A 57,671-nucleotide genomic window follows, 5' to 3' on the forward strand; every position below is an offset into this window, starting at 1 on the left:
GCATTGGACGCGTTTTTATCTATACCTAAGTTAGCACAAAACGAGTCGTCATATTACTATACCGCGCTTACCTACAAAGCCATAAATGATCAGCCTATGGCTATATTTTACTTAAAACAGGCGCTAACGGATGGCATTACTCCTAATGCAGGTGCTTACTATAGCGAAATTGCCGATAGTGATGAAAAACTTAAGAAGTTTAAAAATGCACTGCAGAATTACCAAAAGAGCCTACAATTTGCGGAAGATCCTTTAGTTTATTATTCGATAGCTAATGTTTACGACACGAACTTAAAAGACAAGAAAAACGCCATCAAATATTATCGCAAATATCTGGCAGGCAAACCCGATGTAGCTAAGCAAAAAGCCTACATTAATTACAGCAAAAGCAGAATAGAAACCCTCGGGCAGAAGATATACTGATATTATTTCTCATACAGCTCCAGCGGCAAGCCATCCGGGTCGGTAAAGAAAGTGAAGCGTTTACCGGTAGTTTCGTCTATACGGATAGGTTCCGTTATTACCGCATGGCCGTTTAGATGAGCAACAGCCTTATCCAGATCATCAACCTCAAAAGCCAGGTGACGCAAGCCCACGGCTTCCGGCCTCGAAGGTCGCGGAGGCGGTCCCGGAAAAGAAAAAAGCTCGATCTGGTAAAGTCCGTTGACTTCCAGATCAAGCTTGTATGATTGGCGTTCTTCGCGGTAAACTTCCTGAAGAACTGTAAAACTTAAAATTTCGGTATAAAACCGTTTAGAGCGCTCGTAGTCTGAACAGATTATCGCAACGTGATGTATCCTGTTCAGCTTTAGCATTTTATTCGTCGCCTAAAATAACGTGCAATACATTGTCATGCACCATTTTAATATCGGTGATGTTGCCAAACAGTTCGCCATCAACAGTAGCGTCGCCGCTGCCGTTTACGGTACCTAACAGGCTAAACTCTGTTTCGCTGGTGGCCATCATCTCAACAAAGCGCTCCTGATCATCAGGGGCAACAGTAACCACTACCCTGCCCTGTGCTTCGCCAAACAGGAAGGCATCTTTACGTATGCTGCTATCACTCTCAATATCAAAACCTAAGCGGTTAGGCATAGCTGCCTCTGTTAAAGCAATGTATAAGCCGCCATCCGCAACATCATGTGCAGATTGGATAACCTTATGCTTGATCAATTGCTTAACCACCTGGTGCATAGCATATTCTTTCTCAAGGTCAAAATATGGAGCCGGAGCTGCCAATATTTTGTGGTACGATGCCAGGTACTGTGACGACGCGATATCATTTTGCGATTCACCAACCAAATAGATCAGGTCGCCGGGTTGTTTAAAGTCTAAGGTCATCAGGTTATCCATCTCATCCATTACGCCTAACATACCAATGGTTGGCGTAGGGAAAACAGGGCCTTCATCTGATGATTGATTGTAGAAACTCACGTTACCACCGGTAACAGGAGTTTCAAATTTGGTACAAGCCTCGCCCATACCTTTAATAGCGCCAACAAACTGCCAGTAAACTTCAGGGATGTAAGGATTACCAAAGTTTAAGCAGTTGGTAATAGCTACCGGCTCACCACCGGCACAGGTGATGTTACGTGCCGCCTCGGCAACCGCAATGGCCGTACCTTTCTGCGGATCAGCATATACATAGCGCGAGTTACAGTCGCAGGTTAAAACAATAGCTTTATCAGTACCTTTTACCGCTACCACGGCTGCATCGCTCGGGCGATTGGTGGTCATGGTTGATGTACCGATCATGGAATCGTACTGGTCGGTAACCCAACGTTTTGATGCCAGGTTAGCATGGCCTATCAAATGTTCTGCTACCTCTACCAGGTTTTCCGGTTCGGCAACATCTTCAATTTTAAATTTCTGGTTTTCGGCGTAGTAAGCCGGCTCGCGGTATTCGCGTTTGTAAACAGGAGCGCCGCCACCTAATACCAGGTCATCAGCCGGTACATCGGCAACTTTCTCGCCGTTCATGTAGTACTCCAAACGTTTGGTATCGGTTACTTCACCTATAATGGCGCAGTTAAGGTCCCATTTATCAAAAACAGCCTCAACAAGCGCTTCTTTACCTTTTTCAACCACAATAAGCATACGTTCCTGAGATTCAGATAGCAGGATCTCGTATGGTTTCATGTTTTCCTGGCGCATCGGTACGCGATCAAGGTGGATGATCATACCATGTTCACCTTTGGCGCTCATTTCTGAGTTGGAGCAGATAATACCTGCCGCACCCATATCCTGCATACCAATTACAGCACCGGTTTTAATCACTTCAAGCGTAGCTTCCAGTAACAATTTCTCCTGGAAAGGGTCACCTACCTGCACAGCAGGCAAATCGTTAACAGAGTCTTCAGTAATATCTTTTGACGCGAAGGCCGCGCCATGTATACCATCTTTACCGGTTGCCGATCCCACAATGTAAACCGGGTTGCCTACACCGTATGATGTGGCCGAAACCGTTTCGCCTGCCTTAACAATACCCGCAGAGAACGCGTTAACCAGCGGATTGATGTTGTAGCACTCATCAAAGAAAAGCTCGCCGCCAACGGTAGGGATGCCAAAGGCATTACCATAATGGCTGATACCTTTTACCACACCTTTAACCAGCCATTTGGTTTTATCAAGGCTAAGGTCGCCAAAGCGTAACGAGTTCATTTGTGCAATGGGGCGTGCACCCATGGTGAAAATATCGCGGTTGATACCGCCTACACCTGTTGCAGCGCCCTGGTAAGGCTCAAGCGCCGATGGATGGTTGTGTGATTCAATTTTAAACGCGCAACCAATACCATCGCCCAGGTCAACCAAACCTGCGTTTTCTTCACCTGCTTTGGCCAGCATGCGCGGGCCATCTTTAGGAAGCGTTTTAAGCCAGGTGATAGAGTTTTTGTAAGAGCAGTGTTCGCTCCACATTACCGCGAAGATAGAAAGCTCGGTAAAGTTGGGTACGCGGCCTAATATTTCTTGTATACGGTCAAATTCTTCAGGTAAAAGTCCCAGATCGCGGGCGGTTTCAACGGTTGTTAATTCCTGGTTCTCCAATGTAGTATCTTTTATGTTGAAAGGATGCGCGAAATTATGAAAAAACTCCGTAAGACCGAAGTCCGAAAGGCTAAAGATGTTGCTTTCTTCAGACTTTCGGACTTAGGGCATCCAAACCGCCTACTGCTGTTCGGTCAATTGGAAATTCATGGGTATACTATACCTTACCCTAACCGGTTGCCCGTTTTGTTTTCCGGGTTTCCACGGCTTAGCGAGTTTTAAAACACGTATGGCTTCTTCATCCATACCGTAACCCGCCTTACCGGTAACCACAATATCGGTTAAACGGCCATCACGCTCCACCACAAAGCTCACTATCACCCGGCCGCTTTTACCTTCTTCCTGGGCTTGTGTAGGGTAGCGCAGGTTTTTATTCAGAAACTTCGCCCAACCTGCGGCGCCGCCTTCCGGCTCGGGCATTATCTCTACGCTTTTATATTCTTTATTAACGTCCACTCCGGGGTCGGTGCCCGCGCCGCCCTGGGCTTGTCCCTGGGTGGGGTCGGCCATTTGCTCCTGCCCCCCTTTGCCTTCGCTGGTCACATTACTTACCTCTTTACCTGCCATATCGTCTATCTTCGGCGGGTTTTCATCTACTTCGCCTGGAACTATGTGTGGTATGGTATATTTTATGGATGGCGCTGCGGGTGATCTTGGCGCCGCAGTCGCGGCAGGCTCTACAGGTTTAGCCTGCTTAACCTCTTGCCTGTGCGGTTGTACAGGAGGAATTACAACAGTGATCATGCTATCTTTGGTGGTAGGCGGTTGTACGTTTTTAGCATGCCCGCCCGCGAAGGTAAATATGCACGAGGCAGATATAACAACAGTGAAAGCTATGCCCATAGCCTTTGCCATTGTACGGTTATAATTTTGCCTTAACTCATAAGCACCGTACTGCTTATTTTTTCCGGAGAATACAAGCTCGAGCCACTCGGGATTGTATAGGTTTAATTTTTCGTTTAGCATAGCGTTTGAAATTTTATTTTACTAATTAACGCTTTTGCCAAATAAAATGTTAGTTAATAATTTATTTTTACAAAATTTTAATTTACTATTTATTATAAATAGAAATTTTATATTGAATTACACAATAATTGCAAAATATAATTTCAAATCTGCAATAATATTACCATTTATCTGTGTTCACTTTTATGGCTTTAGCAGGCACTTTCTTAATTTCGGTACCGTATATCGCTTGTTTTAGCTGTTTATCCAGATAAATGCAGTTAGCGGCGATCTGGTCAAAGTAGGCATCGCGCTCTTTTTGAGTATAGGCATCGGCCAGTTTTTCGATTGGTGTGCTAAGTCCCGAAGCCGGCACCATATTCCCGTAACGATCACGCTTGTAGGGTATAAATTTAAAATTACCAAACTTAAACCTGTACTTACCATCTGCCGCCTGGAAGTTAAACAGATAACTAACCGCCCCGCTTTCCTTTCGCATTAATGATGTACCGCTGTAAACTAAAAAGCTGCCGCTGATATTAAAGGCATGCTCAGCCTGCCCTTTTTCCGGGCGGGAATTACGGTTTAAATTCCGGGCGAAATCCCACGCGCGCCGGTAAACTTCGGTTTCAGGCACCGCAACCTGGTTAACTACCTTATAATATACATAGGTATTGTTTTCATCCATCTGTAACGAATCTTTTTGCGCCATTACATACCGGCTACATAAAAGCAAAGCGAGGCAAACAAGCAATTTTTTCATATCTGTAAATAAAGATAAGCCATCCGCATAAATATACGGATGGCTTAACAGTTTATATGATAAGGTTTTTTTAGAAAGCGTAAACAGCCGCCACCACAAACTGCGATGCCTGCTTGGTTAAGCCACCTCCCTTGGTGGTAAAGCCATCGGTGTTATTCTTGTTGCTATCTAACCTAAACTCTGGTATCAGGGTAAGTGGCCCTGCTTTTACATTAGCGGTAAGAGTAGCCGCGAATACTGAGCTGCCCGGCGGAGGGCCCAGCGGAACAAAAGATCCGGTTTTGGTTTTAAAATACTCGCCTCTTAAACCAAGGGTTACCGTTTTAGATACGCCTACCTGCGGGTACAACGCTACACCGGTGAAACCACCGGTACCGGCAACTGCTGCAGGTTTATAGTCGGCAGCGTTAAGGCCCAGTTTAAAAGCCTCCGTAATTTGGTATGATGTGGTAAGGTCAAATTCGGTACCAGACAATTTACCGGTTAATACGTTAAGGTAGGCTGTCCAACCGGTTACAGGCGATACCATCAGCTGGGCGCCAAAAGTATTTACCTTATCTACCGATTTATACAGGTTCCATGAATCGTTAAAGATACCGGCCATTAAGCTCACCTTGCTGCTAAAAGCATAAGTGGCCTTAAAGCCCGCGTTCTGGAACGGCCCGTTGGTAAAGAGGTATGATGTTGAATAATTAAAGTTACCTACCGGGCTAATTACTTCATAACCAACAAATGTAGCCATGTAACCACCGGTAAGGTTAAACTTATCAGTTACATCGTATGATACATACAAGTTTTGGATATGAAAACTGTTATTGGCATTAGTGGTATTACCATCTCCATTAGGGATGGATTGATACTGCCCTCTTGGGCCAAAAGATAATTCGCCTACAAAAGCGGCCTTGCCCACCTTTTTCTTCAAAGCCAGGTCGATCATACCGATAGAAACCGAATTCTGATCGCTCGCGAAGCTGGTAGGGATGTTATTGTGCTGCGAAAAATCGTACTTATAATAAGTATCAACAGAACCCGATATCACCAAAGGAGGATCGGACTTGGTGGTATCCTGCGCAAATGCGCTTAAAGTGAAAGTAAATACAGACAATAAGAGTAAAAGTCTTTTTTTCATGATAAGAGATTAATTTTAAGTAGTTAGTTAGTTGTTTGATTTATTTAGTTGTCAGTAAAAACCCTAATAATTAAAAAAACAAGGCAACCGTATCAATTCAATTGATCACTCAATTAAAATTTTATCAATCAATCACAAAATCATTAAAATAAATTCACAAATACAGCTATTTTATTATGTTTTTACTAAAATGAGTAATAAATATGAATTAAACAATATGATTTGACATTTTTTTAATTTCAATTAGAAAAAATTTAATAATTGTAACTCGAAAATGCATTTAAAACATTTTTTTATTATCTAAAACCAATATTTTAATAAATTTTATCCTAATTTTCGATCAATACATCACCGAAATTTATTTATTAAAAAAATAACTTCTTTTGCAGATCTTTCTACAATAAAAAACACGGTAGAACTTTACTAATAAGAATTTGGGTGCTTTAGAAATGATTTTTATAATTTTGAAGCCAACCAATTTGTAAAAACCATGTCTAATACCCGTTTCCAGGCTTTAGAGGCTGTATTAAACCGTGAAATTCCGGATATAAAACTCCCATCGTCAAAAATCTCCGATTATTTTGGCGTGAATGTGTTCGACAAAAAGAAAATGAAGGAGTTTTTGTCAAGCGACGCTTACAGTGTAATCATTGATTCTATTGACAATGGTGTTCCTATTCCGCGTGATATGGCCGAACAAGTGGCTTCATCCATGAAAGCATGGGCTATTGGCAAGGGTGCTACACACTATACCCATTGGTTTCAACCGCTTACCGGCACCACTGCCGAAAAGCACGACGCCTTTTTTGAACCCACTGCAGATGGCGGTGCTATAGAGCGTTTTAGCGGCGACGCACTTTCGCAACAGGAGCCGGACGCATCCAGTTTCCCGAGCGGTGGTATACGTAATACTTTTGAGGCGCGTGGCTACACGGCCTGGGACCCATCATCCCCGGCATTTATTATTGGCCGTACCCTTTGTATACCTACCGTTTTTGTATCCTACACCGGCGAGGCGCTTGATTATAAGGTACCGTTATTAAAGGCACTCAACGCGCTTGACAAAGCCGCGGTTGATGTTTGCCATTATTTTGATAAAAGCATTGAAAAGGTAAATGCCTCATTGGGTATTGAGCAGGAATATTTCCTGGTTGATACCGCTTTGTTTAACGCGCGGCCCGACCTGTCACTTACCGGCCGTACCTTATTCGGCCATATGTCTGCCAAGAACCAGCAACTGGAAGACCATTACTTTGGCTCTATCCCCAGCCGTGTTTACGCTTTTATGCAGGACATGGAAACAGAAGCGCTTCAACTGGGCATACCTTTAAAAACACGCCATAATGAGGTTGCTCCATCGCAGTTTGAATGCGCCCCTATTTACGAAGAGATCAACCTCGCCATAGACCACAACCAATTATTGATGGATATTATGGACCGCGTAGCCCAACGCCATCATTTTAAAGTGCTGCTGCACGAAAAACCTTATGCAGGCATCAACGGCTCGGGCAAGCACAATAACTGGTCGCTCATTACCAATACCGGTAAAAACCTGCTATCGCCGGGCAAAACCCCAAAGAATAACCTCATGTTCCTGGCCTTTTTTGTGAATACCATTAAGGCTGTACATGACCATGCCGACCTGCTTCGGGCGTCAATAGCTTCGGTTAATAACGACCATCGCCTTGGTGCGAACGAAGCGCCCCCGGCTATCATCTCTATATTCCTGGGTAGCCAGCTAACAGAAGTGTTGGATGAGATTGATACCTCGCGCCTGAGCAAAAAGATAAAAGAAGAAAATTCGCTATGGCAGGGTATCCCTAAAATACCACAGATATTAAAGGACAACACCGACCGTAACCGCACTTCGCCTTTTGCATTTACCGGTAATAAATTTGAGTTAAGGGCGGTAGGCTCATCGGCCAATTCGGCCAGCCCCATGACCATCCTTAACCTCATTATGGCAGATCAGCTTAAGAAATTTAAGTATGATGTAGATAAGCTGATCAAAAAGGGCGAAAAGAAAGACGTGGCCTTAATGACCATCATCAAGCGCTACATTAAAGAATCGCGCGCAATAAGGTTTGAGGGTAATGGTTATAGTGAGGAATGGGAAAAAGAAGCAGAAGCCCGCGGATTGGCCAATGTAAAAACCACCCCTAAAGCACTCGACGCGCTGATTACTGATAAAGCCGAACTTCTTTTTGAAGAAACCGGCGTATTCACCAAACGCGAGGCACATGCCCGCCATGAGATACTATTAGACAGCTTCTACAAAAAATTACAAATTGAGGCACGTGTAATTGGCGAACTGGTGATGAATATTATTATCCCGGCAGCATTAAGCTATCAATCTAAACTGGTAGAAAATGTAAAAGGCCTTAAAGATATAGGGCTCGACAAAAACAGCTATGAAGCGCAACTGGATATCATCAATAAAATTTCGGGTCATGTTAATTTCCTGAAACAGAATGTTGATGAGATGATAGAAGAACGTAAAAAAGCCAACAAGATCGATGATCTGCGCGAAAGGGCCATTGCTTACGATGAAAAGGTGAAAACCTATTTTGCCCCCATACGCTACCACGCCGATAAATTGGAAACCCTGGTGGATGACAGGTTATGGCCGTTACCAAAATTCAGGGAGCTGCTATTTATTAAATAACAACTCTCTCGTTCATAAAAAAAGGTATGACACACTGAAAGTGCCATACCTTTTTTGTTTACCAGCTTGGTGTAATTACCGTGCGAAAATATCGGCCTGTTGGTGGTTTTCTATAATTACCTCGCGGTATTTACTCAGCAATGCCGACTTTGAAACAAAGCCCACGAACTTACCGTCTTTGGTAACCGGCAGTTGCCATACATCTAAGCCATCAAAAGTTTCCATTACACTGCTCATGGGTTCATCATGGTCTATCATGGCAGGAGGCGTTACCATAATATCGGCCACTGTACGGCCTTCCTGCAGGTCATTAAAAAGGTTTTTCCGTATCTCATCCAGCCATATTACTCCTTCAAGCGTACCTTCATTATTTAATACCGCGAATATATTGGCCTTACTGTTAGCCAATATTTTAAAAAAATCGGCAATAGGCATTAACTTGTTAACCGCTTTGTAATCGCGGTTAATTAGGGAGTCGAGGTTAATGGCATTCAATATACCGGTATCCTGGGCAGGGTCAAGGTTATTTTCATGCACAAGGTGTTCCCAGTACATGTTATGCTTATTAAACATGCGCGAAATAACGTATGACATTGCCGAAACGATCATGAGCGGTATAAAAAGCACGTAGCCACCGGTTATTTCAGCTATCAAAAATATAGCTGTTAGTGGCGCGTGCAGCACTCCGCTTAAAGCGCCAGCCATGCCTACAGCAATAAAATTACTGGTGTTTAAATGTATAAGGCCTGTTTGGTTTACCCCGTAAGCTACAAATAAGCCTAAAAAGGCTCCCGTAAACATGGTAGGTGCAAACGAGCCACCATTACCTCCCGACCCTATAGTTACGCCTGCCGCTATAATTTTGGTAAGTACAAGCGCCGCTATAAACAATAACATAATCCAGGGGTTTTCCAGCCATTGGCTAAAGAACAGGTCCTCTTTTAAAACCTCGATATTACCGTTAAGCATTTGCTGCAGGTAGTGGTACCCTTCCCCAAATAACGTAGGGAAAACCAGGAGCATTAAGCCCAGTAAGAGGCCGCCTGCAATAGCACGTATATAGCGGTTTTGTTTAGTAAAAATCCCCTTCTCCAGTTTACCGCCCACTTTGGATATGTAAACAGCCGTCCACCCGCTTAGCGCGCCAAGGATGATATAAAACGGCAGGGCATTCATTTTCCACCCTTCAGTTACCAGGTGAAAAAGCTGCTGCGAATAAAGCACCTTGGCTACCACCACACCCGTAGCCGAAGCAATGAGCAGAGGAATAAACGTTGGAATAGTGATCTCCCCGATGAGTATCTCTAAAGAAAAGAGTACGCCCGCTATTGGGCTGTTAAACACAGCCGCAATACCAGCCGAAGTACCGGCAGCCAGCAATACCGTTTTTTCATATGGGCTCAGGTTAAAGAACTTGCCCACGTTTGAACCTATGGCCGCTCCTGTACAAACAATAGGCGCCTCCAAACCGGCAGACCCGCCAAAACCAACCGTTAAAGAACTGGTAATAAGATGCGAATAGATATTATTGTAGCGCAGGTTAGAGCGGTTGCGCTTAATATTGAGCAGGATGCTACCAATGCCTTTTTGCATACGATCGCGGTTAACGAGATGCTGCCAGGCAACCGTTAAAAATATACCCAGAGCCGGTAAAAACACATAGATGATATGAAATGGCAAATGCGAGGCAATATTACGGCTCAGCTCCTCCATAAAACGAACCAGGAACTTTAACACTGTTGCTGCCAGGCCACCAATAAAACCCACAAAAACGCTGCTATACAGTAAAAAGTTACGCTGTACATTACGCTTGAGGCGCCAGCGGTTAATTTTGTAATTAAGAGTTCGTAGCATAAGAGTAGTGTAGCGCAGTAATGTAACAATTTTACCGCTTATAAATAGTATTAAGCAGTATATTTGCCCATGACTTCTCCGCAAAGATACGATCAACGCGGCGTTTCTGCATCAAAAGATGATGTACATAATGCCATTAAAAACATTGATAAAGGGATATTTCCAAAAGCATTCTGCAAAATAATACCTGATATATTAACCAACGACCCGGCATACTGTAATATTATGCATGCCGATGGCGCAGGTACCAAATCGTCACTGGCTTATACTTACTGGAAAGAAACCGGCGATATATCTGTATGGCGTGGCATTGCTCAGGATGCCATTATCATGAATATTGATGACCTGCTTTGCGTGGGCGCGGTTGACAATATCCTGCTATCATCAACCATTGGTCGTAATAAAAACCTGATACCCGGAGAGGTTATAGCCGCCATTATTAACGGCACCGAAGAAGTACTGGCCGAATTACGTGATGCAGGTATAGGTATCTACTCAACCGGCGGGGAAACTGCCGATGTGGGCGACCTGGTGCGCACCATCATTGTAGATTCTACCGTAACCTGCCGCATGAAACGCGAAGATGTGATCTCTAATGACCGTATTAAACCGGGCGATGTGATTGTTGGCCTGGCATCATATGGTAAGGCTACATACGAACAAGAATATAACGGTGGAATGGGCTCAAATGGCTTAACATCTGCACGCCATGATGTTTTCAATAAATCAATAGCCGAAAAATACAGTGAGAGCTATGACCCTGCCGTACCTTACGATCTGGTATTCAGCGGCAGTAAAAACCTTACAGATCAAATAGATATAGACAATGGAGAAACGGTTACAGCAGGCAAGCTGGTATTATCCGCCACCCGCACCTATGCCCCTATCATTAAGGCAGTGCTTGAAAAATTCCGTGGCCGTATCAATGGCATGGTACATTGCAGCGGAGGCGCACAAACCAAGGTGCTGCACTTTGTGGAGAACCTGCACATCATTAAAGATAACCTGTTCCCTATACCCCCATTATTTAAGCTGATACAGGAAGAATCAAACACCTCGTGGCAGGAAATGTACAAGGTATTTAATATGGGTCACCGTATGGAACTTTACGTACCCGAAGAAATTGCCGCTGAAATTATTGCTATATCAAAAAGCTTTAATGTTGAAGCGCAGATCATTGGCCGCGTGGAAGCCGCAGATAAGAAGAAAGTGACCGTTACCTCTGAATTCGGAGAATTTGTATATGAATAATTGCCTTTAGATGCTTCATTTTCTGTCAGAACAATCTTCATTTACTCTTTGGATGATATTTCTGGCAGAAAATGTCTTCATTACTATCATTGCCATAGCCGCCGGATCTTATGTAATTAAGCGTCATCTCAAACAAAAGCCTGTCGCCTCAGAACGGGAAATAGTATTTTGTATAGTTACTAACTTACTGAATACCGCTATCACTTATGCCGGCTTCAGGCTTTGGCAGCACGGCTATATTGTATTTTCATTTGCCATAAACTGGCGTACTCTAACTGATTTTTTGCTGCTGTTTATGGCGATGGACCTGGCCATGTACCTGTTTCATTACGGTATACACCGCACCATTGCCTACCGGTATATCCATCAGCTGCACCACCACTACACCAACCCTACCCCCATTGATCTTTTCGTATTGCATCCTTTAGAAACACTGGGGTTTGGCGCACTATGGTTGGCTATGCTCTATCTTTACAGTTTTAATTTCGCGGCGGTACTCATATACCTAACAATTAATGTAGTGTATGGCATAACAGGGCACCTTGGAATTGAGCCTCTTCCAGCTGGCTGGAGAAATAAGCCTTTACTGAAACATCTGGGAACATCAACTTTCCATCACCGGCATCATAGCGATATCCATTGTAACTTCGGCTTTTATACCAATATTTGGGATAAGCTTTTTAAAACTTACAAACCATAAGAAAGCCCCCAAAACAAGAAAGGCCTCCGGAAATCCGGAGGCCTTTCTAATGTATTATTGTTAAAGCGTATTACTTTACTTTCAATATTACGTTACCTAAAGAACAAGCTACGTAAACGGTTGTACCGGTTGCATCAACTGCAACACCGGCAGGGGCGTTAAACGGAGTGATCAGGCTTAAGTAGCCGCTACCAGCTAATGAAGTTACTGCACCGGCAGGGGTAATTTTACGTACCAGGTTGTTATCTGTATCAGCAACATATACGTTACCGTTTACATCAACAGCTACACCAGCCGGGTGATAGAATGATGCGGCGGTACCGTTACCATCGGCATTGCCTATTGAACCGCTACCGGCAAGAGTAGTTACCACACCAGAGGCAGTTACTTTACGGATAGTGTGGTTATTTGCATCAGCAACATATAAGTTACCGGCTGCATCAACAGCAATACTGCGCGGGCCATTAAACTTAGCCGCCGTACCTGCACCGTCAGCATTACCTGCGCTGCTACCCGCTAAGGTAGTTACCACACCGGCAGCAGTGATTTTACGGATAAGGTTGTTGTTAAAGTCGGCTACGTAAACGTTACCGGCTGCGTCAACCGCTACACCTGAAGGGCCGTTAAACCTTGCAGCAGTACCTGTAGCGTCGGTTTTACCTGAGCTGGTTGCACCGGCTAAAGTACTCACCGCGCCTGTAGATATAATTTTACGGATCTGGTTGTTACCATAATCAGCTACATAAACGTTACCTGTTGCATCAACTGCAACACCCGCAGGGTTGTTGTAAGATGCTAAAGTACCAACAGCCGAAGTATTTGAGCTACCTTGTGTTACCGAACCTGAAAAGGTAGTAGTAGCACCCGAAGTAGTTACAATTTTACGGATTTGGTTGTTGGCCTGGTCGGCAACCAAAAGGTTACCAGATGCATCAACCGCTAAAGCGGTTGGGTAGCTAAATACTGCTGCACCAGCAGTACCGTTTGCAAAACCTGCAACACCCGAACCAGCAACGGCTGATACCGTACCTGTTGTTGAAACAGGAGTTGGTGCCGGAGCAGGACTGTCATTCTTTTTACAGGCCGTGAACATCACAACAGGCAATGCTGCTAATAATGTTGCTTTAGCTATATAATTAAACTTATTTTTTTTCATGTGAAATGTCTTACTAATGATCAGTTAGATTAATTGAAGATATATCTTAGACCAAATTGTGCCTGCCATCTTGATGCCTGAGATACACCGTTACCGAATGAATTGGTAAGAGGTACCTGGTTGGTGTTATCAAAGTATGGGAATGAATAAGTAGGTCTGCCGGTTGCTGGGTCAATACCTTTGTAAGTTAACAGCGTAGTACGGTTAACAAATTTGAAGTTACCCCATGCAGCGTTCAGGAAGTTACCTAAGTTGATGATGTTGAACTCAAACTGTAAGGTATTTTTAATCTTACCGGTAGTTTGGTAAAGGTCCTGGGTGAAGTTAAAGTTAACCAGGTGGAAGTAAGGTAATACCAAACCGTTACGCTCGGCATATTTACCTCTGCGTTTGCTCAGGTATGGATCCTGGTTAATGTAAGCATCTAACTGCGCGTAAGTCTGTGAAACTGTACGTGGGTCTGATGCATTATCTTTTACCAACACAATGTCGTTAGCATCTTTAGGCACATAGATCAGGTCATTGCTGGTCTGTCCGTCGCCGTTAACGTCACCACTGTATACATAAGAAGCAACACCATTGTTAGCAGCCTCGTAGGTTAAACCGATAGAGGTAGTTAAGTGGTTAAGGTATTGTTTACGGTATGATGCAGAAGCGATGATACGGTTAGGCTGATAGAAGTTTGAGTATGAAGTTACGTTAGCATTCGGATCGCCAGATACTGAACGGTCTCTCCAGGTTGATTGCGCAATAGAACCACCATCGTTAACTGTACGGCTATCAGAGTAAGTATAAGCAACGTTAAAGTAGAATTCTTTAAAGGTACGCTGTAACTGACCGGTGATGCTGTAAGTATAACCTTTGTTGGTGTTTTTAAGCAAAATAGCGTCGGTAATGTTAGGGTTGGTAGCTGTGTTACCGTTAGCACCGTTTGGCAGTGTAATAGATGGGTAAACAGTAGTACTGCTGTAACGTACGCGATTATCGCTACCTACAAAAGTATAACCTGTTGATGGCAGCGCAACGTTTTGATAGTATACGCCATTGATATCTTTAGAGTAGATACCTTCTAAGGTACCAATAACACCGAACGGTAATTTCTGGTCAACCGCTACGTTAGCTCTGAAGTTTGAAGGGAACTTGAAGTTCTTATCAATAATAGCCAGGTTGTACTGTGCGTTAGCGGCAGCAGCCTGTGGCCTGTTAGCATTAACGTCAGGATTGAAAGCTAAACGAGGATCAGTAGCAGTTACACCAGCTTGTCCGGGAACAAGTGTGTATGAACCAAACTGCACACCGTTGTTACTTGCCTGGTTAGAGATATAAACGTATGGAACCGGACCGGTAAATATACCTACACCACCACGTAACTGAGTATTACCCTGTCCGTTAACATCCCAGTTGAAACCAACACGTGGCGATAACTGTATGCGGGTTTTAGGATATTGAGCAGTATTTACCTGGTAACCATCTCTGAAACCGGTTAAGGCAGCAGCATTAGCATTAAAGTCGCTCTTGGTGTTGTACACCGGCATATCGGCACGTAAACCGTAAGTTAACTTAAAGTTGTCGTTCACCTGCCATTTATCCTGAGCATACAGGCCAATGGTGTAAGCTTTAATATAAGCGAATGGGAAAGAACCATCAGGTAATGCAGAATACTGATAAGCATAACGCACAGCGTTTGTAGCGCCTGTGTTAGCAGAAGCATAAAAATCGGCTAAGCTGTTAAAGCGGTATAAACCGTTATAGTTAGGCGCGAAACCGTTTTTAAATTTGTTTAATTCGTTCTGTGTACCGATGTTGATCTCGTGTTTACCTGCAAATATGGTAAACTGATCACTGAACTGGTAAGTATCCGTATTTAATACGTTGTTAGCAGTAAACGGCTCATAACCAAATGAAGTTAAAGTACCGGTACCTTGTGGATTCAGGATATCAACCAATGGGAAAGCGCCACCGCCTGGTGATTGACGGAAATCGCGTAGCGCCTGGTAGCCAACAGTTAATTTGTTAGCATACTTGTCGCTGATGCGGGTATTCAACTCGGCTATACCAATGTTAAAGTTGTTGTTGATGGTATAGTAAGATGAGAAGAACGGTAAGCCAACTAAGCCCGGGCTACGGGTACCCTGCGCGCCTGAACTGCTTGGAGGCACATCACGGAAAGATTTTAAGTAAAAATATTTCAATGATAAGGTGTTGTTCTTGTCAATGTTCCAGTCAAGTTTCGCAGCGATCTTGTCTGATTGGGTGCGTAACTGATAGTTCTCAAATGCACCCGGATCATAGTTATACGTTTTTTTCAGGAAATTGCTCAGGGTAGTCAGGTCATTATAAGATGCCTGTGAAATGCTACCACCTGCAGTTTGTCCATCGCGTAACGCGGTGTAAGAAGTTGCAGGGTCTTTTATCCTTTCCTGCTCACCAGAGATGAAGAAGAATAATTTGTTTTTGATGATCGGGCCACCTAAGCTGATACCACGCTGATTGTAGTCAATAGATGGTTTAGCAACTGTAGTGGTCAAAGTTTTTAAACCTACTAAGCCGGCAGTACGTTTGTACAGGTAAACGCTACCTTTAAATTCGTTGGTACCTGATTTAGTAACGGTGTTAATACCGGTACCTGCGAAACGGCCTTGGGTAACGTCAAAAGGAGATACAGAAACCTGGATCTGCTCAATAGCGTCAAGTGAGATAGGCTGTGAGTTAGCCTGGCCACCCAAAGTGTTTGACAAACCGAAAGAGTTGTTGAACAATGCACCGTCAACAGTTAAGTTGTTACCGTTACCGTTGCGGCCGCCAAAGCTGGTACCGTTAGCGGTAGGTGTTAACTTGGTATAATCGTAGATAGACCTGCTGATCGTTGGTAAACGATCGATCTGTGCGCGCGTAACAATCTCCTGAGAACCTGTCCTGGAGTTGTTGATCACTTTGTTTTGTTTACTGGTAACGGTGATCTCGCTAAGTTGTGTGCTGGTTGGCAGCATCTTAGTATCGATCTTAAAGTCCTGACCTAAAGAAAGCGTAATGTTTTCCTGGGTGCTTGGATTAAAACCGATAAATTTAAAAGTTACAGTGTAGGGCCCACCAATACGTAAGTTTGGTAAATTGTACCTACCATCGGCACGTGTAACAGTACCATAATTAGTACCTGTAGGTGCGTGAAAAGCCTGTACGGTAACGCCAGGCAGGGGTGCCCCCTTCTCGTCAACTACAGTTCCTGAGATGCTACTGGTTGTTACCTGTGCGAAGGTAAAAGCGGTAGTAAAACTCAGTAATAATAAGAGTAAAAACTTCCTCATACTTTGTTGTTTTGTTTAACCTTAATTTGAATTTAATCTTAAGTGAATTATGTGGCAAAGATAATCAACAAAGAGCTACAGTATATTAAGTTTATGTTAAGAATAGAAGGATACTTTTCAACACTTTACAGGTAATTTAATGAAATATGAATTTTAAATGAAAAAAACATACTGTTTTATAATGAAATTTGAAATTTATAGCACTAATGCACTCATCACTACTTGTTTGTAGCCGCATTTGCCAAAAGTTTCGCGGTGTTTCATTTACACTGCTTTTTATTTAGCTTTGGCAATCCAAAAATCATAAAAGATATATACTCATATGGATTACGATTTAATAGTTATTGGTTCGGGCCCGGGCGGTTATGTGGCCGCTATCCGCGCATCGCAACTGGGTTTAAAAACCGCCATTATAGAAAAAGAATCGCTTGGAGGCATTTGCCTTAACTGGGGGTGTATCCCTACTAAAGCGCTGTTAAAAAGCGCCCAGGTGTTTGAATATTTAAACCACTCTGCCGAGTACGGTATAAAAACCAACGGTGGCGAGGTTGACTTTGAAGCCGTTATCAAACGCAGCCGTGGTGTTGCCGATGGCATGAGCAAAGGTGTACAGTTCCTGATGAAGAAGAACAAAATAGATGTGATCATCGGTTTTGGTACCCTTAAAGCGAAAGATACCGTATCAGTAAAAAGTAACGACGGTACAGTTAAAGACTTTAAAGCAAAGCATATTATCCTGGCTACAGGCGGTCGCTCACGCGAATTGCCTAACCTTAAACAGGATGGTAAAAAAGTTATCGGCTACCGCCAGGCCATGATCCTTCCGCAGCAACCTAAATCAATGGTTGTGGTAGGCTCGGGCGCTATCGGTATCGAGTTCGCATACTTCTATAACGCCATAGGCACTAAGGTTACCGTGGTAGAATACCTGGACAATATTGTTCCGCTGGAAGATGAAGAGGTTTCAAAAGCACTGCTGCGTTCACTTAAAAAACAGGGCATCAATATCATGACGGGCTCTACCGTTGAATCTGTTGATACCAATGGCGAAGGCTGCCGCGTAAATGTAAAAACAGCCAACGGTAACGAAGTACTGGAGGCCGACATCGTTTTATCGGCAATAGGTATATCTACCAATATTGAAGGCATTGGCCTTGAACAAGTAGGTGTAAAAACCGATAAGGGAAAGGTGCTTGTTGATGATTTCTACAAAACCAACATTGACGGCGTTTACGCCATCGGCGATATTGTTAAAGGCCAGGCCCTGGCACACGTAGCCTCTGCAGAAGGTATTATTTGCGTAGAGAAAATTGCCGGCCAAAACCCCGAGCCGTTAAACTATAACAACATACCGGGATGTACCTACTGCTCGCCTGAAGTAGCTTCTGTAGGCTACACCGAAAAAGCGGCTAAAGAAGCGGGTTACGAACTAAAGATCGGTAAGTTCCCTTTCTCTGCATCGGGTAAGGCAAGTGCTGCCGGCGCTAAAGATGGTTTTGTGAAAGTGATATTTGATGCCAAATACGGAGAGTTCCTGGGCGCGCACATGATCGGTTACAACGTAACCGAGATGATCGCCGAGGTAGTTACCGCGCGTAAATTGGAAACAACCGGTCATGAGATCATTAAATCGGTACACCCGCACCCTACCATGAGCGAGGCCGTTATGGAAGCCGCCGCTGATGCATACGGTGAAGTGATACACTTGTAGCACACATTGCAATATATATAACAAGAAAGCCGCTTTAAATAAAGCGGCTTTCTTGTTTAACTTACTTATTGTATTCCTTATCTAAAAACAGGTATCTGCCTCGTAACTGACTGCTTTCTACACGGGGCTTGGTTTGTACGTTAATATCTATATAATTAGCCGGTTTACCGGGCGTAACCGGTAACCATTTGGGCAAAGCACCACCGTTAGGGTTGCCTGTCTTAATAAAATTAGCGAAGTAGGTTTCCATCGTTTCAGATACTTTATAATCTTCAGGCGTCCAGGCATAGGTGGTATTGGTAGCTAAATTCCCCATAGCATATTCAATTTCTGAGGCATGCGCCGCACCAGCGTATGGCGCTGGCTGTTTTGGTGCTTCGGGCTTTTTACCATCATCTTTTATCACCCCTCCGGCAAGGCCTGCTTTTGCATTACCCATAGCCGCGGTCATTGGCGGGCGTGGTTTGGAGAACTGGTAACGATAAACCGGCTTGTTGCTTTTAGTGGCCTGCACGTCGCTCCATTTCCAGGTACTGTATGATATAAAACGATCGCTCGCCAGTTCTGTCGCCGATTTGATCACTTCTTCCTGGTTATTACCAGGGTATAGTTTCAGTACTTCATCAGCTTTATCGCCATAAAGTCCTTTTACCTTTTTAGCGTAATTTTCCGGAGTGGGTGCCTCTCCCCACATCAAAGCCTGATAAGGTATTTCGGCTGAGTTCCAGCCCACCAATAATGGCACTTTTGCCTGTTCACCGGCCATAAAAGTTTGTAAAGGGGTTTTGGTTAGGAAATACCCGTCAAGCGTAGCAGATGATACAGGTGGCGTACCCTGTTTAGATGCCATTTCCAATAACTCGTTAGCAGGTATAGCCCGCAATTCGGCTAATGTTTTGGCCCCGGCTTGTTGCATAAACTTCATGCCGTTAGCTTCCGCATCAGCCAGTGGAACCGCGGGAAGTGTAGGTGCTATCATGGCCCCGCTCTCTCCTATGGCCCCATTAATAAGATTCTTTGAAAGAGGGGACACCATTTGCGCCGAAACAGAAATAGAACCGGCAGATTCCCCCGCAATGGTTACCTTTTTAGGGTCGCCGCCAAAAGCAGCTATATTTTCTCGTACCCAGCGTAGGGCTGCATTCTGGTCCAGAAGACCGTAATTGCCTGAAGCATGGTGTGCCGATTCTTTTGTAAGCTCCGGATGAGCCATAAAGCCAAAAACACCTAAGCGATAATTTACCGTTAGCGCAATAATGCCCCGCTTAGCCATGCTTTCGCCATCATAGCGCGCCTCCGAGCCATCGCCGGCTACAAAGCCACCACCATAAAAGTAAACCAGTACAGGGAGCTTAGCTTTAGGTTTGCCCTCAGGCACCCAAACATTCAGATACAGGCAGTCTTCGCTCATACCGGCAGACCGGAAACCCATATCGCCAAATACTTTTTTCTGCATACCGTTGTAAGCAAAGGCATCGCATTTGCGCACACCGGTCCAGTTGTTAACGGGTTGCGGTTCTTTCCAGCGCAGTTCGCCGATGGGTGGCTGCGCAAAAGGTATCCCCTTAAAACTGGTTACGCCAGACTTTTCCTGCACGCCCTCTACCGTACCATTAACGGTTTTTACCTGCATTTGTGCAAATAAGCTGATACAAGCGCATTGCAGCGCCAGGTAGCTTGTTAGTTTTTTCATGGTTTATGGTTATAATTGGTTGTTGAACTTATGAAATTAAACAAAATAAATTCCCGTTCAAAGTTTATTATGTCTTTTCGACACATTAGATATCTTAAAAAATGAAACCAACCATCACCATAGAGTATTGCCCCAAGTGCAACTGGATGCTGCGTGCAGCTTATATGGCGCAGGAACTGCTATCTACTTTTACTGACGACGTGTATGGGGTAATGCTGCAGCCAAGCGAAACACCAGGCAGATACGCCGTTAGAATAAATGACGATATTATTTTCGACCGTAAGCTACAGGGCCGGTTTCCTGAAATCAAGGAGCTGAAGCAGTTAGTAAGAGATGTGATAGCACCCGAAAAGAACCTTGGCCATAGCGACCATAAAGCCGGATAATTACTATGCCTGCATATTATGCTTAACAACTTTGTTTGTTTAAATTTGTGCCTTATATTTATAAATGCTATCCAAAAAAACTAAATACGCCATAAAAGCCCTTGTAGTAATGGGCAAGAACATGGATAAACCACCCATGCAGATATCTAAGATAGCTGAAATGGAACGCATACCTAAAAAGTTCCTGGAGCAGATACTGCTTGACCTGCGTAACGCGGGCTATTTATATAGTAAAAAAGGCGCGGGTGGCGGATATAGCCTTAACAAAGACCCAAAAGAGATTTTCCTGGTAAGTATTATGCGTATTACCGATGGCCCTATAGCCATGGTACCCTGCGCAAGCTTAAACTTTTACCATAAATGCGACGAGTGCCACCAGGAACATACCTGCGGTATACGTGATGTTTTTATTGATGTAAGAGATGCTACGCTGAAAATACTTTCGGAAACCAGCATTGCCGATATCATTGAACGCGAGAACTCGCTGATCGTTAAAAACTAATTAATCGTTAAGTTTTTCGGAGATATTTCTGATCGCTTCATCCAGCTTAGCGGCTGATTCCTGCAGATAGGGTTCAACTTGCTCATATTCATCGGGCTTATTGTTGCTGTTCTTGAGGATATCAATTATCCCCAAAATATTGGTAAGGTGTTTGCGCACCTCGTGCGAATTGATAAACGCGAGTTCTTCTTTCTTGGCGGCAAACAACAGCATTTCATAATGGCGTTTTTGCTTCACGTTCCGGTAGATGAGCGCTATAGCAACAATTACCAACGCGGCTATTACTACGATAAATATCAGCCAAATGCGTTCCCGTTCATAAATTTCCGCGCGTTTGATGTATGAACTCTCCGTTTCGTCGAGCTTTATTTGCGATGAGATGATACCCACCTGCGTGAGCTTGGCATTATACTGACGTGCCTCGGCAAGGGCTTTCTTAAAATTAAGTGCCGCAAAGTTTTCTCCATTCCTCTTCTCGGCTATCTGGCCCAGCAACTCATATAAGTGCTGCTTTATTTCGGGATGGTTAGCGTCTTTATTGGCGAGAAGCAATCGGTTAACAATATGCTCGGAAGAATCAAGCTGGTTGTTGGCAAAATAGGCGTCGGCCAGGTGCTGGTCTTCCAGATCGCTTGGCGCATACTCTTTGCTTGCTTTTAGCGTGTTGATCTGGCCTATAGCCAGGCTATATTTATGTTCTAATAATGATATGTAGTACTCTGTGCGTTTGCGGTAAGTATAGAGTTTATAGTTTTTATTTTCCGGGCTATTTAGCCTGGCATGATAGGCAATAAGCGAATCAAGCTTGTTCATTCTAAAATAGTTTTCCGAAATATTGTAAAAAATTACGCTCGAAAGTAAATGTTTGCTCGCTGTATCACCATCAAGCAAAGCCCAGGCCTTATTCAAATAATTGAGCGATTCCGCATACAAGCCTGATTTATAAAAAAGATCGGATATGTTAATATTGAGCGATGCTTCCCTCCTGTCATCTTTAAAAGCGCTTCTTAGTTTCCGCACCTTAACCGTGGCCAGCCGGTAATTATATATCGCATCAATATAATCGCCCATATCGGTTTGTATAAACCCAAGGTGGCTCAAAAACTGAAACGAAAGATAATCCTGGTTACTTTTGGCTGCAATTTGTACGGCGCGGCTCATGTAAGCCTCTGCCTGCCGGTAATTACGCTGCTTACTAAAGCAAACAGCTTTCAGGAAATAGGAAAACTCTTCCTTTTCAGGGATATTATTTTGATCAAACAGCTGGTTTAAGGTATCCTGCAGCGCCGCTAATTTATCACCGGGGAAAATTTGTACATAACCTTTTATGTAAGCGATCAGCTTTTTTGGCGTAAGAAAACATCATTTTCTTTGAGTATACTATTAAAAGCTTCCTTGTTTACGGGTGGTATACGGGCCAAAAGCGTGGCGTTTTGCCTGGAATAGGCAGTTAAATTGACGAGTAGGCAAAAGCAAAAAATTAATAAGGGAAATAGCTTTTTTAACATTCACTATTTTTTTATAAAGTTACAGTTGGCCTTTTAAAAAACAAATTTTAGTGTGGTTAAACATAACTTAAAAAAACGTTATTCGTAAAAAGAATAAATATTAATATTTTTGCATTAATAACACAACCCAAAAGAAAATGAAAAAAATTATTTATCTGATCATTGCAGTTATTGCGGTTGGTTTGTATTCGTGCCAGAAAGAAAATACCGCCCCTAAAAATTTAAACGGTATCATGAAGGCTAAAAAGGATACGACCCCTCCGGATTTCCGCAGATTAAAAAGGGATACAACCCCTCCGGATCTTTACAGATCGAGTGTGCAAAGAGACACTACTCCACCAGATCTGACCCGTTAAAAAAATAAGCCCTGTTATGCAGGGCTTATTTTTTTAACTATCAAATTTGTTCAGCAGTTTTAACAGTGTTTCAAAATCCTTTGGATAGGGCGCGTGTATACACACATCCTCACCCGATGGCAGTTTAAAGCTTACCTCATAAGCGTGCAGCGCAAAACGTTTCATTATAGGCTGCTCCTCCTGATCTTTACCTAAAGTATATTTTCGTTTAAGTTTAGATAAAAACACAGGCTGGCCTTTATACATTTCATCGCCTGCTATAGATGCCCGCTGCGTAGCCAGGTGTATACGTATCTGGTGCATGCGGCCGGTTACCGGGCGGCATTCTACAAGGGTATAATGCTTAAAATATTGTAATGATTTAAACCAGGTTTCGGCGGGCTTTCCCTCCTGCCGGCTAATGGTAACACTGCTTTTTCCTACGTTTAATATCGGGAGATCTACCTTCAGGTCATCAAATACATGGGTACCATCTATTACCGCGTGATATACCTTTTTTACCTTACGGCGCTCAAACTGCATAGAAACGGTGCGGTATGCTTCGGGATTTTTAGCGATGATCAGCGCGCCTGAGGTTTCCTTATCCAGGCGATGGCATATCTGCGCGTCATCTGTATATTGTTTGGCCAGCCGCAGCATATTGATCTCGCCACCCTCACGTTCATCAAGCGACGCGATAAAAGGCGGCTTGTTCACCACAATTACATCATTATCCTCAAACAAAATCAGGTCTGTAAATTTTGGAAACTTCATTGCCGCAAATGTACGCTTTTATGCGACAATCTGTTTAGGGCAGTTACCTTAACCATGCCTGTTGTAACACAAAACAAATTTTATACACCTATGTTAATCAGGCATCTATCACCCTAAAAGAATAATATTATGAGCACATCAAAAACACAGCCTGAAGAAAAAGGCTTTTTCGAGAAGATCAAAGAAACCATTGAAGAGTTTTGGGACGGCACTAAAGACAAAGCCGAAGAAGTAAAAGAAGCGGCAGAAGACAAAGTTGAAGATATAAAAGCGAAAGTTGTAAAAGAAAGAAACACCACCCGCAAATCAACCCCGGCAAAAACATTAGCCACCGCTACCAAAAACACCATAGCTAAAAAAGCCGCCGTAACCAAGGCCGCCGCTAAAAAAGAAGCCGGCGAACTCAAAGAGAAAGCTGCCGAAAAAGCGAAAGCGGTAACCGCTAAAGCCAAAACAGTAACTGCTAACGCCAAAAAAGCCGCTACTGAAACTAAGGAAAAAGCGGCAGCTAAAGCGAAAACCGTTACCGAAAAAGCTAAAAAAGAAGTAGCAACCGCTAAAAAAACGGTAGCCGCGAAAGCCACTACCGCTAAAAAAGCCGTAGCTGAAAAAGCTACAGCAGCTAAAAAATCTGTTGCCGCGAAAGCTTAATAAACCTTAAATAAAAAATGCCCCGGTTTAGCCGGGGCATTTTTATTATGCTTCAAATTTGTAGCCTACACCTTTTACGGTAGATACGCAATCGTCGCCAAGTTTTTCGCGCAGTTTACGTACATGTACGTCAATAGTACGGTTGGTTACTACTACGGAGTCTTCCCAGATATTTTTCAGGATCACCTCTCGTGTATATACTTTTCCGGGTTTAGATGCCAGCAGATAAAGCAGTTCAAATTCCTTTTTAGCCAATACTACCTTTTCGCCTTTTTTATAAACCAGGTACGCTTCGCGGTCTATCACCAGGTCGCCTATCTCCAGTTTATTATCGGTTACTTCCTCAGGTGGCGCGTTGCGGCGCAATATGGCGTTTATACGGCTTACCAGCGCACGCGGCTTTATAGGCTTGGCAATGTAATCATCGGCGCCTACGTTAAAACCAGCTATCTCCGAATACTCCTCGCTGCGGGCGGTTAAAAACACCATAAAGGTATTCTTAAACTCGGGCATTGTACGCATAATGCGGCAGGCCTCAATACCGTCCATCTTAGGCATCATAATATCCAGTACAATAAGGTCCGGCTGGGTGCGTTTAGCTTCAGCTACTGCCTCTTGTCCGTTACGGGCCGAGTATACCTGGTAACCTTCCTTTTTAAGGTTATATTCAATTAATTCTAATATATCCGGTTCATCGTCAACAATTAAGATCTTCTGTTTGCTTGAACTACTCATGTATATTTAATTTTTGCTATAAAAGTATAACCTTAATTGTACAAAATAATTAAGCAAATGTTAACAAATTGTTAATGGCAACGATTTGTTAATCTTGTGTTGAGATTATTTGAAGGTTTGCTTTAAAAAATCTTCAAGATCGGTACCTGTAATATTCTTGGCTACTATAACTCCCTCTGGATTAATGATAAAGTTTGATGGTATAGCCTCTATGTGATACAAGCGCTCCGTTGGGCCTTCAAAACGTTGAAGGTCTGAGACATGCGCCCAGATCAGTTTATCGGCACTGATGGCTTTTTGCCAGTCAGTCTTTTCGGTATCAAGCGATATCCCCAGTATGTTAAAACCTTTATCGTGGTATTTGCCATATTGCTTTACTACGTTAGGGTTTTCCTGGCGGCAAGGCGCACACCATGAGGCCCAAAAATCAAGCATCACGTATTTACCCTTGTAGTCGCTTAGCTTAATATCCTTGCCATCAATACTTTTCACAGTAAAATCAGGCGCCTTATGGCCAATGGAAATTGGCTTTATCGATTCCATTTGTTTAACAAATGCTTGCACGGCAGGATTATCGGTAAATTTACCTTTTATTTCATCGGCATAGGTAACCATTTCCTTTTCGTACTTATATCTATCCAGCGAGGCTACGGCATAAAAACCCGCCAATGAGTTTTTATTGTTGTCTACAAATTTCAGTACCTCATTGCTGTAATCGGCTATGTTCTTTTGGAACATAGGCCTGTAAATATTAATCAGCGAGTCTGACTCTTTACCCAGGGCAGCAGCTTTGTTGCTGTATTCATCGGCCAGTTTACTGTTCTTGGCGCCGTAAACGTTGCTCAGGTTGTTAAAGTCGCGAATCTTTTCTGAAGCTTCTGAGCCTGATACTTCATAAGCGTGGCTGGAATCCGAAAGATCTGTTTTAAACTTGATGTTATCGCCGTTTTGTACCACCAGGTCAAACACGGTACCTGCCACGCGCAGCTTGTACAGGTTTTGGTATGGCGTATTGTATTTGATCTCGAATTTGCCATCATTGATCCCTACGGAGTCAACCACACCCATGCCGGCGGTATCAGTTTTTAACAGGTAAACCCATTTCACCGTACCGGGATGCTCAATGGTACCGCTGATATTAAATGTTTTGCTGTCTTTACATGCTGTAAAAAAGAGAGCGGCAGCGGCCAGGCAGGCTATGATATTTCTTTTCATAATGGTTATTCGGATTCTAATGCTTTTATTAATAACTGATTGGTTTTCTGCGGATCGATCTTGCCTTTTGAGCTTTTCATGATCTCGCCCATAAACAAGCCTAAAACGCCTTTTTTTCCTTTTTGGTACTCTTTAACCTTATCAGGGAACTTAGCAACAGCGGCTTTAATAAATTGTTCAACCTCATTGCTGTCATTACTGATCATGAGGTTAAGGCGGGTGGCTATTTGTTCTGCCGTAGCCTCTTCCCCTTTTAACAATTCCGGAAATATCTTTTGCGCCGCAACGGTGTTGTTCACCTTGCCACTATCTACCAGGTCAATTAAACCTGCCAGTGCTTTGGGCTTTAACTCCAGCTGCCCGGCCGTAAGGTTATTTTCGTTGAGATGCGAGCGTACCGCACCCATCATCCAGTTAGCTGCCGACTTGTAGTTGCCGGTATGGCTTATCAGTTCCTCAAAGTAATCAGCCAGGTCCTTTTCTGCGATGATAACGCCCGCGTCATAGTCAGACAGGTTAAGTTCACCGGTATATTTTTCAAATAACTGGTTGGGCAAAGCCGGCATAGCCTGGCGTATACTTTCCAGTTGCTCCTCGGTGATCTGTATAGGTAACAGGTCGGGCTCAGGAAAATAGCGGTAATCATTCGCCATTTCTTTAGAACGTAAAACCGAGGTTTCACCGGTGGCCGCGTCAAAATTCAAGGTATTCTGGTCGATGTGCCCGCCTTCTTCAATAATAGCTATCTGCCGGGTAAATTCGTGCTCAATGGCGCGTTGTACATTGCGTATAGAGTTTAGGTTTTTTACCTCGCAACGGTTGCCATAGGTGGTTTGCCCTTTTAAACGCACAGATATATTGGCATCGCAGCGCATGCTGCCTTCTTCCATGTTGCCATCGCATATCTCCAGGTAACGCAGTAACCTGCGCACCTCGGTGAGGAACTGCCCGGCTTCTTCCGCGCTACGGATATCCGGCTGGGAAACAATTTCCAGTAATGGCACTCCTGCCCTGTTCAGGTCTATCAGCGAATACTCATCATGCTGGTCATGTGAGCTTTTACCGGCATCATCCTCCATGTGGATGTGGTGGATAGCGATATTTTTGGTTACACCTGATGATAATTTTACCGGCACAAAACCGCCCAGGCAAATAGGCTGCTGGTCCTGCGTGGTTTGGAAACCTTTGGGCAGGTCGGCGTAGAAGTAGTTTTTACGAGCGAAGGTATTATGCAGGTTAATGCTGCAATTACAGGCCAGTCCCATTTTGATGGCATACTCTACCATGCGTTTATTAATACGTGGCAGGGTGCCCGGGTGGCCCAGCGAAATAGCGCTGATATGATGGTTGGGCTGGCCGCCAAAAGCGGCTGAATCCGGCGAAAAGGCCTTGCTTAAAGTGGATAATTGCGCGTGTACCTCTAAACCCACCACCAACTCGTACTTGTCTGTCACGCTGCTGTTAAGGATTGTCATAAAACTATATTTCAGCTGTGTTCAGCATTATCAAACCTCCCAAATATAAGGTAATTTATATATCCGCATGGCTTTTTTTAGGAAATGTACATGTGTGCGTAAACAATTTGTTTAAACCTTTTATTTAGTGTATTGTCCATTTATACAGCTAAACATTTTTTTTAGACGATACCATTTATACTATGAAAAAATCGATGTTCAGTTTGCTTGCCTGCATTTTTATGCTGGGGGCAATAACTACAGAAACAAAAGCGCAGGTAAGCGTTAATGTAAATATTGGCACCTGGAACCCGCCTGCCGAGTATGCCGATGCCAGCTATTATTACCTGCCCGATGTAAATAGCTATTATTATGTACCTACACACCAGTACATTTACCTGAGCGGCGGTAACTGGGTTTGGAGAAATACTTTACCTCCGCAATACAGGTATTATAATATTAATGATGGCTATAAGGTTGCCGTGTACCGCCCGCGCCCATACCGCTACTATGCCGACGACCGCGTGCGTTACGCCCGTTATAAAGGTGTTAAAAATGTAATTGTTAGGGATAACTATTACACTACGGTGGTTAAACCCGGCCGTGGACCTAAAGACAAATGGCGTGGCGGCCCCGACTTTAAACCGGGCCACGGACCTAAAGGCGGTTTTGGCCCAGGCCGAGGCAATGGCCCCGGCGGCCCTCCGGGACACGATCGCGGTCATGGGCACGGCCACGGACATGGCCATGACGATTAATTGTGTTAATGTATAAAAGAGAAAGGGGAAGCAATTGCTTCCCCTTTCTCTTTTTATATAAAGCTTTTGGCTTTTTGCAGAGCATTATCAATACCGCTGGCGTCACTGCCACCCGCTGTGGCATAAAACGGCTGGCCACCGCCGCCGCCTTTTACCTCTTTAGCTAATTCCTTTACGATATTACCTGCATGCAGATCTTTTTCCTTTACCAGGTTATTGGCAATCATCACGGTGATGTTGGGTTTACCGTTTATTTCGGCCGCCAGTACCAGGTAAAGGTTAGGCACAATATCTTTTAGGTTGTAAGCCAGGTTTTTTACAGCATCTGCATTAGGCAGGTCAACCCGCTCGGCAATAAAGTTAACGCCATTGATTTCCTGCGCTTTTTTTGCCAGTTCATCCTTTAAGCCTGAGGATTTCTCCAGGATAGATTTCTCTATCTCTTTTTTAAGTTTGGCGTTCTCTTCCAGCAGGCTTTCGATGCTTTTGGCAACATCCTTAGGGTTCTTTAACAGGTCTTTTACCTGCTGCAGTAAGTGGCTCTGTTCGTTAATGTAGGTTTCGGCGGCAATACCGGTAATGGCTTCAATCCTGCGTACACCTGCTGCAACGGCATTTTCGGCAGTAATTTTAAAATAGCCTACCTGGCCCGTTGCCCTAACGTGCGTACCACCGCAAAGCTCTTTACTAAAGTTATCATCAAAGGTGATCACCCGCACATACTCACCGTACTTTTCGCCAAACAGCGCGGTTACCCCACTTTGTATGGCCTCAGCGTATAGCACGCTGCGTTCTTCCTTAAGCGCGATGTTCTCGCGTATTTTCTCGTTTACAATCGCTTCAATTTTGGCCAGTTCTTCGTCGGTGACTTTAGCGAAATGCGAAAAATCGAAACGGAGGTAATCGGCGTTAACCAATGAGCCCTTTTGGTTTACGTGGCTGCCCAATACCTGTTTCATGGCCGCATGCAGCAAGTGCGTAGCGCTGTGATTAGCTTCGGTACTGTGCCTGCGCTGCGCGTCAACAATGGCAGTTAGCGCATCGGAAGGGTTGGCCGGTAATTTGTCTGTAAAGTGAACAATGAGGCCGTTCTCCTTTTTGGTATCGGTTACCTCGATGATCTCCCCATCCGGAAAAACCAGCTCGCCCCTGTCGCCTACCTGGCCGCCGCTTTCGGCATAAAAAGGTGTTTTATCCAAAACGATCTGGTACTGGTCTTTACCCTTAGCCGATACTTTACGGTATTTGATGATATGCGCAACGGTTTCAGTTTCATCATAACCGGTAAACTCTACGCTTTCGTCATCTTTTATCGTTAACCAATCGCCGGTATCAATGGCGGTAGCGGCACGTGAACGGTTCTTTTGTTCAGATAAAGCAGCCTCATAAGCATCCATATCAACGGTAAATCCATTTTCACGCGCCATAAGTTCGGTTAGGTCTATTGGGAAACCGTAAGTATCAGATAGCTCAAAAGCCAATTCCCCATTTATTTTCTTTTGAAAAAGAGCCTTTAACGCTTTATAAGCTTCCGAATATTCAAGTTTGCCATTGATAGTAATAAACAAATCAGATTGTTTTAAGTCGATGTTTACTGGCAAACCAATATCATTAACGATAGTAAATGCATAATGAAGTACCTTTAAATTAGTAGTAATTAGATCAGGTGCTTTATGATACGCCTCTTTATGTGTCTTTCCTGAGAAATCCATTCCGATCGTTTCGAAATTATTTTTATCAGAATCAGAAACAGCTTTTGAATGCTCAGAATCTAACAGATTATTTACTTTATCAATAAAGTTAATATATCTTTCAATCAAAACTATACCATTTCCTAAAGTCCTCAGAAAAGAAACCTCCTCCTCTAAAATCACCTTCTGCACAAAATCCTTTTGGTTCCAAAGTTCATCAAAAACGCCTTTGAACTGCTCTGCCAATAGCGGTACCAACTGGTTAAAGAAAGGCTCTTTAAAGCCCAGGGTTTGGTAGCTGTAACGTACCGCGCGTCGTAATATCCGGCGGATCACATAACCTGCTTTGTTACTTGCCGGCAATTGCCCATCGGCAATGGCGAAACTAATGGCGCGGATATGGTCGGCCAGTACGCGCATGGCTACAGCATCGGCCCAATCGGCATCGCCGGGTTTGGCGGCGCTGTTATACGTTTTTCCGCTTTTTTCAGCAATGAAACTGATCATCGGCTGGAAAACATCGGTATCATAATTAGAGGTTTTGCCCTGTAAAACACGCACCAAACGCTCAAAGCCCATACCGGTATCCACATGTTTTGCCGGAAGCGGGTGCAGCGAACCATCTTTAACACGGTTAAACTGCATAAACACGTTGTTCCATATCTCAATCACCTGGTCGTGGTCGGCATTTACCAACGTGGCGCCGCTAACCTCGGCACGCTCGCTGTCAGGGCGACTATCGTAGTGGATCTCCGAGCAGGGGCCGCAAGGGCCGGTTTCGCCCATTTCCCAAAAATTATCTTTTTTGTTGCCGGGCAGTATATGTGCTTCATCTACATACTGCTTCCACAGGTCGTAGGTTTCGGTATCTTTTTCCAGGCCTTCTTTTTCGTCGCCTTCAAAGTAGGTAACATACAGGCGGTCTTTAGGCAGCTTGTACACTTCGGTAAGCAATTCCCAGCTCCAGGCAATGGCTTCTTTTTTAAAGTAATCGCCAAAGCTCCAGTTGCCCAGCATCTCAAACATAGTATGGTGATAGGTATCCACGCCCACCTCTTCCAGGTCGTTATGCTTACCGCTTACGCGCAGGCAACGCTGTGTATCGGCCACGCGGGGGGCCTTGGCAGGCGCTTCGCCTAAAAATATATCTTTAAACTGGTTCATCCCCGCGTTGGTGAACATCAGTGTGGGGTCGTTCTTCACAACAATAGGTGCGCTGGGCACAATGAGGTGGCCTTTAGAAGCAAAAAAATCAAGGAAAGCCTTACGTATTTCAGATGCGGTCATAGTGATGCAAATGTAGGAAAATGTGTCTTAATCAGAATTTTGATGCTTTGATATTTTAACAGCTTATAAAACGCAATCAGGGATGAACTTTTAATCCATCCCTGACAGCGGTTTACCCAAAAAGCGGATCAGGTTATAATTTTTCCAATAAGATCTTCTGGTTGTTAAAGGCAAAACCGGCATCAGCAACTTCAGTGATCAGCGGCCAGTCGGCAGCTTTCTCAAAATTATTAGTATAGCTGCGAGTTGCGACAATAGTTAATACGTTACCTTTTAAAACCGCGTTTGAGCTAAACGAACCTGTTTTATTTACTTTCTGCTTATTAAACTCCTCCATCCCCTTTACCGCGTAGCCTTGCGGTATGTTAATAGCTACCGTGTACTTAAATGTACGCGCCGCGGGCATGTAAACATCAACAGTGCGCTGCCTTTCATCGTCTTTTATCTGCACGAAACTACCGCATAATTTACCCGCGTCAATAATAAAGTTATTACCCGCCTTTTTTACCAGATTATTGAGCACCACAGTTGAAGTATACTCAAACACAGGCTTTGTGCTGTTGATAGCGGCATTAATTACCTTAAAGTCGCTTAATTGCGATGGTTCCTGGTCATACTGCCCCTTGGCTTCTTCCAGGAAATCATTACGCGTATCATTGGCAGATTTAGCCATCCCCGAAATAAGCGCGTCTTTATATTTTTTGATCTCGAACGTTTTAGATATTCTTTTTTCCAACGGATCGCCCTTTACATCATCCATTAAGGCTTTATCAATATCCATTGCACTTAACAATGCTCGTTGACTGCTGTGGCGGATGTAGCCGGTTTGCTTTACCAGGCGCTGCACTTTAAGCTTCTGCATATCAGTACTGAGTGAAACCTGGAGTTGTTCATCAACCAGGTTCTCATTCGCTTTGGCTACAGGTATGGTGGCGCTGCTTTCTTCAAACACATAGTTTGAAGAATTTTTCTTGATGGTGGTTATGGCCAAAGCCTGCTCGCCCTGGTATTTGGCCGGTATTTCATTAAAATGGGTAACGGCATCATAAAAGCTCATATAAAGCGGCTTGTTGCCATTCTCTATTTTAATAATGGAACCAAAATCATTAAAATTAAGTACGTTTTGCAGGCTATTGCTCTCCCGCGATGCCACCAATAGTATCTGATGCGGTATTTTCATTTCGGTTAGCAGGCGGCTCACATCAATAATGGCCATATTACTTTGGGCCGTGCGATAGTTAATGGCACTCATATCATCAACATCGCCTTTATTGTAACTGCCAAAAATGCGGTATTTAAAAATGTTGTAAAACACCTGCATAGAGCTATCCAATGGCGCGGCCTTCAGGCCTTTTTTACCATCAAAATATTCCTTAAGCATTTTTTGAGGTTCGTTATCTAAAATGTAGTTATTAAAGTGAGTCCTCAAAAGCTCTTTATTGGCATCTAATCCTGCGGACCTTGATCCTTTATCGACATACTCGGCGTAAAACTTCGATTTACTTGAGTTGGTTATTTCTACATAAGGGAACTGCCTGAACGGCGACGACCACATTTCGCCTTTGCATTTAGGCAGGTCCTTAACCGTGAGGCTATAGATTTCGTCACCATCTTTGTTAGTAGTACGCTGGAAATCGGGGGCACCATTGGCTGAAATGGTAAATACTGACGATTTTTTGTTAAACTGAAAATACAGCGAGTAACTCAATACCGGGTACTCATTGGCCAATACAAAAACCTGGTCATTATCCTTAAACGAATCGAGGCCGCCGTTCTCAGAGGAATCTTCCGTACTGATATAATAATCCAATATATCGCCCACCTGCAAACCGGGGATAGCCAGTTTCCCCTGCTGATCTTTACTGGTGTTTTTTGTTAAAACGGCTTCGTTGGTATTCACTACTATTTCCTGCCCGTTTGCCTTTATGATCTTGGCACCTACGTAAGTTTCGTGTATATTCCTGATCTTGGCAATGCCGAAATTAAGCGAGTTATCAAATTTTTTCTGGTACTCAAGGGTTGAGTATTTCTCCAGGGCAACCTTATCATTTATTTTAACGCGCTCATGATAGGTGGCTATTTTGTTTACGCGGTTAGCGACACCAGCGGTAATAATTAAAAATTTAAACTTAAGGCTCGATGTGCGTTGCATAGTGTACGCTTTGGCCAGTATCACCGCGCTTTCGTTATTGTATTTAGCCGGAATATTTTTAGCACTAAACTCGGCGGAGGGGTTATCCCATACCAGCTTTTGTATGTCTGATGCTTTTTGATCGTAGGTTTGCGCGTGGGCAGAAACGTAAAAAGTTAAAATAAGTGTTAATAAGAGTAAAGGTTTTTTCATTCAGAACTGGGTTTGATAATTAAAGATTCGTTATAGGTTTTTGCAAGAAGTTCAATGTCTTTATTCCACTGCGTGAATTTACTTTTTGCAAGGCGGGTGTTTTTAATAAGTAAATTTTTGCTGTAGGTTACTTTTGCCGGCGATGCCGTGTATTTAACATGAAACTCATAGTCGGCGTTTACAATATCCAGCGGGGCGGGCAGGGCGCTTACTTTGTAACCGGCAGGCAAAGCAAGTTCAACCTCCCGGTTAATACTTGTTTTGTGAGCAAACCAGTACTCATGCTGCCGGTCATCAGTTTTTATCGCCGCGTCAATTAGTTCGCGGGTGTTATCCATGTCTAAATAATAAGCCTTGCCGAATGATGATATACCGTTACGGGTTTTAACGGTGTATTTTGCTTCCAGGTCCTTATCGTAATTATCTATACCGGATAATTTCATGCCGGTGATGGTATAATCGTTGTTGTTTCCGGATAAGTACTTCATCATCGCATCTTCGGCCTTCTCCTTCTTAACACTGTTGATACCCGCTAATATTTCTTCCTTGTCTTCGCCTTTCCATAAATAATTTACTTCGCCGGTAATAAGCCCGTCGGTTATACGCAGAGACGCGGTTTGCCTGTCGATGTTCTGGCTAATGTCGGCAACAGGCACGGTTTTGAGCAAATAGTTATCACCGTTCTCTATCAGCACCTGCCTGCCCTGTATGCGGCGCGCGTACTGGTTAAAACCCAAATAGGTTTCTGTAGCATCCAGGAAATAGGTTTTATCACCATAATTTAAGGCGCATATCATGTGGTTGTCCACATTTAAAGATGGAGTATCATAATTGTAAGCGATATGGTCTGTACCCAGCCAGCAAAGTTTAGCATCATATCCCAGGGAAGTAAGCAACGCTTTTGTGAGGTTTGCCATACCTTTACAGTCGCCATATTTTTTAGCCAGCACCACATCAGCCTGCTCGGGCCTGAAACCTGCCAGGCCGTCTTCAAAAGCTATATACCTAATGTTATCCTGCACATAGTAAAATATGGCTTTTATTTTATCCATATCGGTTTTGGCATCCGCAGTGAGTAACTTAGCCTTTGCAGCTATCACAGCCTCGTCGGTAACAGTATTTTTAATCAGGCTTTTATACCAGCTGTACTGGTCGGCAAGGGTATTAAAATAGGTAAAGTTTTGTCCGTTTACGCTTGCCGATTTACACATCACCAACAAGTGCGGGTACAGGTAACTTGGCCCGGGGCTATTCGGTTCATTTTTAACCGCAGGTAAGTTGCTAATGGTATAGGTAATAAGATCCGCATCATCACCGGCTATGTAAGATGTTGCTTTAGTAATATTATACCCGTTAAAGTTGTATTCTTTCAACTCCACCTTCATCCACCTGGGTATTTTAATTTCAACCTGTTTCTGGCTGGTTGCATATTTATCTGAGAAATAGATACTGGTAAAATATCTCGGGTCGTTAACTGTTTCTTCGAAAGTTACGGTAGCGTTATCGCCTTTTTTGGGGATGATAAGCGGGAAGTAACAAACTTTACTGTCTGAATAGAAAATATCATCGCCGCCATAATAAGTATAGGTTGGTTTAAACCCATATGGAGGCGATTTACCATCAATACGATAAGTTACGTTGTCAATGGAAATGTGGTTGTTAAAAACTTCGGCAACGGGTATATTAGCCTGAAAGTCGTTTGCCGTATAGCTCACCACTTTCTTTTGCTTTATTTCTACGCTTGAAGTTTTTTTATTGGAGACAAACTGGTAGGTATATTTAGCGGAACTGATATAAACAGCAGAATCAGTATCAAAGGCTAAAGTGCTTTTTACACATAAAATGCCCAGCAAAAAGGCAAAAAAAGGTTTAGTCATAATTATTAGAGACCCAAATTTAGTTAAATTTATGACGACTAATAATTTTTTTTGCGCTGATAAATAAATATTTACGGATATCGGTTGGGTGTTTTTAGTACTTTGCTTCTTCCCTTCAACAATTAAAAAATATACATTTGCAACTATGCCTTACAAAGAACGCGAGATCAGTAAAATGTACTACACCATGGGCGAGGTGGCTTCCATGTTTGACGTTAACCAGTCGCTGATACGTTTTTACGAAAAGGAGTTTGATGTACTTACCCCAAAAAAGAACAAAAAAGGTAACCGCTATTTTACCCCCGAAGATATTGAGAACCTCAAGATCATTTTTCACCTCATTCGCGATAAAGGCTACACACTGCAAGGCGCCAAGGACCACTTAAAGAACGACTCCGGCAATACGCGGGATAACCAGCGGGTGATAGACTCGCTCGAGAACCTTAAAAGGTTCCTGCTCGAGGTACGCGACGAGTTGTAATCACTCAAATAAATCCTATTTTTAAGCCAGCGTATAAACCTTATCCAAACGCCGGATAATTATGATAAACAGGCACCGGGGCGAAATACCTGTTGTTTTATTGCTTTTACCGTTTATAGCCGGCATTGCTTGTGGCATTTGGAATGCCTATGAACAGCCGTACACCTGGGTTGGTATTTTACTGGCTTTACTGGCAACTGTATTTATAGCACTTAACATTGCTTATCAAACATTACGGCTTTATCATTACCGTTGGATAGGCACTTTGCTTATCATACCTATCTTATTCCTTACCGGCTTGTTATTTACGCTGAGCAGGAACGAACTTAACCATGCCGACCATTTCAGCAGGCAGCAGGCCAAATACCTGTTGGTCAATATCAACTCCGAACCCTCAGTTAAAAGTGAAGTCACCCGCTTTACCGCTGATATAGTTAGCGCTTATGATGGAAAAGCCTATCATCACACAACCGGTACGATGCTCATAGCCGTTAAGGATAAGCTTGCTACCAACCTGTTTTACGGCGAACAATTGCTGATACCTGCAAATTATTCGGCCCCCGACCCTCCTTTTAACCTAGGAGAGTTTAATTACAAGCAATATCTCGCCAATAAGCATATTCATCAACAGGCCTATTTATACCCCGGCCAATACCGGGTGTTAGGTTCCGGTAAAGGCAACCAGCTGATCAGCTACGCGCTGCAAACCCGACAGCAACTGGTAGATAAACTTCGCCATAACATGAAGGATACAACTGCGATGGCTGTAGCCTCTACCCTAATATTGGGCTACAAGGCCGATCTGAGCGCCGATGTTATGCAAACTTACGCTAAAACGGGCACTATACATATCCTCTCCGTATCTGGCGGCCATGTGGCCATACTGCTTGGCCTGTTGGTGTATATACTGGGCTTTTTACCCAATAAACAAACACGCGTATTCAAAGCTGTTATTATCCTTATGGTGATATGGGCCTACGCGGTACTCACCGGCCTTTCGCCTGCCGTATGCCGCGCCGCTGTAATGATCACGCTCATTATTGCAGGCAAAACCTACAGCCGCCAGCTAAACAGCCTAAACCTTTTAGCTGTATCGGCTTTCGTGCTACTGCTGTATGATCCCTATTTGCTCACCGATGTTGGCTTCCAATTATCCTATTTGGCCGTGGCCGGTATTTTAATTCTGCAACCTGTTATATATGGCCTTTTGAGTATCAGGAATAAATGGCTGGATAAATTATGGCTGGCCTGTTCCGTATCTGTTGCCGCGCAAGCCTTTACTTTTCCGCTCAGTTTATATTACTTTCACCAATTTCCGGCTTATTTTATAGTAAGTAACCTGCTAATTGTGCTACCGGTAGGCCTTATCATGTATGCCGGGCTATTGCTGCTTGTGCTGCCACAATGGCCCTGGGTATCTCAAGCGCTGGGATGGCTGCTGGAAAAAAGTATCCTGATGATGAATAGAATGCTCGCCTTTGTTGAGCAACTGCCTTTCGCGAGTATTAACAAAGTATGGATCACCCCTATGGAGCTGGTATTACTCAGCTGCATTGTACTAATGGTTGCCTATTTTTTATACAGCAAGAATAAAAGGGCTTTTATAGCTACAGCAATTGGCTGCTTATTATTGTTTACCAGTTTTTCTGTCAGAAAGATAAATGCTGATAACAAAAACATGGTGATATTTCTGAACGCGCGTAAACAGCAAGCCATAGTATTTAAGCACGGCGAAAAGGGTGTGGTGATCACCAATATGCAACCAGCCGATAAAGCCTTTTCTTATTCCGTACAACCCTGCCTGGATAGTATGCAGATAGAAGATTACCGGCTGCTGCCCTTTACCGCTGATGTGCATAACCCCTACCTGTTAAAGAAAGATGCTCTGGTAGCCTTTGGCACTAAAAATTCTTGCTGTTAAACGATAGCAGCCGGTTTAAGTCTATCGGTAGCGATACGGGTATTAATTATGCCTACCTCAGCGATAATGTTTGGATGGATAGTTCGGTTTCACATTTGCCGTTGATCGTTTCTGCTAACAATAGTAACGCCTATACAGAAAAAGCCAAGGCTGTGAGCCATAAAATTTATATCCTAAACCGTAACAAAGCATTGCTATTAATATCTAATTAATGTTAAATAAGCATATTTGATAAAAAAATTTTGCGCATATTTAATTACACACTAAATTGTAATCATTAAAATAAAATCATGAAGAGTAAATTATTCACAGCTGCATTGGGCGTAGTGCTTTCTGCAACAGCATTTAATGCAAGCGCTCAAAAAGCTTATAAAGAGGGCGTTATGACCATCTCATCAAACATGATGGGCCAGAACATTGAGATAAAAACGTATTTCCGTTCAGACTCAAGCGCTACCGCTTTTAATTCAGGCCCTGCTGCTATTAAAGTATTGACCGATAAAGATGCCAAATCAATGGCTATTTTGGTTGATGTACCCGTAGCGTCTATTAAAAAAGCGGCTATTGCTACCCCTGCCGAAATTGAAGAACAACAGGCTAAATTACCTGTATTCCAATTTACCCCGGGTACTGAGACTAAAGTGATCAATGGCTTTAACTGCAAAAAAGTTACCGCTAAAGACACTAAGAATGGCAAAACCTATGATATCTGGGTAACTAATGATATTTCCCTGCCACAAATTGGCGGCGCTAAAGTTTACGCGAACGCGGGCGGTGTACCTATCCAATACGCTACCTTCCAAAACGGACAATCTGCAGAGGTAACCGTAAAAAGCATTGTAGAGCAAAAAGTTCCTGCGGGTACTTTTGGCATCCCTGCTGATTTTGATAAAATTTCGCTTGATGACCTCAAAGCCATGAGCGGCGGTAACTAATTAATAGTTTACACTTAACAGAAAAAGCCACGCAAATGCGTGGCTTTTTCTGTTAAGAAACGTCCCTCATCTGCGATAAACAACGCGTTTAAAATTAAATAGGTTAATTTACCTCTTTACCCAGGCCGAGTACCCACTTGTTAAATAAAGCGCTTTCCATTTCAACAGCTTTTTGCGCGTGGTGCTGCCAATCGGGCGAAAATTGTTTCAACTGGTTGATCATTTCTTCCAGGTGGCCTTCTTCTTCCAGGATAATGGATTTTACATTTACCTTGCTGCCCGCGTTATCCAGTGCCTGCTGGTAAACCGGGTATAACTCATCGGCACGTACCTCTATGGCATAGGTAACCAGCAAATAAGCCGCGAAACGTAATTCGGCACCGCTCAAGTTCATCTCCTTTTTAAGGTAGCGACACACATCAATATCCAGCTGGTTCAAATAATTCTTGCTATGAGCAGGCGCTATCAAAAATTGCGGCGCATAGGTTGGGCAATTCCCGGGCGCGGCTTTTTCTATTTGCTTTTTCAGATAAAAAGCATGGCGATGTTCTTCCGCAGCATGTTTTAAAATGATGTAAGTAACATTAACAGTGTCTTCACTGGCCGATATTTTACGCGCGCCGGTATTCTCCATCAGCGACAGCGTATTTAACCAGCGTGCATGTAATTGGTTATCGGCTATTATCTTAGGTAATATTGTAGCTAATTCCATAATTTAAATTGTATCAAGCGCCTCTTCAATGGCGCTGTAAATGTAATCCAGTTCGGCATCAGTAATGCAATACGGAGGTAAAATGTACACGATATTGCCCAGCGGACGAAGAATAATACCCTTATCCAGAAAGAAATGGTAAAGCTTATCGCGCAAACCACTGAAATAAGAGGTATTGCCGCCCGTCTGCCATTCCAGCGCCAATATGGTACCCGTTTGGCGATAGTTAGCAATGCGTTGGTGACCTTTTATTTTTTCGGCAAATGCCCGGTGCCTGGCTACTATCCTGTCAATACTTTGTTGCGTAGCAGGATCAAGAAATAGATCTAAACTTGCCAGCGATGCGGCGCATGCCACCGGGTTAGCAGTGTAGGAATGCCCGTGAAAAAGCGTCTTCATTTTATCGTCAGATAAAAAGGCATCATATATCTGCTGCGTACAGGTGGTGAGCCCGAAAGCCATAGTGCCGCCGGTAAGCCCTTTTGAGAAGCACATAATGTCCGGCTGCGTTTGCACATGGTTACAGGCAAATGGTTTACCCGTACGGCCGAAACCGGTAAATACCTCATCATCTATCAGCAATACCCCTTCCCCCTTGCAATGCGCCATTAAAGCCTCCAGATGGCGGGCTTCATACATGATCATCCCGGCAGATCCCTGCACCAGCGGCTCGAATATAAAGCAAGCCAGTTGTGATTTTAGATCGGAGATTTGCGATTTTAGATTTTCGATGTTATCATCGGTTGGTAGGTCGATAAACTCTACCTCAAATAATAAACTATCAAAAGCCGCGGTAAAAGCGCTCCTCCCACTTACCGACATGGCCCCGAAGGTATCGCCATGATAGGCGTTTTTAAAAGCCAGTATTTTAGTGCGCTGTTCGCCTTTGTTGTGCCAGTATTGCAGGCACATTTTTATAGCCACTTCAATAGCGGTAGAACCGTTATCAGAGTAAAAAGCTTTTTTCTGATTACCGGGCAATATGGCTAATAAACGCTCGGCAAGTTCCACCGCGCCGGGATGGGTGAAACCGGCAAATATCACATGTTCGAGCTTTAACAACTGTTCGGCCACCTTCTGCGCAATATAAGGATGCGAATGGCCATGTATGTTTACCCACCAGGATGATACGGCATCAATATAACGTTTGCCATCCTCATCAAAAACACAGGTACCCTCACCTCTTACTATACCTATAGGCGGTTGTGCAGTTTGCATTTGTGTATACGGGTGCCAAATCACCCGCAGATCGCGTTCTGATAAACTCATGCGCTTTTAATTAATAGTTCTGCTACGTGTTGGTCTATCGGGAAAGTAAAGTCTTCAACCTTAAGGTCACTCAGTTTTATCCAGCGGAAAGATTGTAGAACGTCACCTTCGCCATCAAAGTCAAAAATATGGGTTTTAGTGCTAAAGCGAAGATCTGCTACCGCCCTCACCATATAATAAACACTAATGATCTGTGAATCGTTAAAAGCCGATTTTACAAAGAAATCGGTCGTGTAAAAATGATCTGTTACTTCGATCTCGGTATTACACTCTTCCAAAAATTCGCGTTTAAGGCCCTCGATCAGTCCTTCGCCATACTCCAAACCTCCACCCGGCAGTTTGGTAAAACGCATGCCCTGCTCCTGCTCATCGCTTATCAGCAACTCATTGTTATTGTTAATAAGCAAGCCGTAAACGCGTACGTTAAAAAATCCTTTACTGCTCATAGTGCTTTTTGTTCCGCATTACATTCTCTAAAGTCCATGGTATTTCCTCCCGTTTCGCTTCGCTGCGGATGGGGCAATTGGGCATACTGCAATAGTGGCAGCAATCCGGCAAGCATGGGTCGGTATGGATAAAAAACTCGGTACGGATACCGGCTTTCTCATTAATTAGTTTATCCACCAGTTTCACCTCATCATGCACGCGGTTAAGGTCGAAGTAATTGGGTAATGTAAGGTGGCAATCGATATGTAACTCATGCCCGTATTTTTGCGCGCGCAGGTTATGAATATCGATCCATTCCTCATGGCGTTGTTGACTCAATAGCTTTACCACGTCGCTAACTACGTCAAAATCGGTTTCGTCCATTAAACCGGCTACCGAACGGCGCACCAGTTTGTAACCAGTTATTACGATATATATACCTACTAAAATAGATAAGGCGCTATCCAGCCAAAGTATTTTGGTAAAATAGATGAGCAGCAAACCTACCACCAAACCGGCGCTGGTAACGGTATCTGTTAATAAATGCCGCCCATCGGCCTCTATGGTAATGGATGGGATGGATTTACCCTTTTGTACCATGTAATAGCCCAGCAAACCGTTAATGAGGCCCGTGGTACCGATGATGACAGCGCCCAATAACAGGTCGTGTATCTGCTCGGGGTTGAAAAAGCTGTAGGCCGATTTGAGGATGATAATAATCCCCGCTACACCAATTAATATACCTTCAATAAATACCGAAAAGAACTCTACCTTGCCATGCCCGTAAGGGTGGTTCTCATCGCGCGGCATCGAAGCCAGGTAGATACTGTAAAACGCGAAACCACTGGCTACCACGTTTACTATACTCTCGGCTGCATCGGTTAAAACAAAGTTGGAATTGGTTAAAAGATAGGCGCTGAACTTTAGCACCATCAAAACGATGCCGGTAACCAACGATACAAGGATGATGCGCTTTTGCTGTTTCAAAACCTGCTTTTAAATTGAGGGGCAAACTTACATAAAATTGCGCCCCGCCCTTTCTATAATTTAAAAATCACCCCAAATGTTTTGTGTAGTTACAGGCAGGTATTAAATTATGAATTTGATAATAATAACCCCACTTTGATTGCGGAAAAATGATTTTTCTATATTTGTCGCACTAACATAAATAATATGAGCGCATTAAGTAACAGGATCAACAACCTGTCAGAATCTCAAACCATTAAAATGGCAAAAATGGGCCGCGAATTGGCCGCTAAAGGTGTAGATGTGATCAGCCTTAGCTTTGGTGAACCCGATTTTCATACCCCCGAGTATGTGAAGGATGCAGCCAAGACCGCCATGGATAAGAACTTTACTTACTACACCCCCGTTGCCGGTTACCCAGACCTGCGCAAGGCCGTTGTAAAGAAGCTGAAGGATGAGAACAACCTGGATTATACTGATACGCAAATTGTAGTTTCAACCGGCGCTAAACAGGCTATTGCCAACGCGGTGCTTTGTTTGGTTAATCCCGGTGAAGAAGTGATCATCCCGACACCGTACTGGGTATCCTACTCCGAGGTGGTTAAACTTGCCGAAGGTGTAAGCGTGTTTATTGATACTACTGTTGAAACCAATTTTAAAATTACGCCAGAGCAGTTGGAGGCGGCTATAACACCTAAAACTAAATTATTCATGTTCTCATCGCCGTGTAACCCTACCGGTAGCGTGTACAGTAAAGATGAGTTGGAGGGTTTGGCGAAAGTTTTTGAGAAACATCCTCATGTGTATATCCTGAGCGATGAGATCTACGAGCACATCAACTTTATTGGTGGCCACGAATCAATAGCTCAGTTTGACAGTATAAAAGACCGCGTGGTGATCATCAATGGTTGGTCTAAGGCTTTCGCCATGACCGGCTGGAGAATTGGCTACACCGCGTCAAATAGCGAAATTGCAGCCGCTTGCGATAAAATGCAGGGTCAGATCACTTCGGGTACTTGCTCTATTACCCAAAAAGCGGGTATAGCGGCTTATGAAGGCGGCCTGGAAACCGTACATCAAATGCGCGATGAGTTCCAGAAACGCCGCGACCTGGTTTACGGCCTGCTGAAAGATATCCCGGGTGTTGAGGTGAACCTGCCGGATGGCGCTTTTTACTTCTTCCCTAACGTTACTTCATTCTTCGGCAAAAGCTATAATGGTAAGACGATCAAAGATGCCGATGAACTGTCTATATTTCTTTTAGAAGAAGCACACGTGGCTACCGTAGGTGGTGATTCATTCGGCGATAAAAAGTCTATCCGTATCTCTTATGCCGCTGCCGAAGACAAACTGGTAGAAGCTTTAAAAAGAATTAAAGCGGCCCTGGCAAAATTAGCTTAAACTTATGCATCGCAAGCTTTGGGATGCTGCATAGTTTAAAATCTGATATAAACAAGAAAGCCTTTCCGTAATGGAAAGGCTTTCTTGTTTATGGTTATCGTATTTATTACAAACCGAAGCCGTAAGCAACACGTAAACCTACTGTACCGTAATTTCTGCTCTGTCCAGAGAAGTTTTCATAACGGGCACCAATATCCCATGATTTGTTTGCCCAACCGATACCTGGAGAAGCAATTAATTTAGTTTGTTTAGGTATTTCACCTACACGGCCATCATAATCACCATAGTGGCTGGTTTCAAAACCGGCACCCAGTTCACCTGCTAAATAAATGTTTTGTGATACAAAGGCTTTCAAACCTAATTTAACCGGTACTACACCGAATGATTTTGATTCGTAACCTGAGTTAACGTCACCAGCGGCATTAATATTTTTGCCGAAGAAGTTGTAGTAACCAGAGGTTAATGTTAAAGCAAGATTGTCAGAAACACCATATTGTAACCTTGGAGTGATACCCAAACCGAAGTTAGACACATCATGGAAACGGCCTACTGGTGCCATACCATCCACACCGATACCAAAGCGCCATACGCTTTTAGGGGTAGTTTGTGCATTTGCTGCGTTTGATCCGATAAATAAAGCGGCGGCTGTAAAGGCTGCGGCTATAACTTTAGTCATTTTTTTCATTGTCGTTGTTTTTACATTTAAACTAATTGTGATACACCCCCATAAACAAATATGTTGCCAACACGGCACAATTGCCTGTAAAACCATACAACAATTTACCCTATTAAATGTTAATTTAAACACCTGTATAAGTAGTTTATATACTGAAAATCAATTTAGTTTACCATTTTTTAACAATTAAAACATATAGTTTTCATATCAACTTCAGACGGCCTGTCAACCTCAGTTATCTGTATACTTAAATAGAATTGCTGTATAGTGCTATATATACTCGCTGGTTTAATAACCTCGATTTTCATTTGTTTTTCATGCCATACCCATAGGTGCAAACAAAAAATGCCCTCCGTTTATAGAGGGCATTTTTTATTCTTATTAATTGATGTTAAGCTTGCGGATCAGTTTCCGGGTCGGGTTTGTAGTTTTTCTCCAACTCGGCCAGTTTTTCCTTGCCGTAAGCCATTTTGGTAATGATGTAGAACAACACCGGTACAATAAATATGGCTAACGATGTTGCCGCGAGCATACCGCCAAACACCGTCCAGCCAATGGTTTGCCTTGCCTGCGCACCGGCACCCGAAGCAATTACCAGCGGGAATACACCCAATATAAACGCCAGCGACGTCATGATGATCGGGCGTAAGCGCAGCCTTACGGCTTCAAGCGTGGCCTTTTCCAATTCCATCCCCCTATCTACACGTTCTTTGGCAAACTCTACAATCAGGATAGCATTCTTAGCCGCGAGACCAATAAGAGTGATTAAACCGATCTGCGCGTAAACATTGTTGGTGAGCCCCGGCTTAAACGTCAGGAATAATATCGCGCCGAATGCGCCAAGCGGCACGGCAAGTAATACCGAGAACGGTACCGACCAGCTCTCATACAACGCCGCCAGGAACAGGAATACGAAACCAATTGATAACAGGAAGATGTAAACGGTTTTTGAGCCCGATAAGATCTCCTCACGTGAAAGGCCCGAAAACTCGTAGCCATAACCTTGAGGTAAGGATTGAGCCGCTACCTCCTGCAAGGCTTTGATAGCATCGCCGCTGCTATATCCCGGCGCCGCGTTACCATTGATCTCCGCGCTACGGAACAGGTTGTAATGCGATATCAGCGGCGCGTTCTCGATCATTTTGTAACTGGTAAGCGTACTTAATGGTACCATTTCGCCAGCCTGGTTCTTTACAAAGTATTGCCCTATATTCTGGATATTGGTACGATAATTTGTATCTGCCTGCGCTACCACCCTAAAGTTACGGCCATATACCGTGAAATCATTAATATAGGTACTACCCATGTAGGTTTGCAGAGCGCTGTTTACATCAGATATTTTTACCCCGAGCTTTTTGGCCTTTTCTCTGTCAACCGTTAATTGGTAAGCAGGTGTATGGGCGGTAAAGAAGGAGAACGGCCTCGATATTTCTTTACGTTTGCCCAATTCGGCCACAAAGTTTTGCAGCGTTTTTTCAAAGTTTTTAATATCGCCGCCAGCTTCACGTTCCTGTAAGATAAACGAGAAACCGCCAGTATTACCTAAACCGGGTATGGCCGGCGGAGAAATTACAATTACATTAGCTTCCTTAAATTTCGACAAGCGCTTTTGCAATGTAGCAATTACCGAATCCTTTTGGTCTTTCACGTCTGTACGCTCATCCCAGGGTTTCAACTGCACAAATATGGTAGCACTGTTTGATTTGGTGGCAAAGTTCACCGCGTTTAAGCCGCCCAATGCCGCGAAGTGATTTATCGCAGGTACACCTTTCAGTATCTTCATCATGGAATCAAGCACCGTAACAGTACGTTCTGTTGAAGAACCTTCGGGCAAATCATAAGTTACATATATACGTCCTTCATCTTCCAGCGGAAGGAAACCTGATGGCTTACCTTTAAAAAGTAATATGGTTACCCCGATAATGACGATGAGTATGGTAATCATGAACTTGGAATGCTTGATCCCCTTATCAACCGCGCCTTTATAGCGTCCGGTGATCTTATCAAACCATACGTTAAACTTATAGAAGAATTTGTTTAAGCCTCCCGAATGCTCATCAATCTTATGCGGGCGTAACAACAGCGTACACAGCGCCGGCGTAAGCGATAGCGCGATGAAGGCCGATATCAATACCGATATAGCAATGGTAATAGCAAACTGCTGGTACAAACGGCCTACAATGCCCGGCACAAAACCTACCGGCACAAATACCGCGGCAAGGATCAACGCGATAGCGATAACCGGGGCCGATATATCACGCATGGCATGTTCGGTAGCCTCCTTCGGCGACATACCTTTCTCATCCATGTAGTGCTGCACGGCCTCTACCACCACAATAGCATCATCCACCACAATACCAATAGCCAGTACGAAACCAAACAGCGTTAAAGTGTTAATGGTGAAGCCCAACGGGATAAAGAAAATAAACGTACCCACAATAGATACCGGGATAGCCAGTACCGGGATAAGGGTAGTTCGCCAGTTTTGCAGGAATAGGAAAACAACTACCGTTACCAATAATAAAGCTATAACCAGCGTTTCTATCACCTCATGTAATGAAACTTTTACTACGGTTACAGATTCAAAAGGCACTACATAGTCAATATCAGCAGGGAAAGCCTTTTTAAGCTCGTTCATGGTAGCTACCACATTATCGGCAGTTTCCAGCGCGTTACTGCCCGGTGCCTGGTAGATCAACAGGTACGATGCACGTTTGCCATCAACAAACGAGTTACCTGAGTAATTGAACTTACCTAATTCTACACGTGCAACGTCTTTTAGGTGTACGATCTCGCCTGTAGATGGGATGGTTTTAATTACAATATCCTCAAACTCCGATTTATCAACCAAACGGCCTTTCACCAATACGGTATATTCAAAAGTCTGGCCTTTCATCTGTGGTGTGGCACCTACCGTACCCGCCGCTACCTGCGCGTTCTGCTCCTGCAATGCGCCGGTAACATCTGTAGCGGTAATACCCAGCGCGGCCAGTTTATCGGGCTTAAGCCAAATACGCATACTAAAATCATCGGCACGGGTAAACACGTCGCCCACACCTTTGGTACGCAAAAGGGCGTCCTTAATAAATACGTTGGTATAGTTATCAACAAAAGTTACGTTGTGGCTGCCCTGAGGCGAATACATGGCTACCAGCATCAGGATACTGGGGTTACGTTTACGTACCACCAAACCCAGGCGTTGTACCTCCTGCGGCAAAGTAGGCTGGGCAATACCCACGCGGTTTTGCACATCAAGGGCGGCTATATTAATATCGGTACCCACCTCAAAGTTCACGGTCATGCTCATCTGGCCGTTACCTGTACTGTTACTTTGCAGGTAGGTCATGCCCGGTGTACCGTTCACCTGTACCTCTACAGGTGTGGCTACCGTTTGCTCTACAGTGAGCGCGTCTGCGCCGGTGTAGTTACCTGTTATTTGTACCGTTGGCGGTGTAATATCCGGGTACTGCGCTATAGGGAGGTTGCTGATGGCCAGCGTACCCACAATAAGTATCACTAATGATATTACTATAGCGGTAACCGGCCTTCGTATAAAAGTATCTGCGATCATTGCTCTTTCTTTTCGGTAGTGTTACGGATTCTTCATCCGCTGCATTACTTGTTTACTTTGTTATCAAAATTATTTACCCTGAGCGCCCTGCTTGCCGCCCGCGCCACCCTGGCCTGCGGCACCGGGTGCTCCTAAGGTTATACGGCCCTTGTCGCGCAAGCGCTGGAAACCTTCGGTAATTACCTGCTCGCCGGGTTCAATACCGCTCATGATCACCACGTTGCTTTGTACGCGTGGGCCAAGCTTTACCTTGCGCTGCTCGGCTATGGTATCTTTAGCGATAAACACAAAAAACTCACCCATTTGCTCGGTAATAGATTTGTAAGGGATCTGTATACGATCGCCCGAGTCGTTATTTAACACATGCAATACACAGCTCATACCATCACGCAACTGGTCGGTTGGGTTAGGGAATTGTACCCTTACCTTAATGGTACCTGTCTGGTCGCTCACCCCGCGGTCAATAGCGTAAATTTTGCCGGGCTGGTTATATACAGAACCATCGGGTAGTTGCAGCCTGAAGGTGGTATCATTAGTGGTTTTTTGCAGTTTATAAAAGCGGTTAATATCCTGCTCGTTAATTACTACATCAACGCCCATAGGGCTATCTGCCGAGATGGTGTTTAACAGCGTAGTGCCCGGAGTAACCTGCGCGCCCAACTTAACCTGTGATATACCGATGCGGCCCGTAAAAGGCGCCCTGATAGTGGCATAAGAAAGATCTGTAGCGGCTGAGGCTACACCCGCTTGTGCTACTGCTACCTGGCTTTGGGCGGTTTGGTAAGTAGCCGAAGCCTGGTCAACCGTTTGGCGGGCAACCGCGTCGCTTTTCAGCAGCATATTATAACGGTCAATATCCTTTTGCGCTTTTACCAGGTTAGCTTTGGCGCTTAGCAGGTTAGCTTTGGCCTGCTGGTAAGCGGCCTCATATTTACGCCTGTCAATCTCATACAAAGGAGCGCCTTTTTGCACTATGCTGCCTTCTTTGAAAAATATGCCGGTAATAAAGCCCGATACCTGGCTACGCAGTTCTGTAGTGTTAAGGGCTACAACGGTACCCTGGTAGTCATCGTAATAAAGCGCGTCGGCCTTTTTAGCTTCTATAACATTTACGGATGTTGGCGGCGGCGCTGCATTTTGCTTGTCAGATTTACTCTTACAGGCGGCTACCGACAATATTGCCAGTGTTCCAATGCAGTATAAGTATCTATTTTTCATTATGATATATTGTCTCGTTATGCGTGTGAGTTATTATGTAATATTAATATTCTGTAGGCAGCGTACCCAATGCCCTTTGCACATCAATCTTGCTTGACAGCAACTGGAACAGCGCGTTATAAAAGTTAAGTTCAGCGGTACGCAGATCGGCCTGCGCCACAATCACGTCCAGATAGGTTTTTATCCCCTCGCGGTACTGCAGGTTAACCACGTTATATACATCTGTTGCCAGCTGTACGTTCTCGTTAAGTGTTTTCCAGTTATAATAGGCGCTTTTATAATTGGCAAGGGCCTGGGTGTATTCGGTACTGATAGCGTTACGACTGTTGATGAGATCAAGATCGGTACGCTCTACCTGTAAACGGGCCTTTGCTAAATTCTGTAAACGTTTACCGCCCTGGAAAATAGGTATAGTTAATGATAAGCCTGCAAATGATGTCGGAAAGGCATCGTTATATAATTTGGAGAAATTATCATTAAAGTAGGTGAGGTTGTAACCACCCACAGCAGAAAGGGATGGTAAAAATCCCCACTTATAATAGGATACATTAACGTTTTGCAAGTTTTTGGTGCTTTGCAACAGGCGATACTCCACACGGTTAGCATAATTAAGCGCCTGGTTGGTATCAATCATCGCTTCGGTTTGCAAACGGGCAGAGTCATAAGATAGTACCAGTTGGCGGTTAGGGTTAAAACCCATCACCTGTTTTAAATAGGCCGACTTACTCTTGATGGTTTCTTCGGTTTGCTTTTGTGAAGCCAGCGCATTGTTAAGCGATATAGTAGCTTGCTTATAGTCGGTTTTATCAACTACGCCGGCCTGGTAGCGCGCATAGGCATCCTTTAAACTCCGGCGAAGACGAACGATATCCTCCTTGATGATATCCAATTGCCTTTGAGACAGCAGCACATCATAAAACGCTTTACTTACGTCTGATACGAGGCTGATCTTAAAGCTTTCGGTGTTTTCTTTATAATATTGTCTTGAATATTTAGAGGCGCGTTTTGCCTGCAAAACATCGTTATTGTAGATCACCTGGCTTGCCGACAAGCCCAAGGTTGAGGTGTTGTGAGCTATAGCCAGGTTTTGTTGCGTAACACCCGTACCTGTTCCTGTACCTGTACCGCCGGTTCCTGTGCCTGTACCACCTCCAACTCCGGTTGACGTGCCCGCGCCAACAAATGCAGGCCGTTGAAAGTAATGCTGGTACTGACCATTAGTAGTTACCTGCGGCAACCAGGCAGATAGTGCTATACCAATATCTCTTTCGTTAATTTGTTCATCAATATTTGCCTGTTTAAGCTGAGGCTGGTTACGCAGCGCGAATTGTATGCTTTGCTGCAGGGTAACAACTGCCCTCCCTGTGTCGGGATTGGCCTGCGCAAAAAGGCTTAATGGTGAAAATAATGCTATATTAACAATAAAAATGTATCTGATACTTTTCATAAGTGCTTAGATGCGAACTTTTAAAACGAAAATCGGCTGTAAAGGTTTACACGATTTTTCTCCCGTTTTGTGTATGAGTCGGCGAATATGGCACTAATCAAATTTAATAAGGAACGGGCAACAGAAATTTTACGGTTTTAGGAGATTAAGATGATAATTGACACTATTTTTCAACTTTTTCAAACAAATTGCAAAATAGTGATGGTGAATAAACAAAAAATTTAATTAATTTGCCTGATAGAAGTGTGTTAAGCACATGTTAAGCATGTGTGTAAAAAAATTACATTCATAATGCCGTGGGTTCACATATTCATGGTATTTTTACAAAAAATTTAAGCAGTGTTTATAAATGGTTAAAAAGTTACACGAGAAGATTGCTCAGTTCCAGGATGCAAATATGATCAGGGCACAGGGCCTGTATCCTTTTTTCAGGCCTATCGAGTCTGGTCAGGATACTGAAGTGATGATTAATAATCAGCGTGTTTTAATGTTTGGTTCAAACTCGTACCTGGGTTTAACCAATCATCCTAAAATAAAAGAAGCAACAAAAAAAGCTATTGATAAATACGGCTCTGGTTGTGCCGGTTCGCGTTTTTTGAACGGTACGCTTGATATTCACATCGAGTTGGAGAACCGCCTTGCCAAATACGTTAACAAGGAAGCGGCTGTGCTATTCAGCACCGGTTTCCAGGTTAACCTGGGCGTACTATCATGCATAACGGGTCGTAACGACTACCTGATACTTGACGAGTATGACCACGCCTCTATTATTGACGGCACGCGCCTCTCGTTCTCAAAAACCATTAAATATGGCCACAACGATATGGCCGACCTGGAGCGCAAACTGAGCATTTTGCCGGAAGAAGCCGTTAAGGTTATTGTGGTTGATGGTATCTTCAGCATGGAAGGCGACATTGTTAAACTGCCTGAAATTGTTGAACTGGCCGATAAATACGGCGCCAACATTATGGTTGACGACGCGCACAGCCTTGGCGTTATCGGTAAAAACGGCGCGGGTACCGCTTCGCACTTTGGCTTAACCGATAAGGTTGACCTGATCATGAGCACCTTTAGTAAATCATTAGCATCATTAGGTGGTTTCATTGCTGCCGATTATGATACTATTGATTACATTAAGCACCGCGCACGTTCCTTAATGTTCAGCGCCAGCATGACACCTGGCTCGGTAGCCAGCGTGCTTGCCGCCCTTGATATTATTGAATCAGAGCCTGAGCGTATACAGAAGCTGTGGGATAATACCAATTATGCCATGAAGCTCCTTACCGAAGAAGGCTTCGACATCGGCGCTACTGAAAGCCCGATATTGCCTATCTACATCCGCGATAATTCAAAAACCTTCCTGGTAACCAATTACCTGCAAAAAGCCGGTATATTTGTTAACCCGGTAGTATCGCCTGCTGTTCCGTCAGATTCATCGCTGTTACGATTCTCGCTCATGGCTACCCATACCTTTGAGCAAATTGATGAAGCGGTTGATAAACTGATACAAGCTTGCAAAGCCGCCGGCGTAGATACCATAAAAGAAAAAATACAATAAAAAATATTCACCATATTCACAGCGCCAGTTTAATACTGGCGCTGCTGTTTAACCCCCTAACTAACCCGCAATGAAAAAAATTATTCCGGTAGAGTCGAAAAAACAATTGGGCGCTTTTATTGACTTTCCGCACGAGCTTCACAAGAACGACCCGTATTACGTACCGGAATTATTTATTGCCCAACGCGATCTGCTCACCACGCACCCGTTTCATAAACACTCCTCGCTGCAAACCTTCCTGGCTTATGATGGCGATAAAATTGTTGGCCGTATTGCCGCTATTTATAACACCAACCATAACAGCTTTAATAAAGTTAACGAAGGTTTCTTTGGTTTCTTTGACGTAATTAACGATCAGGAAACTGCTAACCTATTACTGGATGAGGCTACCAAATGGGTAAAAGCCAAAGGTGCTACCAACATGGTGGGCCCTGTAAATCCATCAACCAATGAAGTTGCGGGCTTGCTGGTAAAGGGTTTTGATAGCTCGCCTATGGTGATGATGCCTTACAACCCGGAGTATTACATCACTCTTTTAGAAAACTACGGCTTTAGCAAGCAAACAGACCTGCTGGCCTGGCATTGGGATGGCAGCAATTACAACGATAAATCGTTACAGATGCTGGATAAATTGCAGGAGCGCCTTAAACGCAACAGCAATATTACTATCCGCAAGATCGATATGAAGAACTTTAAGAAGGAGGCCGATACCCTGCGCGATGTATACAACAGCGCATGGGATAAAAACCTGGGCTTCTTCCCCATGACCAACGACGAGTTTGACTATACGGCCAAAGACCTTAAAATGATCCTTGATCCTGATTTTGCTTTATTAGCCGAGCAGGATGGCAAGATTGTCGGCTTTGGCGTAGCCATCCCGGATATTAACCCTATTCTTAAAACCATTAAAAAGGGCAGGTTGCTGCCAACCGGTATCTTTAAACTGCTGTTCAGCAAAAAGAAGATAAAAGGTATACGCATTATGCTGCTGGGGGTAATTGAGGGTTACCGTAAGTTAGGTATCGAGGCATGCTTGTATGGTTCTATTATAAAAGCGTATAAAGCCAAAGGCCTGCAATACGCCGAAGCCAGCTGGACGCTCGAAAAGAACGACATGGTAAACCGTGCCATTGAGGCTATCGGCGGCGATCAGTACAAAACTTATCGCATCTACCAAAAAGCTATATAAATTATCCTTTCTTCATCCGCCTGTAATCTTTACCTTTTAGGTAGAAATTACCGTATGAATTTTGGTTATTTTGCCCGAGGTTTTGACCCAAACCCCTAATTGGGTCAAACCTATTAATAACATGATAGTAAACGCGACGGGCTATCCGCCCGTTGCGCAACTATATAACTAATAGTGAAAAACTAATGTAATTAACCGGCATTGCGTTACGCGGTACGGTTACGTTACATGGCCTCTTAAAAACAAACAATAAATAATGAAAATTAACATTAAACCTGCAGAAGGAAAATTAGGTATCCTGATACCTGGTTTAGGTGCAGTTGCTACTACTTTAATTGCCGGTGTTGAAGCTGTAAAGAAGGGTATTGCTCAACCCGTTGGTTCACTTACACAAATGGGAAGCATCCGCTTAGGTAAACGTACCGAAAACCGCAACCCAAAGATCAAAGATTTTGTTCCGTTGGCTAACCTTAACGATATTGTTTTTGGTGGCTGGGACGTATATGAAGATAACGTATACGAAGCAGCCGTTAACGCTGCTGTTTTAGAGCGCAACCTGCTTGATCAGGTTAAAGATGGCTTAGAAAAAATTAAGCCAATGAAAGCCGCTTTTGACAAGAACTACGCTAAAAACCTTGACGGTACACACGTAAAAACCGGTACCCGTTACGAGCTTGCACAGCAGGTAATGGAAGATATCAAAAACTTCCAGAAAGATAACGGCCTTGACCGCGTTGTGCTGGTATGGTGCGGTTCAACTGAAGTTTATTTTGAAGCATCAGATGTTCACCAGTCTTTGGCTGCTTTTGAGCAGGGGTTAAAAGATGACGACAAACGTATCGCACCAAGCATGATCTATGCTTACGCTGCTTTAAAATTAGGCGTACCTTTCGCTAACGGCGCTCCTAACCTTACTGTTGATATCCCTGCCATGATAGAGCTGGCTAAAGAAACCAGCACCCCTATCGCAGGTAAAGACTTTAAAACCGGCCAAACTTTAATGAAAACCATCCTTGCACCAGGCCTTGCTGCCCGTTCATTGGGTGTACACGGCTGGTTCTCAACCAACATCCTGGGTAACCGCGATGGTTTGGTACTGGACGATCCGGATAACTTCAAAACTAAAGAAGTATCTAAACTGGGTGTATTGGAAGATATCCTTAAACCGGAAGATAATCCTGAACTATACGGCGATATCTTCCACAAGATCCGTATCAACTACTACCCTCCTCATGGCGATAACAAAGAAAGCTGGGATAACATCGACATTTTTGGCTGGTTAGGTTACAAAATGCAGATCAAGATCAACTTCCTTTGCCGCGACTCTATCCTGGCTGCTCCTATCGCTTTAGATTTAGCTATCTTCTGTGATATGGCTAAACGCGCTAACATGAGCGGTATACAGGAGTGGTTATCATTCTACCTTAAATCGCCGCAAACCGCGCCGGGTCTGCATGCAGAGAATGATATCTTTAAACAATTGATCAAATTAGAAAATACCCTGCGTTACCTGATGGGCGAAGACCTGATCACACACCTGGGTTTAGATTATTACGACGATATGTTTGCCGGCCACCAGGCTTAATTCAAAAATTAGTAATAAACTATAACAAAACGGGGCGTTCACCTTTGGTGAAACGCCCCGTTTTTATTTTGCCCTTATTTTCCGATATTCGCGCAGCCAAAAACAGCGCAGCTTTCCCGGGCTTTTTCATCCGGCCTGACAATAATCAGGCATATTTTACGTAAATTGTAACAGTTGTATTACAAATGCGTCTACGCTGAGGGAGTTGTTGCAGTTTAAGGCCTTACAAGCGGCTACGCTAAAATCAAAAACACTATGCAGCCGTTAAAAACATAATGGCAACATTTGTAAAAGCGCAGGCATCGTCATTCGTGGCCTCGGCAGTTGATTTTTTAGTAACCATATTTTGTAAAGAAGTATTGGGAATATGGTATGTGGCTGCCAGTTTTACAGGTACCGTAAGCGGTGGCATAACCAACTTTATACTGGGGCGGGCATGGGTATTTAAAAAAAAGAAAGAAAAGGCCATCCCTGTACAGGCGGTTAAATACCTGCTGGTTTGGTGCGGTAACCTCCTTTTGAATACAGCGGGCGTGTTTTTAGTAACACACTACCTAAAGTTAGATTATAAGATATCAAAGATACTGGTATCGTTTTTTGTAGGTATTTTTTACAATTATTTCCTGCAAAAGAAATTTGTTTTTGCTTAACTATATACTTATAAATGATTTTTAGCTACCCGTATAAGCATCTGTTACTTATACTTTTTTTATTTACCAGTTTTTACGCGGCAGCGCAAAGCACAGTGGTTACCGGCACGGTAACGGATGTGGGCAATAATCAGAAACTACCTTATGTTAGCGTTTCTTTTGAGGGTAGCACCATAGGCACTAACACCGATAATAATGGTAAGTACACCATTAGTACCACACAGCCATACAACCGCCTAAAAGTTAGCTACCTCGGTTATAAAGCAGTTATCGTCAACATTACACCAGGTAAGCAGCAGGTGGTCAATATCAGGCTGGTACCTACCTCGCAAAACCTGGGCGAGGTTACCGTACAATCAAAAAAACGGGCTAAATATGATAATGAAAACCCTGCCGTGAAACTCATACGACAGGTTATTGCCAATAAAGCCAAAAACCGGCCCGAAGCTTATAATTATGTTGAGTACAAGGAGTATGATAAGATGCAGTTCTCGCTCAGCAATATCTCCGAAAAAGTAAAAGAGAAAAAGCTGTTCAGGAAATATAAATTCATTTTTGAGAATAAGGACAGCACTTCATACCCGGGTAAATCCCTGCTGCCTATTTATCTTAAAGAACGCGTTACGCAGGTTTTTTATCGCAAAAACCCCGAGGCCACCCGCGAAAAGCGGCTTGGCGAAAAGTCTGTTGATTTTGGGCCGGGCTTTGATACCGAAGGTGTTGGCCAGTACTTTCAGCACCTGTATGTAAAGGTAGATATTTATGATAACGACGTTTTATTGCTGGGCCGCCAGTTCCTGAGCCCTATAGCGGATAACGCCCCTACCTTCTATAAGTATTTCATTACCGATACTATTACGCTGCAAACAGGTAAAAAACTGGTGCAGCTAAGTTTTACACCACGCAACACCAATAACATCTTATTTGAGGGTGATATTTTTATTACCCTTGATGGCAATTACGCTGTACAAAAAGCCGCGCTGATCATTAATAAAAACATCAACGTAAACTTTGTGCGCAGCATGAACATTGACCAGGACTTTGAGTTAAGCCCTGATGGCCGTTACCACCTTTCGCGAAGCAATACCTTTGCAGATTTTGGCCTGAGCCAAAAACGCAAAAGCGGGTTATTTGGCTCGCGCACTATTGTGAGGCGCGACTTTGTGATCAACAAACCCCACCCCGACAGTACTTACGCCACACCACCTGAGGTTGACGACGAAGAACTGCGCAACAAGCCCGACAGCTTCTGGGTAAAAAACCGTTTTGATACGCTAAGCACCGCCGAATCAAAAACCTATAAAAACATTGATAGCCTGGTACACATGCCATCATTCCGCCGCACGGCCGATATTATTAACCTGTTATTTGCCGGCTTTAAAAATTTTGGCAAGTTTGAGATAGGCCCGGCAAGTACCTTTTACAGCTTTAACCCGGTTGAAGGTTTCCGCCTGCGCCTGGGCGGACGTACCACAGCAGATTTCAGCAAGCGCATATTTTTCGAAGGCTATGGCGCTTATGGTTTTAAGGACGAACGATGGAAGTACTTTTTTGCTACCACCTATTCGCTTAACGGTAAAAGCATTTACCGTTTCCCCCAACATTATATAAGGGCAAGTATACAGCGCGAAACTAAGATACCCGGCCAGGAACTGCAGTTTATACAGGAAGATAACGTACTGCTTTCCTTTAAACGTGGCCGTAACGATAAGTATTATTACAACGACCAGTACCGTTTTGAATACGTAAGCGAATATGCCAACCATTTCTCCTATAAACTGGGGCTACGCAAGCTGATCCAAACACCAGCGGGTAGCTTAGTACCTTTTATAAACAGCGCCGGTACACAAACTTTTAATAACCTTACTACCTCTGAGGCTACCATTGGCCTGCGTTACGCGCCCAAAGAGCAATATTACCAGGGTAAGCTTT

At 43.7% G+C, this 57,671-nt stretch carries 43 protein-coding genes and 2 pseudogenes (2 of these 45 running past the window's edge); 19 read left to right on the top strand and 26 right to left on the bottom strand.

Going from position 1 to position 57,671, the window contains the following annotated elements; translation table 11 throughout:
* Window positions 1–423, top strand: the 3' portion of a protein-coding gene (locus CKK33_RS14125) for a tetratricopeptide repeat protein (protein WP_095704725.1). It extends 735 nt beyond the left edge of the window; only the last 423 of its 1,158 coding nucleotides appear in the window; the start codon falls outside the window, past its left edge; the stop codon is at window positions 421–423.
* A gap of 2 nt (window positions 424–425) precedes the next feature.
* Here the strand turns inward: CKK33_RS14125 and CKK33_RS14130 are convergent, their stop codons facing one another.
* The 5 genes from CKK33_RS14130 to CKK33_RS14150 form a co-directional block, all read right to left on the bottom strand.
* On the bottom strand, window positions 426–815 hold the full coding sequence (locus CKK33_RS14130; RefSeq protein WP_095704726.1) for a VOC family protein: 390 nt from the start codon (window positions 813–815) through the stop codon (window positions 426–428).
* Window position 816: 1 nt separating this feature from the next.
* Window positions 817–3,045 (bottom strand): phosphoribosylformylglycinamidine synthase subunit PurL, encoded by a 2,229-nt coding sequence (purL, locus tag CKK33_RS14135; protein ID WP_095704727.1) that lies wholly within the window; start codon window positions 3,043–3,045, stop codon window positions 817–819.
* 120 nt (window positions 3,046–3,165) lie between these two features.
* Window positions 3,166–4,011: an energy transducer TonB gene (locus tag CKK33_RS14140; protein ID WP_095704728.1), complete on the bottom strand. Its 846-nt coding sequence runs from the start codon at window positions 4,009–4,011 to the stop codon at window positions 3,166–3,168.
* 160 nt (window positions 4,012–4,171) lie between these two features.
* A complete protein-coding gene (locus CKK33_RS14145) occupies window positions 4,172–4,753 on the bottom strand; it encodes a hypothetical protein (protein ID WP_143822963.1) in 582 nt (193 codons plus the stop codon).
* 70 nt (window positions 4,754–4,823) lie between these two features.
* Window positions 4,824–5,882: a porin gene (locus tag CKK33_RS14150; protein ID WP_095704730.1), complete on the bottom strand. Its 1,059-nt coding sequence runs from the start codon at window positions 5,880–5,882 to the stop codon at window positions 4,824–4,826.
* 490 nt (window positions 5,883–6,372) lie between these two features.
* On the opposite strand from CKK33_RS14150, the gene CKK33_RS14155 reads away from it, so the two are divergent.
* Window positions 6,373–8,547, top strand: coding sequence for a glutamine synthetase III (locus CKK33_RS14155; RefSeq protein ID WP_095704731.1), 2,175 nt, complete (start codon window positions 6,373–6,375; stop codon window positions 8,545–8,547).
* Window positions 8,548–8,622: 75 nt separating this feature from the next.
* Here the strand turns inward: CKK33_RS14155 and CKK33_RS14160 are convergent, their stop codons facing one another.
* Window positions 8,623–10,401: a chloride channel protein gene (locus tag CKK33_RS14160; protein WP_095704732.1), complete on the bottom strand. Its 1,779-nt coding sequence runs from the start codon at window positions 10,399–10,401 to the stop codon at window positions 8,623–8,625.
* A gap of 69 nt (window positions 10,402–10,470) precedes the next feature.
* On the opposite strand from CKK33_RS14160, the gene CKK33_RS14165 reads away from it, so the two are divergent.
* Together CKK33_RS14165 and CKK33_RS14170 are read left to right on the top strand one after the other, a co-directional pair.
* A complete protein-coding gene (locus tag CKK33_RS14165; RefSeq protein ID WP_095704733.1) occupies window positions 10,471–11,652 on the top strand; it encodes an AIR synthase-related protein in 1,182 nt (393 codons plus the stop codon).
* Between the two features lie 52 nt (window positions 11,653–11,704).
* Window positions 11,705–12,352: a sterol desaturase family protein gene (locus CKK33_RS14170; RefSeq protein ID WP_233138221.1), complete on the top strand. Its 648-nt coding sequence runs from the start codon at window positions 11,705–11,707 to the stop codon at window positions 12,350–12,352.
* 70 nt (window positions 12,353–12,422) lie between these two features.
* Here CKK33_RS14170 and CKK33_RS14175 read toward each other — a convergent pair whose 3' ends face one another.
* Together CKK33_RS14175 and CKK33_RS14180 are read right to left on the bottom strand one after the other, a co-directional pair.
* Window positions 12,423–13,508, bottom strand: coding sequence for an NHL repeat-containing protein (locus CKK33_RS14175; RefSeq protein ID WP_198952473.1), 1,086 nt, complete (start codon window positions 13,506–13,508; stop codon window positions 12,423–12,425).
* A 29-nt stretch (window positions 13,509–13,537) separates the two neighbouring features.
* Window positions 13,538–16,813 carry a TonB-dependent receptor gene (locus tag CKK33_RS14180; protein ID WP_095704735.1) on the bottom strand — a complete coding sequence of 1,092 codons (3,276 nt, stop codon included), beginning with the start codon at window positions 16,811–16,813 and terminating at the stop codon, window positions 13,538–13,540.
* 322 nt (window positions 16,814–17,135) lie between these two features.
* On the opposite strand from CKK33_RS14180, the gene lpdA reads away from it, so the two are divergent.
* Window positions 17,136–18,524 (top strand): dihydrolipoyl dehydrogenase, encoded by a 1,389-nt coding sequence (lpdA, locus tag CKK33_RS14185; protein WP_095704736.1) that lies wholly within the window; start codon window positions 17,136–17,138, stop codon window positions 18,522–18,524.
* Window positions 18,525–18,585: 61 nt separating this feature from the next.
* Here the strand turns inward: lpdA and CKK33_RS14190 are convergent, their stop codons facing one another.
* Window positions 18,586–20,217, bottom strand: a complete 1,632-nt coding sequence (locus CKK33_RS14190) for a carboxylesterase/lipase family protein (RefSeq protein ID WP_095704737.1) — start codon at window positions 20,215–20,217, stop codon at window positions 18,586–18,588.
* A gap of 101 nt (window positions 20,218–20,318) precedes the next feature.
* Between CKK33_RS14190 and CKK33_RS14195 the strand changes: the two genes are divergently transcribed.
* Both CKK33_RS14195 and CKK33_RS14200 read left to right on the top strand, forming a co-directional pair.
* Window positions 20,319–20,603, top strand: coding sequence for a SelT/SelW/SelH family protein (locus CKK33_RS14195; protein WP_095704738.1), 285 nt, complete (start codon window positions 20,319–20,321; stop codon window positions 20,601–20,603).
* Between the two features lie 64 nt (window positions 20,604–20,667).
* A complete protein-coding gene (locus CKK33_RS14200; RefSeq protein ID WP_095704739.1) occupies window positions 20,668–21,105 on the top strand; it encodes an Rrf2 family transcriptional regulator in 438 nt (145 codons plus the stop codon).
* Here CKK33_RS14200 and CKK33_RS14205 read toward each other — a convergent pair whose 3' ends face one another.
* A complete protein-coding gene (locus CKK33_RS14205; RefSeq protein ID WP_095704740.1) occupies window positions 21,106–22,266 on the bottom strand; it encodes a hypothetical protein in 1,161 nt (386 codons plus the stop codon). It lies immediately after the preceding gene.
* Between the two features lie 484 nt (window positions 22,267–22,750).
* On the opposite strand from CKK33_RS14205, the gene CKK33_RS14210 reads away from it, so the two are divergent.
* A complete protein-coding gene (locus CKK33_RS14210; protein WP_095704741.1) occupies window positions 22,751–22,969 on the top strand; it encodes a hypothetical protein in 219 nt (72 codons plus the stop codon).
* 33 nt (window positions 22,970–23,002) lie between these two features.
* Here CKK33_RS14210 and CKK33_RS14215 read toward each other — a convergent pair whose 3' ends face one another.
* Window positions 23,003–23,722 carry an RluA family pseudouridine synthase gene (locus CKK33_RS14215; RefSeq protein WP_095704742.1) on the bottom strand — a complete coding sequence of 240 codons (720 nt, stop codon included), beginning with the start codon at window positions 23,720–23,722 and terminating at the stop codon, window positions 23,003–23,005.
* 129 nt (window positions 23,723–23,851) lie between these two features.
* Here CKK33_RS14215 and CKK33_RS14220 point away from each other — a divergent pair, with 129 nt between their 5' ends.
* A complete protein-coding gene (locus tag CKK33_RS14220) occupies window positions 23,852–24,373 on the top strand; it encodes a hypothetical protein (protein ID WP_095704743.1) in 522 nt (173 codons plus the stop codon).
* 45 nt (window positions 24,374–24,418) lie between these two features.
* Here CKK33_RS14220 and CKK33_RS14225 read toward each other — a convergent pair whose 3' ends face one another.
* The 4 genes and pseudogenes from CKK33_RS14225 to gatB all read right to left on the bottom strand — a co-directional run bounded on the left by CKK33_RS14225 (window position 24,419) and on the right by gatB (window position 27,798).
* Window positions 24,419–25,108, bottom strand: a complete 690-nt coding sequence (locus CKK33_RS14225; protein WP_095704744.1) for a response regulator transcription factor — start codon at window positions 25,106–25,108, stop codon at window positions 24,419–24,421.
* Between the two features lie 105 nt (window positions 25,109–25,213).
* Window positions 25,214–25,624, bottom strand: a pseudogene (locus CKK33_RS19895) (peroxiredoxin family protein); the annotation flags it as partial.
* Window positions 25,625–25,984: 360 nt separating this feature from the next.
* Window positions 25,985–26,323: pseudogene (locus CKK33_RS19900) on the bottom strand (DUF4369 domain-containing protein); the annotation flags it as partial.
* A gap of 5 nt (window positions 26,324–26,328) precedes the next feature.
* A complete protein-coding gene (gene gatB, locus CKK33_RS14235; protein WP_198952474.1) occupies window positions 26,329–27,798 on the bottom strand; it encodes an Asp-tRNA(Asn)/Glu-tRNA(Gln) amidotransferase subunit GatB in 1,470 nt (489 codons plus the stop codon).
* A 182-nt stretch (window positions 27,799–27,980) separates the two neighbouring features.
* On the opposite strand from gatB, the gene CKK33_RS14240 reads away from it, so the two are divergent.
* Complete coding sequence (locus tag CKK33_RS14240) at window positions 27,981–28,535, top strand: hypothetical protein (RefSeq protein ID WP_095704746.1); 555 nt, start codon at window positions 27,981–27,983, stop codon at window positions 28,533–28,535.
* Between the two features lie 53 nt (window positions 28,536–28,588).
* On the opposite strand, the gene alaS is transcribed toward CKK33_RS14240, so the two are convergent.
* The 3 genes from alaS to CKK33_RS14260 all read right to left on the bottom strand — a co-directional run bounded on the left by alaS (window position 28,589) and on the right by CKK33_RS14260 (window position 35,734).
* Complete coding sequence (gene alaS, locus CKK33_RS19730; protein ID WP_233138222.1) at window positions 28,589–31,513, bottom strand: alanine--tRNA ligase; 2,925 nt, start codon at window positions 31,511–31,513, stop codon at window positions 28,589–28,591.
* 133 nt (window positions 31,514–31,646) lie between these two features.
* Window positions 31,647–33,857 (bottom strand): DUF3857 domain-containing protein, encoded by a 2,211-nt coding sequence (locus CKK33_RS14255; protein WP_095704747.1) that lies wholly within the window; start codon window positions 33,855–33,857, stop codon window positions 31,647–31,649.
* Entirely contained in the window at window positions 33,854–35,734 is a 1,881-nt protein-coding gene (locus CKK33_RS14260; RefSeq protein WP_095704748.1) for a transglutaminase family protein, read from the bottom strand. Before CKK33_RS14260 ends, CKK33_RS14255 begins: the two co-directional genes overlap by 4 nt.
* Window positions 35,735–35,879: 145 nt before the next feature.
* On the opposite strand from CKK33_RS14260, the gene CKK33_RS14265 reads away from it, so the two are divergent.
* From CKK33_RS14265 to CKK33_RS14280, 3 genes are all read left to right on the top strand, one after another.
* A complete protein-coding gene (locus CKK33_RS14265; RefSeq protein ID WP_095704749.1) occupies window positions 35,880–36,215 on the top strand; it encodes a MerR family transcriptional regulator in 336 nt (111 codons plus the stop codon).
* 61 nt (window positions 36,216–36,276) lie between these two features.
* A complete protein-coding gene (locus CKK33_RS14270; protein ID WP_095704750.1) occupies window positions 36,277–38,136 on the top strand; it encodes a ComEC/Rec2 family competence protein in 1,860 nt (619 codons plus the stop codon).
* A 290-nt stretch (window positions 38,137–38,426) separates the two neighbouring features.
* The gene (locus CKK33_RS14280; protein ID WP_095704752.1) at window positions 38,427–39,071 is read left to right on the top strand and encodes a DUF4412 domain-containing protein; all 645 of its coding nucleotides are present in this window, start codon (window positions 38,427–38,429) and stop codon (window positions 39,069–39,071) included.
* Window positions 39,072–39,174: 103 nt separating this feature from the next.
* Here the strand turns inward: CKK33_RS14280 and CKK33_RS14285 are convergent, their stop codons facing one another.
* The 4 genes from CKK33_RS14285 to CKK33_RS14300 are packed head-to-tail and all read right to left on the bottom strand — an operon-like array spanning window position 39,175 to window position 42,465.
* Window positions 39,175–39,783 carry a hypothetical protein gene (locus CKK33_RS14285; RefSeq protein ID WP_095704753.1) on the bottom strand — a complete coding sequence of 203 codons (609 nt, stop codon included), beginning with the start codon at window positions 39,781–39,783 and terminating at the stop codon, window positions 39,175–39,177.
* Window positions 39,784–39,786: 3 nt separating this feature from the next.
* Window positions 39,787–41,052, bottom strand: a complete 1,266-nt coding sequence (bioA, locus tag CKK33_RS14290) for an adenosylmethionine--8-amino-7-oxononanoate transaminase (protein WP_095704754.1) — start codon at window positions 41,050–41,052, stop codon at window positions 39,787–39,789.
* On the bottom strand, window positions 41,049–41,498 hold the full coding sequence (locus CKK33_RS14295; RefSeq protein WP_095704755.1) for an NUDIX domain-containing protein: 450 nt from the start codon (window positions 41,496–41,498) through the stop codon (window positions 41,049–41,051). Before CKK33_RS14295 ends, bioA begins: the two co-directional genes overlap by 4 nt.
* Window positions 41,488–42,465, bottom strand: a complete 978-nt coding sequence (locus CKK33_RS14300) for a cation diffusion facilitator family transporter (RefSeq protein WP_095704756.1) — start codon at window positions 42,463–42,465, stop codon at window positions 41,488–41,490. Before CKK33_RS14300 ends, CKK33_RS14295 begins: the two co-directional genes overlap by 11 nt.
* A 186-nt stretch (window positions 42,466–42,651) precedes the next feature.
* Here CKK33_RS14300 and CKK33_RS14305 point away from each other — a divergent pair, with 186 nt between their 5' ends.
* Window positions 42,652–43,845, top strand: coding sequence for a pyridoxal phosphate-dependent aminotransferase (locus CKK33_RS14305; protein WP_198952475.1), 1,194 nt, complete (start codon window positions 42,652–42,654; stop codon window positions 43,843–43,845).
* A 106-nt stretch (window positions 43,846–43,951) separates the two neighbouring features.
* On the opposite strand, the gene CKK33_RS14310 is transcribed toward CKK33_RS14305, so the two are convergent.
* The 4 genes from CKK33_RS14310 to CKK33_RS14325 all read right to left on the bottom strand — a co-directional run bounded on the left by CKK33_RS14310 (window position 43,952) and on the right by CKK33_RS14325 (window position 50,757).
* Window positions 43,952–44,530, bottom strand: a complete 579-nt coding sequence (locus tag CKK33_RS14310; protein ID WP_095704757.1) for a hypothetical protein — start codon at window positions 44,528–44,530, stop codon at window positions 43,952–43,954.
* Between the two features lie 382 nt (window positions 44,531–44,912).
* Complete coding sequence (locus CKK33_RS14315; protein WP_095704758.1) at window positions 44,913–48,092, bottom strand: efflux RND transporter permease subunit; 3,180 nt, start codon at window positions 48,090–48,092, stop codon at window positions 44,913–44,915.
* A 69-nt stretch (window positions 48,093–48,161) separates the two neighbouring features.
* On the bottom strand, window positions 48,162–49,310 hold the full coding sequence (locus CKK33_RS14320; protein WP_095704759.1) for an efflux RND transporter periplasmic adaptor subunit: 1,149 nt from the start codon (window positions 49,308–49,310) through the stop codon (window positions 48,162–48,164).
* A 43-nt stretch (window positions 49,311–49,353) separates the two neighbouring features.
* Window positions 49,354–50,757: a TolC family protein gene (locus CKK33_RS14325; RefSeq protein ID WP_095704760.1), complete on the bottom strand. Its 1,404-nt coding sequence runs from the start codon at window positions 50,755–50,757 to the stop codon at window positions 49,354–49,356.
* 349 nt (window positions 50,758–51,106) lie between these two features.
* Here CKK33_RS14325 and CKK33_RS14330 point away from each other — a divergent pair, with 349 nt between their 5' ends.
* The 5 genes from CKK33_RS14330 to CKK33_RS14350 form a co-directional block, all read left to right on the top strand.
* On the top strand, window positions 51,107–52,315 hold the full coding sequence (locus CKK33_RS14330) for a pyridoxal phosphate-dependent aminotransferase family protein (protein WP_095704761.1): 1,209 nt from the start codon (window positions 51,107–51,109) through the stop codon (window positions 52,313–52,315).
* Window positions 52,316–52,385: 70 nt separating this feature from the next.
* Window positions 52,386–53,504 carry a hypothetical protein gene (locus CKK33_RS14335; RefSeq protein ID WP_095704762.1) on the top strand — a complete coding sequence of 373 codons (1,119 nt, stop codon included), beginning with the start codon at window positions 52,386–52,388 and terminating at the stop codon, window positions 53,502–53,504.
* Between the two features lie 256 nt (window positions 53,505–53,760).
* Entirely contained in the window at window positions 53,761–55,089 is a 1,329-nt protein-coding gene (locus CKK33_RS14340; RefSeq protein ID WP_095704763.1) for an inositol-3-phosphate synthase, read from the top strand.
* 275 nt (window positions 55,090–55,364) lie between these two features.
* Window positions 55,365–55,739 (top strand): GtrA family protein, encoded by a 375-nt coding sequence (locus CKK33_RS14345; RefSeq protein ID WP_095704764.1) that lies wholly within the window; start codon window positions 55,365–55,367, stop codon window positions 55,737–55,739.
* Window positions 55,740–55,753: 14 nt separating this feature from the next.
* A protein-coding gene (locus tag CKK33_RS14350) for a DUF5686 and carboxypeptidase-like regulatory domain-containing protein (RefSeq protein ID WP_095704765.1) crosses the window boundary here: on the top strand, window positions 55,754–57,671 show its 5' portion. The gene runs 629 nt beyond the window's last position; only the first 1,918 of its 2,547 coding nucleotides appear in the window; its start codon is at window positions 55,754–55,756; the stop codon falls past the right edge of the window.

It is taken from the genome of Mucilaginibacter sp. MD40 (assembly GCF_002288635.1).
Taxonomy (GTDB): Bacteria; Bacteroidota; Bacteroidia; order Sphingobacteriales; family Sphingobacteriaceae; genus Mucilaginibacter.

Coding starts and splice junctions, on each gene's coding strand:
- CKK33_RS14195 (WP_095704738.1), top strand. CDS start 20,319: ATGAAACCAACCATCACCATAGAGTATTGCCCCAAGTGCAACTGGATG.
- CKK33_RS14340 (WP_095704763.1), top strand. CDS start 53,761: ATGAAAATTAACATTAAACCTGCAGAAGGAAAATTAGGTATCCTGATA.
- CKK33_RS14155 (WP_095704731.1), top strand. CDS start 6,373: ATGTCTAATACCCGTTTCCAGGCTTTAGAGGCTGTATTAAACCGTGAA.
- CKK33_RS14310 (WP_095704757.1), bottom strand. CDS start 44,530: ATGAAAAAAATGACTAAAGTTATAGCCGCAGCCTTTACAGCCGCCGCT.
- CKK33_RS14210 (WP_095704741.1), top strand. CDS start 22,751: ATGAAAAAAATTATTTATCTGATCATTGCAGTTATTGCGGTTGGTTTG.
- CKK33_RS14285 (WP_095704753.1), bottom strand. CDS start 39,783: ATGGAATTAGCTACAATATTACCTAAGATAATAGCCGATAACCAATTA.
- CKK33_RS14320 (WP_095704759.1), bottom strand. CDS start 49,310: ATGAAAAATAGATACTTATACTGCATTGGAACACTGGCAATATTGTCG.
- CKK33_RS14150 (WP_095704730.1), bottom strand. CDS start 5,882: ATGAAAAAAAGACTTTTACTCTTATTGTCTGTATTTACTTTCACTTTA.
- CKK33_RS14345 (WP_095704764.1), top strand. CDS start 55,365: ATGGCAACATTTGTAAAAGCGCAGGCATCGTCATTCGTGGCCTCGGCA.
- CKK33_RS14305 (WP_198952475.1), top strand. CDS start 42,652: ATGAGCGCATTAAGTAACAGGATCAACAACCTGTCAGAATCTCAAACC.
- CKK33_RS14200 (WP_095704739.1), top strand. CDS start 20,668: ATGCTATCCAAAAAAACTAAATACGCCATAAAAGCCCTTGTAGTAATG.
- CKK33_RS14175 (WP_198952473.1), bottom strand. CDS start 13,508: ATGAAAAAAAATAAGTTTAATTATATAGCTAAAGCAACATTATTAGCA.
- CKK33_RS14160 (WP_095704732.1), bottom strand. CDS start 10,401: ATGCTACGAACTCTTAATTACAAAATTAACCGCTGGCGCCTCAAGCGT.
- CKK33_RS14240 (WP_095704746.1), top strand. CDS start 27,981: ATGAAAAAATCGATGTTCAGTTTGCTTGCCTGCATTTTTATGCTGGGG.
- CKK33_RS14140 (WP_095704728.1), bottom strand. CDS start 4,011: ATGCTAAACGAAAAATTAAACCTATACAATCCCGAGTGGCTCGAGCTT.
- CKK33_RS14335 (WP_095704762.1), top strand. CDS start 52,386: ATGAAAAAAATTATTCCGGTAGAGTCGAAAAAACAATTGGGCGCTTTT.
- CKK33_RS14145 (WP_143822963.1), bottom strand. CDS start 4,753: ATGAAAAAATTGCTTGTTTGCCTCGCTTTGCTTTTATGTAGCCGGTAT.
- CKK33_RS14205 (WP_095704740.1), bottom strand. CDS start 22,266: ATGAGCCGCGCCGTACAAATTGCAGCCAAAAGTAACCAGGATTATCTT.
- CKK33_RS14130 (WP_095704726.1), bottom strand. CDS start 815: ATGCTAAAGCTGAACAGGATACATCACGTTGCGATAATCTGTTCAGAC.
- CKK33_RS14170 (WP_233138221.1), top strand. CDS start 11,705: ATGATATTTCTGGCAGAAAATGTCTTCATTACTATCATTGCCATAGCC.
- CKK33_RS14225 (WP_095704744.1), bottom strand. CDS start 25,108: ATGAGTAGTTCAAGCAAACAGAAGATCTTAATTGTTGACGATGAACCG.
- CKK33_RS14280 (WP_095704752.1), top strand. CDS start 38,427: ATGAAGAGTAAATTATTCACAGCTGCATTGGGCGTAGTGCTTTCTGCA.
- CKK33_RS14190 (WP_095704737.1), bottom strand. CDS start 20,217: ATGAAAAAACTAACAAGCTACCTGGCGCTGCAATGCGCTTGTATCAGC.
- CKK33_RS14270 (WP_095704750.1), top strand. CDS start 36,277: ATGATAAACAGGCACCGGGGCGAAATACCTGTTGTTTTATTGCTTTTA.
- CKK33_RS14325 (WP_095704760.1), bottom strand. CDS start 50,757: ATGAAAAGTATCAGATACATTTTTATTGTTAATATAGCATTATTTTCA.
- CKK33_RS14220 (WP_095704743.1), top strand. CDS start 23,852: ATGAGCACATCAAAAACACAGCCTGAAGAAAAAGGCTTTTTCGAGAAG.
- lpdA (WP_095704736.1), top strand. CDS start 17,136: ATGGATTACGATTTAATAGTTATTGGTTCGGGCCCGGGCGGTTATGTG.
- CKK33_RS14215 (WP_095704742.1), bottom strand. CDS start 23,722: ATGAAGTTTCCAAAATTTACAGACCTGATTTTGTTTGAGGATAATGAT.
- CKK33_RS14295 (WP_095704755.1), bottom strand. CDS start 41,498: ATGAGCAGTAAAGGATTTTTTAACGTACGCGTTTACGGCTTGCTTATT.
- CKK33_RS14165 (WP_095704733.1), top strand. CDS start 10,471: ATGACTTCTCCGCAAAGATACGATCAACGCGGCGTTTCTGCATCAAAA.
- CKK33_RS14265 (WP_095704749.1), top strand. CDS start 35,880: ATGCCTTACAAAGAACGCGAGATCAGTAAAATGTACTACACCATGGGC.
- CKK33_RS14180 (WP_095704735.1), bottom strand. CDS start 16,813: ATGAGGAAGTTTTTACTCTTATTATTACTGAGTTTTACTACCGCTTTT.
- bioA (WP_095704754.1), bottom strand. CDS start 41,052: ATGAGTTTATCAGAACGCGATCTGCGGGTGATTTGGCACCCGTATACA.
- gatB (WP_198952474.1), bottom strand. CDS start 27,798: ATGACAATCCTTAACAGCAGCGTGACAGACAAGTACGAGTTGGTGGTG.
- CKK33_RS14260 (WP_095704748.1), bottom strand. CDS start 35,734: ATGACTAAACCTTTTTTTGCCTTTTTGCTGGGCATTTTATGTGTAAAA.
- CKK33_RS14330 (WP_095704761.1), top strand. CDS start 51,107: ATGGTTAAAAAGTTACACGAGAAGATTGCTCAGTTCCAGGATGCAAAT.
- alaS (WP_233138222.1), bottom strand. CDS start 31,513: ATGACCGCATCTGAAATACGTAAGGCTTTCCTTGATTTTTTTGCTTCT.
- CKK33_RS14315 (WP_095704758.1), bottom strand. CDS start 48,092: ATGATCGCAGATACTTTTATACGAAGGCCGGTTACCGCTATAGTAATA.
- CKK33_RS14255 (WP_095704747.1), bottom strand. CDS start 33,857: ATGAAAAAACCTTTACTCTTATTAACACTTATTTTAACTTTTTACGTT.